The sequence below is a fragment of the Aeromonas sp. 600527 genome (genome assembly GCF_049175415.1).
Lineage (GTDB): Bacteria > Pseudomonadota > Gammaproteobacteria > Enterobacterales > Aeromonadaceae > Aeromonas > Aeromonas veronii_A.
On sequence record NZ_JAAKVA010000001.1, the window covers coordinates 346,030 to 403,700 of the forward strand.

A 57,671-nucleotide genomic window follows, 5' to 3' on the forward strand; every position below is an offset into this window, starting at 1 on the left:
CAGCAGGTGATCCATCAACACCAGTGCCAGCATGGCCTCGGCAATAGGCACGGCGCGAATGCCGACACAAGGATCGTGGCGCCCCTTGGTGATCATCTCGATGGCCTCGCCTTCGGTATTGATGGTCTTGCCCGGCACAGTGATGCTGGAAGTAGGCTTGAGCGCCATGCTTACCACGATATCCTGACCTGACGAGATCCCACCCAGAATGCCGCCCGCATGGTTGCTGGCAAAGCCCGCCGGAGTCATCTCGTCACGATGCTCGGAGCCTTTTTGCTCCACTACCGCAAAGCCATCGCCGATCTCCACCCCTTTCACCGCATTGATGCCCATCATGGCGTGGGCGATATCGGCGTCGAGACGATCAAACACCGGCTCACCCAGGCCCACCGGCACATTGCGCGCAATGACCTGCACCTTGGCACCGATACTGTTGCCCTCTTTTTTCAGGTCGCGCATATATTGATCGAGCTCTTCCAGCTTGCCCGCATCGGGGAAGAAGAAGGGATTCTGCTCAATCTGCGCCGCGTCAAACGCCTCAGCCTTGATGGGGCCGAGCTGGGAGAGAAAACCGGTGATCTCGATGCCATGTACCTGTTTCAGGTACTTCTTGGCAATCGCCCCCGCCGCCACTCGCATCGCGGTCTCGCGGGCAGATGAGCGACCACCGCCACGATAGTCCCGCTGACCATACTTCTGGTGGTAGGTGTAGTCAGCATGACCCGGCCGGAACAGATCCTTGATATCGGAGTAATCCTTGGAGCGCTGATCGGTATTCTCGATGAGCAGCCCGATGGAGGTGCCGGTGGTCTTGCCCTCGAACACCCCGGAGAGGATCTTCACCTCGTCCGGCTCGCGGCGCGGCGTGGTGTAGCGGGAAGTGCCGGGCTTGCGCCGATCCAGATCCCCCTGCAGATCCGCTTCGCTGATCTCCAGCCCAGGCGGGCAACCATCGACCACGGCGCCCAGCGCCAGGCCGTGGCTCTCGCCAAAGGTAGTGACCCGAAAGAGTTGACCAAAACTGTTCCCTGCCATGCGCGCTCCTGCTTAGTTCTTGTAGATGGCGAAATGATCCTGATACTGCACCAGCTCTTCACGGGTCATCACAAAGACGCCGTGACCGCCGTTTTCGAATTCAACCCAGGTAAAGGGGATCTCGGGGAACTGGGCTTCCAGATGGATCATGCTGTTGCCCACTTCGACCACCAGCACGCCGTTATCCTTGAGGAAATCTGCCGCATGGGCCAGCAGACGCTTGGTCAGCTTGAGGCCATCGGAACCGGACGCCAGCGCCAGCTCTGGCTCGTGACGGAACTCTTCCGGCAGATCCGACATATCTTCGGAATCCACATAGGGCGGATTGGAGACGATGAGATCGTACTTGTCACCCGCGGGCAGATCGCGGAACAGATCGGAGCGGATCGGAATGACCTGCTGCTCCAACCCGTGATCGTTGATGTTGCGCTCGGCCACGTTCAGCGCATCGATGCTGATGTCGATGGCATCCACTTCCGCTTCCGGGAACTCGTGGGCCATGATGATGGCGATACAGCCGGAGCCGGTGCACAGGTCCATGATCCGGGTCGGTTCATGTTTGAGGAAAGGCGCGAAACGGTTGGCCACCATCTCGGCAATGGGGGAACGGGGAATGAGCACCCGCTCGTCCACGTAGAATTCCCAACCTGCATACCAAGCCTTGTTGGTCAGGTAGGCGGCAGGTACCCGCTCCTGTACGCGGCGGATAATCAGCTCGGCAATACGGTGACGCTCGCTGCTGGTCAGACGGGAGTGGCGCATGGCCGGGTCTACATCCGGTGGCAGATGTAACGCGGGCAGTACCAGCTGCACAGCTTCATCCCAGGCGTTGTCGGTTCCATGACCGTAAAAAATCCCGGCGTCGTTGAAACGACTCATGGCCCAACGCAACATGTCCTGGATGGTGTGCATCTCGGCAACCACCTCATCGATAAATATCTTGTCCAAATCCACCTCCAAGTCGAGTAATATCCGGCCCGAGCCCCGTTTACCTAGCGGGCAAGACGCATACCTAATACATGAGCATCTGATGAAAAAAACGCCCTCACCGACAGACGAGGAAACCCTGCTGTTCCGCGATGCGATAAAAGGTACCCGGAAAATCAAGCAAGATACCATAAGGGCCGAGTTACGCCCGGTCAAGCAGAAACGCGAATTGCGCGAAACCCGCGAAAAGCTTGGGGTTGACCACTATTTCAGCGATGAGTATCAGCCCCATCTTGACGACGATGGGCCGACCCGTTACGTGCGGGAAGATGTGTCAAAATTTGAGCTGAAAAAGCTCAAGCGGGGCATTTATCCGCCGGAGATCTATCTCGATCTGCACGGCATGAACCAGCAGCAGGCAAAACAGGAACTGGCCGCCCTGCTCACCCTCTGCCAAAAAGAGAACATTCACGTCGCCTCGGTGATGCACGGCATCGGCAAACATATTCTCAAGCAGCGCATTCCCAGCTGGCTGGCCCAGCACCCCAATGTGCGCGCCTTCCATCAGGCCCCCCGTGAATGGGGTGGCGACAGCGCCATTCTGGTGTTGCTGGATATTGAAGAGTAGAAGGGAGTAAAAGCAGTGCCCCCACTCGCCCAGCCTAACGGGCAACTCGAATCGTAGCAGTGATAGAGTCGGGACAAGATTGGCCGCTAACCGGGGGATTTGATGCTGCGATAACCGAGAGTGGCACCTGAGGTTGCACAAAAGCAGCACCGCATCACCTCCAAGGAGACATATTCAGTCAGTACACCCATAGCCATTACCGGAAAACCCCTCCAGGCGCCGACCGGTGCGTTTGTGGTGCGCTGACAATCCTGGCTGTGGAAAAATCGGTAGCAAAGGGGGCGGCCAGCATCTTGTAGCGGACTTTGTAGCGGACTACACCACAATGGCTACCCCCCTCTAATATACCGTCACAAGAAATCACCATCTTGTTCACCATCCAGTCCACGTTTAAAGGCATATATTGCCAGCCTAACATCCCGTTACACTAAGTTGATTCGTGCAGAAAACAAATGAAATTTGCAATTTATCAGCGCTCGTTTCAGATGGTATTGATACAGTTCACCATTGTTCAGGCATAATATAACCACTCTCACCTCCCATCATAACAGTTATGGGGGCTCTGATTATTCATCTCGCTGACAATATGAGATATTGCCACTCACTACTGGCCTGCGAATATAAGACAAGCTCACCCGAGCCCATATAAATATGTTCGTCGCAGCCATATTCCACGCTATTTAATTGGAACCTGCATGATGAAGTTATTCACTCCCCTTGTGATTGCCACGGCGATCTTCTCTTCCGTGGCAATAGCGACCCCTTCTCCCCATATCGTCGGCGCCACCCTTGGCTATGGCACCCAGTCATTCAAAGCCAAAAATGGGGAGCAGGCCGATGGCGGTGACAGCGTTACCGCCGATCTCTATTACCGTTATATGTTCAACGATTATATCGGTATCGATTCCGGAGTATTGTTTGGTACCGGTGGTGTGGTCAGCGCCCTCTTCGATGCCACCCTCAATGACGTGAAAGATATCCATTACAAAGGGATCCGCTCTGCCCTGTATGCACAATACCCGGTCTCTTCCGGCAACAGCTTTTATGCCAAACTGGGCGCCAACGCCCACAGAGTCGAATACACCATCAACAAGGAAGATCAGAGCGACTCCGGGGTCGGTTTTTATGGCGCTGCGGGTTGGCAATATCGCTTTGATTCCGGCATCGGGCTCAATGCGGAGTACCAATATATCCCCATGCCTCGACTCGATGTCAAAGGGGTCAGTGTCGGCCTCAACTACCGTTTCTGATCCCGCCTGATGGGGCGACAACGGACAGATAACGGGTAAAAAAGCAGGGAGATATCTCCTCCCTGCTGCCTGCTTGTTTCCACTACCGATAGATCATGGTGATTGACCATGATCCCAACGGCAACCTTATTTGGTCACCACCACAGCCCAGGGACCACCTTTGGCGGGCTCATCTCCTTGCGTCCACCATTTGGCCTGATAGACGGCGCCCTTGTAGCTCACCTTGTTGCCCGCGGTATAGACCTTGCTGGCCTCCCAGGCAGGCTGGCCATCAAGGGGCGGGTCAACCGGATCGACCGGGGCAGGATCGAGCTTGGCGACGATCCGCACTTTCGGCCAGTTGGCGTGGGAGCCGTAGAAGTTGGTCACGCACTTCTGGTAATCGCCCGGCACCAGCGCCGAGTAGGCGGTCTGGAAGCCGACCAGCTCACACTCGAAGGAGTAGCCACCCGGGCGATCCGGATAGTATTTCCAGTTGCCATCCCAGTTGGTGTAGAGCACGTCGGTGGCACCGTTGAGGTTGAGGCTGCCATAGGGCGTTTGCTGCCAGCAGGTATTCTTCTCATCGGCCTTGACCGGGATCTGGTAGTGATTGGCCAGCCCTTCCCAGTAGCGAATGCGGTTGACCGGCTGCCCCTTGTCCTTGTTCTGTTCGCCACACTCGATGCCGCCATTGATGACGTTGATGGTGGTGCCAAAGCCGTAGCCTATACCGGCATCCACTTCCCGTTTGGAGGGTACCCAAGTGCGGTCAATCACGTGCAGCATGGCTGGCTTGGGTGCCTGTGGCGTCAGGAAGAACCAGATAGCCGAGGCGAGGTTGAGCCAGGAGTCCGCCACCAGCCCCGGGTTGTTGAGCAGCACAGAGGCATCGCCATCGAACATCGCCTCGGAGAAGGCGCCGTAGTTGAAGTGGTATGAGAGCTGCTTGGCACCGCGGCCAAAGTAGCCTTGTCCGGTACTGCAGGGCCACTTCTTGTTTTGCCAGTCGTTCTGACCGCAACCGGTGGTGTAGCCGGTCTGTCCCTCTGACCAGCCCATCTCCCGCACATGCACCAGCGCCTGTTGCCACTCCTCCAGCCCCAGCGGGTTATCAGAGACGTTCTCCTTGGCAATATGGCCGCCCGTCTCCTGAGAGAAGTGGGCAAAGGCCGTCACAATGGATTTTTTACAGATCGCATCAGAATCGCGCCCATCGGTATATTCACCGCAGAACGCAGGAAATTTACCGATGGCCCGCAAGAAGCGGACATAGGTATATTCCGGCGCGGCCATCTGGGTTAAATATTCCCATTCAGATTGGGGAAATACCCGTTCAACCCGTTTTACGTTGTCAGGATTGCTTGCCAGACCCGGTTCAATGGCATCGACTATTTTATTTGACCGGGTGGCCAGTGCCTTGGCCCATATTGCATACATGGGGTTGGCCGTCTTGGCCTTTTCCACAGCGGCCAGATCCGGGGCCGCAATCACATATCCTCCCGCATTTTGCGGATCGGGTTGAATATTCATGGCTGCACTCATTGCGGCATAGCTTGGCAATGTGCAAGCGGCAGCGATCAGCCAGGCACAACGCTTGGGTTTGAACATGTTTATCGTCCTTGTTTGAATTAATGCGCTCCAAGAGTAGGTGTTCCAACAACTAAATTCACGATGAAAATTAAGAAATGCGCGTAATTTGTGAACCATTTCACCTTGTGCTACTCAACGCAGCTAAAACGACATAAAAGAACTCAAACGATGACCATTTTGGCCTGTTTTGTCACCCGTATGGGGAGGCGAAAGACGATCAGATGATCTGTCACCAATTTATTATTCGTGGCAAAAAAAATGGCTGACCCGCTTCACCCGTCAGCCATCAACAATGTTCAAATAACGCTCACAAAGAGCTCGGTGTCAGGCGCGCACGGCACGGATCAATATATTGCGCGGGGTCATGGGTTTGGCACAGAACTCCCCCACTTCGACCCGATAACCCTGCTCTTGTAAAAAGAGCGCGCGATCCAGCGCCAGCCAGATCTCGAGGGGACGGCGAAACAAATGACGCACCAGCTCCATGCGGGCGACATCGCCAAAGCGGCGCTCCCCGTGTTCCAGCCAGGCGGAATAGTCGAGCCCGGCGGGCAGCACAATCCCTTTGCGTTCAGCAGCCCAAACGCAGAATGCCTCGAAGGTGCCGGTCAGCAGGCTCTTTTGCATATTGGGCACCGGCAGATACTCATCTATGCCACGCACCTGACGCTGCAGGCAGTCAAACCCGAGACGCCACACCACTTCCTGCTCACGCAAGCGGGCTATCCGCGCACCGCCGGTGACCGTCTCCTGTAGCGGCAACTTGAGATCCGCCTTGCTCAACACCAGCTCGCTGGAGTTGGCCGCGGCCGACAGCGGGCGATAGTGGCTGCTGCGGATCAGGTGGTAACAACAGGGAGAGATAGTCACGCCGCGGGCACTGCGTTCGGCCACCCGCTCCAGCAGATGGGTGTGCAGCTCGCCGCAGGCATGGAGTGCCATAGCGTGATGTTCGGGGGCGATCAGCGCCGCCGACTCGGGGGCAAAAGCATCGGCGCAGGTAAAGGTCATATTCGCGCCATCCCGCTCGGCCAGCAGCCGACCTTCGTCACAAAGCTGCCCTTGCAACTCCAGACTGAGGATAGGAGCCTGTCGATGAAGTGACACCAGCCGCCCAAGATGCCCCTTGCCAGCACACCACTCCAGATAGGGGCCCTGATGGGCAGGCAGACAGGCGGTGAACGACTCGATCTGGGCCTGCTTGCGCCCCGGCATATGCAGCGCCATCTCCTTGCTGCAGGTGATGGGCTCAGGGGTAAACGGGGCAAGCTGGCTGAGTTGCTGCAGCTCGGCTCCCTCGGCAATCCAGGGGGCAAGCAGACTGCTGAGGGCATCCATATCCGCATCGAACTCCGCCAACTGGGTCAGCGTCAGCCCATTGAGCAACGTCGCCAGTTCGGGCACCTCATCGGCAAAGGCCATGGTCAAATGATGATATGGCTGATATTGCCACCAGCGTCGGTAGCGGGTGAGCAGTCGATCCAGTTGTTGAAAACGTTGAGCCAGCACGAATGCCCCTGCCTTGCAGTCAAAAAGGAGGCTCATTCTAGCGATCCCGCTTCAAATTGCACTCTCAATACCAAACGATCAGCGCCGCGCAACAGCACAGCCAACCTTGTGAGCCAGGGCAGACCTGACAAAGTGCGGGGTTTTATGCTATATTCCGCCCCCTCTTTCACGCGCCCCGCCCAACGCGGGTCGCTTTACACTAGCTATGGGACCAACAACATGACCATCAACGCCATTCTGCAAGCGCGCGCGGGCGCCAAGTGTGAACTGTGCAGCGCCGAGCAGGCGCTGACCGCCTTCGTGGTGCCTCACTCCCCCGCCAGCGACGATGATCACAGCGTTGCTATCTGTGACACCTGCCGTGGTCAGCTGGAACAACCGGATACCCTGGTGGTCAACCACTGGCGTTGCCTGAGTGACAGCATGTGGAGCCAGGTGCCTGCGGTGCAGGTGATGGCATGGCGGCAGCTGAAAGCTCTCTCCGGCAAGGGTGAAGTGTGGGCTCAGGATCTGCTGGACATGATGTACATGGAAGACGAAGCCAAGGCTTGGGCTGAAGCTGGTATTGCTGACGAAGATGACGACAGCGTACCGACCGTTGACTCCAACGGCGCCGTGCTGCAAGAGGGCGACTCCGTTACCCTGATCAAGGATCTGGACGTGAAAGGCGCCGGTTTCACCGCCAAGCGCGGCACCCTGGTCAAGGGCATCCGTCTGACCAACAACCCGCTTCATATCGAAGGCAAGGTCAACGGCGTGCAGATCGTACTGGTTGCTGCCTACCTGAAAAAGGCCTAAGCCAAGGGCGATTGCTCTGCTGTCTGCTGCCAGAGCACAAGCACAACGGAAAAAGGATGGCGTCACGCCATCCTTTTTTATACCCGCTTGCCGCAAACGGCCAACTTGAGCCCATAACAGGCCAGCCAAAGCAACAAGGCGCATCCGGATGGACGCGCCTTCTTTACAGGGCCGATACCGTTAACCGGCATCGGAAACGGTCACTCAGGAGGAGAGTTTGCCATCCAGCTCGGCAATCTTGGCCGACCAGTAGGCCGGGCCGGTTTCGTGGATATTGTTGCCTTCGGAATCGACGGCAACGGTCACCGGCATATCTTCCACTTCAAACTCGTAGATCGCTTCCATGCCGAGATCGGCAAAGGCCACCACACGCGCCTTCTTGATTGCTTTGGCCACCAAATAGGCTGCGCCGCCCACCGCCATCAGATAGACGGCCTTGTGCTGCTTGATGCTCTCGACGGTTTTCGGGCCACGCTCGGATTTGCCGATCATGCCGATAAGGCCGGTTTCACCCAGCATCATGTCGGTGAACTTGTCCATCCGGGTGGAGGTGGTGGGGCCTGCCGGGCCAACCACTTCGTCGCGCACCGCATCGACCGGGCCAACGTAATAGATAAAGCGGTTGGTGAAATCGACCCCTTCCGGCAACCCTTCACCATTTTTCAGCATGTCGGCGATGCGCTTGTGGGCGGCGTCGCGACCGGTGAGGATCTTGCCCGACAGCAGCACGGTATCACCGCTCTTCCAGCTGGCCAGCTCGGCCTTGGTGATGCCATCGACGTTGACGCGGCGCACATTGCCACCCGCTTCACGGGTAATCTCCGGCCAGTCGCTCAGTTTCGGCGGAGTCAGCTCGGCGGGGCCTGAACCATCCAGCTCGAAGTGAACGTGACGGGTAGCGGCGCAGTTGGGGATCATCACCACCGGCTTGGAGGCGGCGTGAGTCGGCGCAGATTTCACCTTCACATCCAGCACGGTAGTGAGACCACCCAGCCCCTGGGCACCGATCCCCAGCTTGTTGACCTTGTCGTAGAGCTCGACCCGTAGCTTCTCCTCTGTGGTTTGCGGGCCACGGGCGATCAGCTCCTGAATGTCGATGTGCTCCATCAGGGCCTCTTTGGCCAGCACCGCCGCTTTCTCGGCGGTACCGCCGATGCCGATGCCCAGCATGCCGGGTGGGCACCAGCCTGCTCCCATGGTCGGCACGGTTTTGAGCACCCACTCGACGATATCGTCAGAGGGGTTGAGCATCACCATCTTGGATTTGTTCTCGGAGCCGCCCCCTTTGGCCGCGATGCTCACTTCCACCTTGTTGCCGGGGATCATGTCGATATGCACCACGGCAGGGGCGTTGTCTTTGGTGTTTTTGCGACTGCCAGCCGGATCGGCCAGCACGGAGGCGCGCAGCGGGTTGTCAGGATTGGTGTAGGCACGACGGGTCCCTTCGTCCACCATCTCCTGCACCGTCATGTCGCTGTCCCACTGCACTTGCATGCCAATCTTGACGAAACAGGTCACGATGCCGGTGTCCTGGCAGAGCGGACGATGACCTTCGGCGGACATGCGGGAGTTGATCAGGATCTGGGCCAGTGCATCTTTGGCGGCCGGGTTGGCCTCACGGTCATACGCCGCTTTGGCAGCCTGAACAAAATCCAACGGGTGGTAATAGGAGATGTACTGGAGGGCATCTGCGATAGAATCGATGAAATCCTGTTTTTTTATAATGCTCATATCATCCTCACTGGTCCTTGTCTCTGCCACAGAGCAGGGCAAGGGCTTCCATATGATGGGCCGTGCTGACGTGCTGGCTAAAAACTATCAACCAGCAAAAAACGAACGACACGGCAGTTTTTTCTTAAGTCACCGACACCTATGATACGCTTGCCCACCAGCACCGACTAGGGTTCGGGAACCAAACTGTTGCCTGTGTAACATAAAATGACGCCAACACTTCATATCCATCATCTAGACCACAGTGCTGAACTCCATCAGCTTTTTGCCCGCCTGCAACATCAGCCGTGGGCCATGTTGCTGGAATCGGCGGGGCCACTCGGCGCCGATAACGGCTTTGATATCATCACCGCCGATCCGCTGGCGACCCTCGAAACCCGCGGCGAGGTGACCACTCTGCGTGTCGGGATGAATATCAGCAAACACCATGAGGATCCCCTAGCCCTGCTGGCCCATATCCAGCAACAGCTGCTGGGAGAGCTGGAACTGTGCTCTACTCACCTACCCTTTATTGGCGGTGCCCTCGGTCTGTTTGGCTATGATCTCGGCCGCCGCTTCGAGCGACTGCCAGTGCAGGCCGCCGCCGATATCGCGGTGCCGGACATGGCGGTGGGTATCTACGACTGGGCGCTGCTGCGCAATGTGGCGACTGGCGACTGGCAGCTGGTGCACTGGGGGGATGAAGCGGGACTTGCCAAGCGGCTGGCCTGGCTTGAACAGCAGCAGACCAACCCGGCCCCCGCTTTTGCCTTGCTGGGGTCGTGGCAGAGCAATATGAGCCGCGCCGAGTATGGCGAGAAGTTTGCCCGCATTCAGGAATATCTCGCCGCGGGGGATTGCTACCAGATCAACCTGACCCAGCGTTTCAGCGCCCCCTATCAGGGTGATGAGTGGCAGGCCTATTGCCTGCTGGCGGCTGCCAACAAGGCACCCTTCTCTGCCTTTATCCGCTTGCCGGATAGTGCGCTGCTGAGCCTCTCCCCCGAGCGGTTCCTGCTGCTTGATGGCCGTCATATCGAAACCAAACCCATCAAAGGCACTCGCCCTCGCCACCCCGATCCGGCGGCCGATCGACAAGTCGCGCAGGAGCTGGCGCAGGCGGACAAGGACAGATCAGAGAATCTGATGATCGTTGATCTGCTGCGCAACGATATCGGTCGGGTCAGCCGGCCTGGCTCGGTCAGCGTGCCTCATCTCTTTGCTGTGGAGTCGTTTCCGGCGGTACATCATCTGGTCTCCACCATCCACAGTGAGCTGGATGCACACTGGCAAGGAGTCGATCTGCTGCGGGCCTGTTTCCCGGGTGGCTCCATCACCGGCGCACCCAAGATACGCGCCATGGAGATCATCGAAGAGCTGGAACCCCAGCGTCGCAACGCCTATTGCGGCAGCATCGGCTATCTCAGCCAGCATGGCCGGATGGATACCAGCATCTGCATTCGCACTTTGATCGCCGAAGCGGGTCGCCTGCACTGCTGGGCCGGTGGCGGCATCATCGCCGACTCCGACGCCGACAGCGAATATCAGGAGACTTATGACAAGGTCGCCCGCATCCTGCCGCCGCTGTCGGCGCTTTAACCCTCCCCACTGTCTGGCCAACGCACAGGAGATCTCCCCGCCATGGATCGCCACGAACTGCTGACCCGCTTCCAGTTGCAGCGACCCGCCCCGGCCCATCGCCTCGCCATCGGCGGGCTCAGTCCGGCGGCAGTATTGATCCCGGTGGTGATGCGCGATGAGGGGCTCAGCGTGTTATTGACCCGGCGCAGCCCACGGCTACGTCATCATGGGGGGCAGATCAGCTTCCCCGGCGGGCGACAGGATCCGGGCGACGAAAACCTGATTGCCACGGCGCTGCGGGAGACCGAAGAGGAGCTCGGCATTCCGGCCCGGCTGATTGAAGTGATCGGCACCCTCAACCCACTCAATACGGTGTCACGATTCGAGGTGCTGCCGGTGCTGGGGCTGCTCGATGGCAACTATCCCCTCATTCTGAGTCCGGATGAGGTGGATCACGCCTTCGAAGTGCCGCTGACCCATCTGCTGGATCGGCGCAACCATATCCCCCTGACCCTTTACAGAGGGGGGAAACCGCACACCATCTACTGGATCCCCTGGCAACAGCACTTTATCTGGGGGGCTACCGCCAGCATGATCAACCAGCTAGCCCAGCATCTCGCAAAATAACAATTTACCTACATTTGGCTGGGCGAGATTTAATCATTAACACTAAAATAACGTGCCAATTGATAAACAATAATTGAATTTTTCTTGTTTTGATCACATTTCCATAAGAAAGTGCGGTTTTTCGTGCCGTAAAGATGAATTTGATCAACATTTTTGATTAGAAAAACCGTATCCTTGCGCCGACTTAATAAGAACCACACATTCGGGGTGAGATAGATGTCAAACACAGTCACTGGCACGCAGGGAGTTGCGGCGTCAACAGAGCAAGGGATCCGCTCTACTCAAACCACTCGTTGGGAAAAACGCGACTCTACCTGGGTCATCAGTCTGTTCGGGACCGCAGTTGGCGCGGGGATCCTGTTCCTGCCGATCAACGCGGGTATGGGCGGTTTCTGGCCGCTGGTCGTCATGGCGCTGCTGGTAGGTCCCATGACCTATCTGGCCCACCGTGGTCTGGCCCGTTTCGTGCTCTCCTCCAAAAAGCCAAACGCAGACATCACCGAAGTGGTGGAAGAGCACTTTGGCGTGGGTGCCGGTAAATTAATCACCCTGCTCTACTTCTTCGCCATCTACCCCATCGTGCTGATCTACGGTGTGGGCATCACCAACACCGTCGAAAGCTTTATGGTCAATCAGCTGCAGATGAGTGCCCCCCCGCGCTGGATCCTCTCCATCGTGCTGATCATGGGCATGATGTCGGTGATGCTGGCCGGTGAAAAGCTGATGCTGAAAGTGACCGAGCTGCTGGTTTATCCGCTGATCGCCATTCTGGCCGGAATCTCCCTCTACCTGATCCCGGACTGGACCGGTGCCGCGCTGGAGCAGGTGCCCTCTGCCAAGGATTTCGCCACTACCCTGTGGCTGACCATCCCGGTACTGGTCTTCTCCTTCAACCACAGCCCGGCTATCTCCAGCTTCTCTCTGGCCCAGCGCCGCGACCACGGTGATCAGGCTGTCGAGAAAGCCGATGCCATCCTCAAGCGTACCGCCATGGTGCTGCTGGGCTTTGTGATGTTCTTCGTCTTCTCCTGCGTCATGAGCCTGACACCGGCCCAGCTGGCAGAAGCCAAGGCTCAGAACATCGCCGTGCTCTCCTATCTGGCCAACCAGCATGCCAGCCCCATCATCTCCTACTTCGGTCCGCTGGTTGCGTTCGTCGCCATCGTCTCCTCCTTCTTCGGCCACTATCTGGGTGCCCGTGAAGGTCTGAAGGGGATGATCGTGCAGAACATGCGCAAGTCCGGCAAAGAGCCGAACGCCAAGAAAGTCGAGATGTTCATCATCGCCTTCTTCATCCTGACCCTGTGGGGCACTGCCATTGCCAACCCCTCCATCCTGGGCATGATTGAATCCTTGGGCGGCCCGATCATCGCCACCATCCTGTTCATCATGCCGATGTACGCCATCAAGCGCGTACCGGCCATGGCGAAATATCAGGGCCATATCAGCAACGTATTTGTCGCTGTGATGGGGATGATCGCCATCTCCGCCATCCTCTATCAGCTGGTCGGTTAATCCCTCACCTGCCACTGATAGCGAAAAGCCAGCCGAACACTCGGCTGGCTTTTTTATCTCTGCAATCTGTGCCTCCGCGATTACCCTGCTCTCCCCTTATTACTCCCTTTGTTGGATATCTGTATGCTCACCAGCGCCATGATTGAACATGCTTAGAGTTTCACCATGTACCGCCCCCATACCCGCAGCTCAATATCGCCAACACGTTTACTCCCCCTCACCAAACCATGATGGCGTGTCTGATAGGACGGGTTCATCTGCCGCAGCCAGCCACCTCCATTCTTCTGTGATGCTGTGATGCTGTGATGCTGTGATGCTGTGATGCTGTGATTATCCTGAAGATCTGGGGTAAGCCATAGCAATTGGCTCTTGGCAGAGCAGGCAAAAATGTATAGCGCACCACAGAGGGAGTAAGCACAACTCAAAGGGATAAAGATAAGGCAGCGCCCTGGACAAGGGCGACAGAATGTCCGGCACATCAGCCAATGAGATTGATCAAAGAGGAAAAGAGAGCAAAGCCGACAATAAAAAGCGCCCTCCGAAGAGGGCGCAAGTGTGTTGCGAAACTGACCGTTGCGAGATCAGGCTTCGCGGCTCGGTACCGGAGCCACATCCAGCAAGGTTTCATCTTCGGCCATGCACGCTGCGGCGGTGAACAGCACGTCGGTGGAGCTGTTAAGGGCTGTCTCGGCAGAATCCTGCAGCACACCGATGATAAAGCCGACGGCCACCACCTGCATGGCGATGTCGTTGCTGATACCAAACAGGCTACAGGCCAGCGGGATCAGCAGCAAGGAGCCACCGGCGACACCGGACGCGCCACAGGCGCTGACGGTGGCAACCACGGAGAGCAGCACAGCAGTTGCCATGTCCACTTCCATCCCCAGGGTATGTACCGCCGCCATGGCGAGCACAGTGATGGTGATGGCCGCACCCGCCATGTTGATGGTGGCACCCAGCGGAATGGAGACCGCATAGGTATCCTCCGGCAGACGCAATTTTTCACACAGCGCCATGTTGACCGGGATATTGGCCGCAGAGCTGCGGGTAAAGAAGGCAGTTACACCACTCTCTTTCAGGCAAGTCAGCACCAGCGGATAGGGGTTGCGCTTGATCTTCCAGAAGACGATCAACGGGTTGACCACAAAGGCGATAAACAGCATGCAGCCGATCAGCACCACCAGCAGTTGAGCATAGCCAAACAGGGCATCGAAGCCGGTCTCAGCTAGAGTGGAGGCAACCAGACCCAGGATCCCGAGCGGAGCACAGCGGATCACCGCTTTCACGATGGCGGAGACACCGTGAGACAGGTCAGTGATGAGCGCCTTGGTGCTCTCGTTGGCATGGCGCATAGCGATACCCAGACCGATGGCCCACGCCAGGATCCCGATATAGTTGGCATCCATCAGCGCCTTGACCGGGTTGGTCACCACGTTGAACAGCAGGGTCTGCAGCACCTCGGTGATCCCGCCTGGCGGGGTGAGCTCGGCAGTATTGGCCACCAGATGGAGGTTGGAGGGAAACAGGAAGCTGGCAATCACCGCGACCACGGCCGCAGAGAAGGTACCAAACAGATAGAGCAGCAGGATCGGTCGCATATTGGTCTTCTGACCCTGCTTGTGACCAATGATGGCCGCCATCACCAGTACGAATACCAGCAGCGGGGCTACCGCTTTCAGTGCGCCAACGAACAGACTGCCGAGCAGACCAGCCGTTTTCGCCCACTCGGGGGCAAACATCGCCAGCAAGATACCGAATACCAGACCAACCAGGATCTGGCTGACCAGACTGGTGCTATTGACCAGCCGAAGGAGGGGGTGTTGTTGTGTCATCAAAAAAGTCCCTAAGCACCGTAGTGCATGAATCATGAGTCCTGTCTGCAACCACTCATCGGGAGACCCCTGTCGCCCGAATGTGGTGTCTGTGGCCAGCCTTCTGTCGGGCCGATCCGCCAGTCACCGGATTGCATGACGGAATATCCCATTCGCCATCTTTTTTTTCCAGAGACTCACCAAAAAATATCCCGTTTCCATCACAAAAAACCGCAACAAAACCTTAACCACAGCGCAACCACCCATTTTTGTACGTTTTATCGACACTCTCTGCCCTTACCCTCACGACCATTCCTGTGTCACCCGTGACCGGCATCGCTGTGCTATCATCCCCCATTTGCCGCGGAGCCTTACCATGATCCCATCCCTGCTCAACCAATATTTTGGTTTCTCCGCACTCAGGCCAGGTCAGGAAGCGGTGATCAGCCGGGTGCTGGCAGGTCAGAGTGCCGCCGCCATCTTTCCCACCGGCTCCGGCAAGTCGCTCTGTTATCAACTGCCTGCCCTCGCCCTGCCTCATCTGACCCTGGTGATCTCGCCGCTGCTGGCGCTGATGCACGATCAGCTCGCCTTCCTTAAAAGCAAGGGAATAAGCGCCGCCACCCTCGACTCAAGCCAGAGCCCGGAGGAAAGCCGACGAGTGATGCAGCAGGCGCTGGATGGCCAGCTCAAGATCCTGATGATCTCGGTGGAGCGACTCAAGAACGAGCGCTTTCGCCGCTTTATCCAGCAAGTGCCGCTCTCGCTGCTGGTCGTCGATGAGGCGCACTGTATCTCGGAGTGGGGCCACAACTTTCGCCCCGACTACCTCAAGCTGCCGAGCTATCGCCATGACCTGAAGATCCCGCAGGTGTTGCTGCTGACGGCCACCGCCACACCGGCGGTTATTCAGGATATGCAGACCAAATTCGGCATCGAACCGGAGGGGGTCGTGGTCACCGGTTTCTACCGATCCAATCTTGATCTGGCGGTCATTCCCCTGTCGCCCGACGCGCGGGATAGCTGGCTCGCGCAGGAGTTGGCCAACGATCCGGCGGCCCCCACCATCGTCTACGTCACCTTGCAACACACCGCCGAAGCCTGTGCCGAGCAACTCATTAGAGAAGGGATCAACGCCCGCGCCTATCATGCTGGACTCGACTCGGCGCTGCGCAGCCAGATCCAGCACGACTTCATGGTGGGCAAGGTGGACTGCATCGTCGCCACCATCGCCTTTGGCATGGGCATCGACAAAGCGGATATCCGGCGGGTCATTCACTACGATCTGCCCAAATCCATCGAGAACTACAGCCAGGAGATTGGCCGCGCCGGACGAGATGGCCAGCCATCGCGCTGTATCGTGCTGGCCAACCAGAGCCAACTACCGGTGCTGGAGAACTTCGTCTACGGCGATACGCCGGATTTGAGTGCCATTATCCAACTTCTTGCCATCATCAAGCAGAGCGGGAGCGAGTGGGAATTCACCCTGCTGCGTCTCTCCAACGACACCAATATCCGCCAGTTGCCCCTTAAAACCCTGCTGGTCTATCTGGAGATGGCAGGCATCATCACACCGGCCTACAGCTACTACGCCGACTACCGCTTCAAGTTTGTGCTGGATAAAGGCGAGATAGTGAGCCGCTTCAATCCGGATCGTCGCCAGTTTCTGGAGCAACTGTTCGCCTGCGCCCCGCAAGCCCGCAGCTGGTGCACCATGGACTTTGACACCCTCTGGCAGGGCTATCAGGGGGAGCGACAGCGGGCGGTTGCGGCGCTCGACTACCTGCAGCAGCAAGGCTGGATCGAGCTTGAAAGCAAACAGATGACCGAGGTCTACCGGATCACCCGTCAGGGGTGGGACAACGAGCAGGAGGCTAACGCGCTCCATGCGCTCTTCTTGCAAAAAGAGCAGAGTGAGTTGGCCAGACTGCAAGCCATGCTCGACTTTTTCACCTCGGATGAGTGCCTGAGCCACCGCCTCGCCCGCTATTTTGCCGATGAGGTGGCGCCGGTTCATTGTGGCCACTGTTCGGTTTGTCGCGGCGAGGTGGCGCATCTCCCGCCCCTGCCCTCACTGACCATGCCAAACGAGGCGGGGATCCGCGCCTGGTGCGATCCGCTGATTGCCAAGACCGGTTCCGTGGATGCGCGTGTTCTGGCCCGTTTCCTGTGCGGTATCGCCACACCGCTGACCAGCCGGGTCAAGGCCAAATCGCTGGCGGGCGCAGGCCAGTTGGCCGCCCACCCGTTTGCCCGCGTCCTGGCGGCCGTGCAACAAGCCTACCCTTGCTAGGTGAGTGCTGGCTGCGTCAATAGCCACCAGCAGTAACAAGCGTTTACAGACGCAGAAAAAGAAGACCCTCGCGGTTGCGAGGGTCAAGCCAACGGAAACGTGCTTAAACAGAGCTTGGTGAGGCAACAGTCAACTCTCTTGCTAAAGCATCTTGCTGCTCACACATCGCCAATCTAGGGCACTCAAAATGTAGCGTCAATGTAAAAATTAGAGCCAAAACTCCAAACAAAGTGATTTACGTTGACGTTCACGTAATGACATTCTCATCCATAACCCCGCCAACCCGCAGCCCCATTGCCTTTCGTCAAACCCCTTAATCTTTTCGCAATAAGTTCCCTGTTTCCCATAAACATTTATTTTTTATGTCTTTGACATTTACCTCGCTATCGTGGCAAAAATAATTTAACAGTCAGTAACATAGCGGTGTTGTTGACTGACCCTCCCCGCACAAGGATCGGGCAGGTTTCTTCAGAATTTAACCTATCAACCGTGATGGATTACTGGAGTCTGTTGACTAGGCTTTAAAAGCGCACAACACAAAAGCAGTCATCCACTTTTTTCAGGGTAAGCGACTATAACGAGGGCAAAGTTATGGGCATATTCGAGCATTACCAACAGCGATATGAAAAAGCGAGAGAAGAGGAATATACCATTCAGGAGTTCCTGGATATGTGTAAGCAGGACAAAGCCTGCTACGCCTCTGCCGCCGAACGTCTGCTGACCGCCATCGGTGAGCCAGAAATGGTAGACACCTCAGCCAACCCCAGACTGAGCCGACTCTTCTCCAACCGCGTCGTGGCACGCTATCCCGCCTTCAAGGATTTCTACGGGATGGAAGAGGCCATCGAACAGATCGTCTCCTACCTCAAACACTCCGCCCAGGGGCTGGAGGAGAAGAAACAGATCCTCTATCTGCTGGGCCCCGTTGGCGGCGGTAAATCCTCGCTGGCAGAGAAACTCAAATCCCTGATGCAGAAGGTGCCCATCTATCGCATCAAGGGCTCACCGGTCAACGATCACCCCTTCTGCCTGTTCGATATCGAAGAGGATGGTGAGATCCTGGAAAAAGAGTACGGCATCCCACGCCGCTACCTGCGTCCCATCATGTCCCCTTGGGTGGCCAAACGCCTGCACGAGTTTGGCGGCGACATCACCAAGTTCAAGGTGGAGAAGGTCAACCCCTCCATCCTCGACCAGATCGCCATCGCCAAAACGGAACCCGGTGATGACAACAACCAGGACATCTCCTCACTGGTCGGCAAGGTCGACATCCGCATGCTGGAGCACTTCGCCCAGGATGATGCCGATGCTTACTCCTACTCCGGTGCGCTGTGCAAGGCGAACCAGGGGATCATGGAGTTTGTCGAGATGTTCAAGGCGCCTATCAAGGTGCTGCACCCGCTGCTGACTGCAACACAGGAGGGGAACTACAACGGCACCGAGGGGCTCTCCGCCCTCCCCTTTGACGGCATTCTGCTGGCCCACTCCAACGAATCCGAATGGCAGCAGTTCCGCAACAACAAGAACAACGAGGCCTTCCTCGACCGGGTCTACATCGTCAAGGTGCCTTACTGCCTGCGCGTCTCGGAAGAGGTGAAGATCTACGAGAAGCTGCTGATCAACAGCGAGCTGACCGAGGCCAAGTGTGCCCCGGGTACCCTCGAGCTGCTGGGCCAGTTCTCTGTGTTGTCACGGCTGAAAGAGCCGGAAAACTCCAGCATCTACTCCAAGATGCGGGTCTATGATGGCGAAAGCCTGAAAGACACCGACCCCAAGGCGAAGAGCTATCAGGAGTATCGCGACTACGCCGGTGTAGACGAAGGTATGAATGGTCTCTCTACCCGCTTTGCGTTCAAGATCCTCTCCCGCGTCTTCAACTTCGACCACGCGGAAGTGGCCGCCAACCCGGTGCACCTCTTCTATGTGCTGGAGCAGCAGATCGAGCGCGAGCAGTTCCCGCAAGAGCTGCACGATCGCTACCTTGAGTTCATCAAGGGTTATCTGACCCCGCGCTATGTGGAGTTCATCGGCAAGGAGATCCAGACCGCCTATCTCGAGTCCTACTCCGAGTACGGGCAGAACATCTTCGATCGCTACGTCACCTACGCCGACTTCTGGATCCAGGATCAGGAGTACCGTGATCCCGAAACCGGCCAGCTGTTTGACAGAGCATCCCTCAACAGCGAGCTGGAGAAAATTGAAAAACCTGCCGGGATCAGCAACCCGAAAGATTTCCGTAACGAAATCGTCAACTTCGTGCTGCGTGCCCGGGCAAACAATGCAGGCCGTAACCCCAACTGGACCAGTTACGAGAAGCTGCGCACCGTGATCGAGAAGAAGATGTTCTCCAACACGGAAGAGCTGCTGCCGGTTATCTCCTTCAACAGCAAAACCTCGGCTGAGGAGCAGAAGAAGCACGATAACTTTGTCGAACGGATGATGGAGAAAGGCTACACCCGTAAACAGGTGCGACTGCTCTCCGAATGGTATCTCAGGGTACGCAAGTCATCCTGACCCTGACTGTTCAAGGGGGAGTTATGGCGCATTTTATCGACCGCAGGCTCAACGGCAAAAACAAAAGCGCTGTCAATCGGCAGCGCTTCATCCGCCGCTACAAGAAGCAGATAAAACAAGCGGTCTCGGATGCTGTCTCCAAGCGCAGCATTCAGGACGTAGACAAGGGTGAGAGCATCAGCATCCCGACCAAGGATATCGGCGAGCCCCATTTTCATCAGGGACACGGCGGTAAACGGGAGATGGTGCATCCCGGTAATGATCAATTCGTCTCCGGCGACAAGATTGACCGCCCCAAAGGAGGGGGCGGCGGACAGGGTTCCGGCGAGGGGCAGGCATCCAATCAGGGTGAAGGGGCCGATGACTTCGTGTTCCAGATCTCCAAGGATGAGTATCTCGATCTGCTGTTTGAAGATCTGGAGCTGCCCAGGCTGCAGAAAACCCAGCTCAACCAGCTAATGGAGGTGAAAACCTATCGGGCGGGCTACACCTCCAACGGGGTGCCCGCCAATATCAACGTGGTGCGTTCCCTGCAAAATTCACTGGCGCGGCGCATGGCGCTGCAAGCGGGCAAGAAGCGCCAACTGCATGAACTGGAAGATCGGCTGGCTCTGCTGGCCGCCGATCCCAACGAGCACTTTGCCGAAATCGCCCTGCTCGAGAAGGAGATTAGGGAGCTGAAACGACGGATCGATGCGGTGCCGTTTATTGACACCTTCGATCTCAAGTTCAACAACTTCGTCAAACGGCCCGTCCCTTCCAGTCAGGCAGTGATGTTCTGTCTGATGGACGTCTCGGGCTCCATGGATCAGGCCACCAAGGAGATGGCAAAACGTTTCTATATCCTGCTCTATCTGTTCCTGAGCCGGACCTACAAGAACGTCGAGGTGGTCTATATCCGCCACCACACCCAGGCCAAGGAGGTGGACGAACACGAGTTCTTCTACTCCCAGGAGACCGGCGGCACCATCGTCTCCAGCGCCCTCAAGATGATGAATGACATCATCAACGAGCGTTACCCCGCCAACCAGTGGAATATCTATGCGGCGCAGGCGTCGGATGGTGACAACTGGGCAGATGATTCACCGCAATGCAGGGAGATCCTGGTGCGGGACATCATGCCAAGGGTGCGGTACTACTCCTACATCGAGATCACTACCCGTGCCCACCAGACCCTGTGGCACGAATATGAGTCGGTAGCCAGCCAGTTCCCCCACTTTGCGATGGAGCACATTCGCAAGGTCGAGGATATCTATCCGGTGTTCCGCGAGCTGTTCAAGAAACAAGCGGCGTGAGGAGGTCACATGATCGAAACTGAAAAACGTGTAGCGCCACTGGATGACGGACCAGACTGGAACTTCGATCTGCTGGAGACCTATCACCAGGAGATCGCCCGGGTCGCCCGTTTCTACAAGCTGGACACCTACCCCAACCAGATCGAGGTGATCACCGCCGAGCAGATGATGGATGCCTACTCCAGCGTCGGCATGCCCATCGGCTATCAGCACTGGTCGTTCGGCAAGCGTTTTATCCATACCGAGCGCAATTACAAGCGCGGACAGATGGGACTGGCCTACGAGATCGTCATCAATTCCGATCCCTGCATTGCCTATCTGATGGAGGAGAACACCATGCCGATGCAGGCGCTGGTGATGGCCCACGCCTGCTACGGTCATAACTCCTTCTTCAAGAACAACTACCTGTTCAAGGCGTGGACCGATGCCTCTTCCATCATCGACTACCTGCTGTTTGCCAAAAAATACATCACCGAGTGTGAAGAGAAGCACGGCATCGAGGCGGTGGAGCAGTTGCTCGACTCCTGCCATGCCCTGATGAACTTCGGGGTCGATCGCTACAAGCGTCCCCAGAAGATCTCGATGGCGGAGGAGAAGCGGCGTCAGAAGGCGCGGGAAGATTATCTGCAGACTCAGGTCAACGAGCTATGGCGCACCCTGCCAAAGCAGCATAAAGCGGCAGGGGTGGAGGACAGACGATATCCTGCCGAGCCTCAGGAGAACATTCTCTACTTCATCGAGAAGAATGCCCCCTTGCTGGAGCCCTGGCAGCGAGAAGTGGTACGCATCGTGCGCAAGATCAGCCAGTATTTCTATCCACAAAAGCAGACTCAGGTGATGAACGAGGGGTGGGCCACCTTCTGGCACTACACCATCCTCAACCACCTCTATGACGAGGGCAAGCTGAGCGATCGCTTCATGATGGAGGTGCTGCACAGCCACACCAACGTGGTCTATCAACCGGCTTACAACAGTCGCTACTACTCGGGGCTCAACCCTTATGCGCTGGGGTTTGCCATGTTTACCGACCTGCGCCGCATCTGCGAGAACCCAACCGAGGAGGATAGATACTGGTTCCCGGATTATGCCGGCAGCAACTGGGTGGAGACCCTTCATTTTGCCATGCAAAACTTCAAGGACGAGAGCTTCATCAGCCAGTTCTTAAGCCCCAAAGTGATGCGCGACATGAAGCTGTTCGCCATTGATGACGACGATCTGAAGAACTACATCAAGGTCTCCGCCATCCACAATGACGAGGGCTACCGTCAGGTACGCAACACCCTGTCAGCTCAATACAATCTCAGCAATCTGGAGCCCAATATTCAGGTCTACAACGTCGCCGTGAAGGGGGATCGATCCCTCACCCTGCGCTATGTGCCCCACAACCGCATCCCCCTTGGCGACTCACGCCATGAGGTGCTCAAACACCTCCATCAGCTGTGGGGGTTTGATGTAGTGCTGGAGCAGGATAACGGCGAGCTGCCGCCCGATATCATAGGTCGTTGCCCGGAGCGCAAACCGGGGATCTGACCCGTGACCCGATATCTCGACGGCCCACTTCGGTGGGCCGTTTTTTAATCGGTTGCTTCTGCCAGCATGAGCGCTGCCCAAGCCGTACAACCCGAACAAACCACAACATAGAAGGAGGCCCGCATGGTGTGCGGGCCTCTTTGCCTTGCGGTCACTCTGCAGCGATTATCAGTAGAAGGTCTGCTGCTCCGCGGCCATCGCCTTGAGGCGGGCACAGGGAGCAAACCGGTCGCCGTGGCGCTTCTGGTAATACTCCAGACGACCAACCAGATGATCGATCCCGAGTGTATCCATATAGCGGAACGGACCGCCGAGGAACGGCGGGAAGCCGATGCCGAAGATGGCCCCGATATCGCCATCACGGGCCGAGGCCACCACACCGCTATCCAGCGCCATGGCGGCTTCGTTGAGCATCAGCAACACACAACGCTCGGCAATCTCCTGACGGGCCAGCTTGGCGGAAGGTTTGATGCCGAGCACGCCATAGACACTCTCGTCCACCGTCTTCTTGCCCTCTTTGCCGGTCAGCTTGTTGCGCGGTGCCGCCTTGCCATAGAGATAGAAGCCCTTGCCGTTCTTGCGCCCCTTGCGATCGTCTTGCAGCAGCTTGTCGAACGCCTTGGGTGCCTGGAACTGCTCGCCGCCCAGCTCTTTCTCGAGAATGGGGGAGATCTTGGCACCCACATCGATCCCCACCTCATCGAGCAAGGTGATGGGACCAACCGGGAAACCAAAGTCCAGCAGCGCGCTGTCCAACACCTCCACCGGCTCACCTTCCAGCACCAGTCGCGCCGCTTCATTCATGTAGGGCGCGAGGATGCGGTTGACGTAGAAACCGGCTTCGTCCTTCACCACGATGGGCGTTTTGCCCTGGGCACGGGCAAAGGCCAGGGTGGTGGCGACCGTCTCGGCACTGGTGCCAGCGTGGGGGATGATCTCCGCCAGCGGCATCTTGTCCACCGGGCTGAAGTAGTGCAGCCCCACGACCCGCTCCGGATGTGCCGCCTCTGCCGCAATCTGATTGATGGGCAGTGACGAGGTATTGGAGGCAAACACTGTATGCTCACCGCACTCACGCTCTACGTCTTTCACCATCTGGTGTTTGAGCGCGAGATCTTCAAACACCGCCTCCACCACCATGTCCACCCGGTGGAAACCGGAGTAGTCGAGGGTGCCGGTCAGCAGGCTCATCTGCTTTTCCAATTCGCTGCGCAGAATGTGACGGCGCTTGAGCTTCTTGGCCAGAATGTCATAGCTGTAGCGCATGGCATTGCCGATCCCGGAGCTTGCCACATCCTTGATCCGCACCGGCACGCCCGCCTTGGTAGCGGTGACGAACGCGATGCCGCCCCCCATCAGACCACCGCCCAGCACAGCAGCATGGGCCACTTTGCGCGGCTCGGCCCCCTGATAGTTGACCTCTTTCTTCATCTCGGTGGTGGCAAAGAAGATGGAACGCAGGGCGGCAGACTCAGCAGTCATCACCAGCTCGCCAAAGTGGCGGGATTCGGCAGCCAGACCGGCCTTCATCCCCTCCTCCACGCCGATGCGCACAACATCCAGGATCCGCTCCGGCGCCGGGTAGTTGCCGCGGGTCTTGGCTTTCACCCCCTTGCTGGCCTGATCGAACAGCACCTTGCGGCCCAGCTTGTTGGTCTCCAGCACCTTGCCCTGCAGATCCCGCTTCAACTGATGGCGCGGTTTACCCTTCTTGGCCAGCTTGATGGCAGCATCCAGCAAGATTGACGGCGGCACCACATCGTCCACCAGCCCCAATTTCTTGGCTTGTTTGGCACGAACCTGCTTGCCGGTCAGCATCAGATCCAGCGCCTTGGCCACCCCGATAAGGCGCGGCAGACGCTGGGTACCGCCAGAACCCGGCAATAAACCGAGCTGCACTTCCGGCAATCCCAGCACAGATTTGCCATGATCGGTCACCACCCGGCCATGACAGGCCAGCGCCAGCTCCAACCCGCCACCGAGGCAGGGACCATGAATGGCGGCGATCACCGGAATGGTCAGCCCCTCGATCTCGGCGAAGATTTCCTGCCCTTCCCGCGACAGGGTCTCGGCATCCTTGGCACTGGTGCAGGCGGCCAGCATGGTGATGTCAGCGCCGGCGATGAAGGAGTCTTTCTTGCCGGAGGTGATCACCAGACCGATCAAATCCTTGTTACGTTTCACTTCGGCCAGCACGGTGCGGATCTCCTCCACAAAGGCAGCCTTGAGGGTATTCATGCTCTCGCCCGGCACATCCATGGTGAGGATACCGATGCCATCTTTGCGAACATCCAGGGAAAAAGTCTTAGCGCTCATTATTCAACCTCCAACACCATAGCCACGCCCAATCCACCCGCCGCACAGGCGGTGTTGAGCCCCAGTCCCCCACCGCGACGACGCAGCTCGTGCAGGGTCTGGGTGATCATCCGCGCACCGGTCGCGGCAAAGGGGTGGCCATAGGCCAGCGAACCGCCGAGGACGTTGAACTTCTCCATGTCCACCTCGCCGATGGCCTGATCGCGACCCAGCTTGTCACGGGCAAACTCGTGGCTGGCAAACATCTTGAGGTTGGCCAGAGTCTGGGCGGCAAAGGCTTCGTGCATGTCGATCAGGGTCAGTTCGCTGAGCGTGATGCCGGCTCTGTCCAGCGCCAGCGGCGTGGCATAGGAGGGGCCCATCAGCATGTCTTGCCAGACATCGATGGCCGAGAAGGCGAAGCTGCGGATAAAGCCAAGCGGTTCGAGGCCAAGCTCTTTCGCCCGACCTTCGCGCATCAGCAACACGGCGGCGGCGCCATCGGTCAGCGGCGTGGCGTTGGCCGCAGTCACTGTGCCATGAACCCGGTCAAAAACCGGCTTGAGCTTGGCGTAGCTCGCGAGATCCGAGCTTTCACGGATATTGTTGTCCCGCTCGAGCGGCGACTTGTAGGGCGGCACATGGGCGGTAAACACCTCACCGCTGAGCTTGCCATCAGCCCAAGCCTGCGCGGCCAGGGTATGGGAGCGGTGCGCCAGCGCATCTTGCGCTTCACGGCTGATTTGGTGGCTCTTGGCCATCTGCTCGGCGGTCTGCCCCATGGAGAGGCCAGTAGAGTATTCCGCCACGGCAGGCGGCACCGGCAGCAGATCCTTGATCCTCAATGTCCGCAGAATATTGAAGCGCTGCTGCAGATTGCGCGCCTTGTTGAGATCCACCAGGGCGCGGGCCAGCTTCTTGCTCACTCCGATAGGCAGTACGGAGGAGGAGTCAGCACCGCCGGCGATGGCGATGTCTACGGTACCGGCCATGATGGATTCGGTGACGTTGGCCACCGCCTGAAAACTGGTGGCGCAAGCGCGGGAGACGCTATAGGCATCGGTATTGACGCTCATGCCGGTACCGAGCACGATCTCGCGGGCAATGTTGGGGGCTTCCGGCATCTGAACCACCTGACCAAACACCAGCTGGTCGATAAGCTTGGGATCGAGATCGGTACGGGCGAGCATCTCGCTCACCACCAGTTTGCCGAGATCGACTGCAGGCACGCCATGAAAGGCGGTAGCCTGCTTGGCAAAGGGGGTACGCAGCCCCGCCACGACGGCAATCCGTTCGCCCTGGCGAGTCGTCAGTTTCAATGGCTGTTTCATCCTGGCTCCTTGGTTTAAAAGGCAGAGGTCTGACCTCATTGCGCCACATCTTAACAATCCAATCACAAGTTTCATACAGCTGATTGAAACTAAATTAAGCACGGCAAGGCCCCTTTGCTCGCCCTTGGGGAGCAACTGGAGTATAAAAAGATCAACTTCCATAAAAACAACGGGTTTATCGCATGGCAGCGGCCGAGTTCAGAGCACTTAGGGACTATCTTGGCAGTCAGATCCTGGGGCAGGAGGAGCTAATAGAAGGGCTCCTGATTGCACTGTTATGTGAAGGACATGTGTTAATCGAAGGGGCTCCCGGGCTGGCCAAAACCCGCGCCGTCAAGGCGCTCGCTGGCGCCGTCGAAGGGCGCTTTGCCCGTATCCAGTTCACCCCCGACCTGCTTCCCGCGGATCTCACCGGCAGCGAGGTGTTTCACCCGCAGGATACCAGTTTTGTATTCCAGCCAGGCCCCCTCTTCAACCATCTGGTGCTGGCGGACGAGATCAACAGGGCGCCGGCCAAAGTGCAATCAGCGCTGCTGGAAGCCATGGCCGAACACCAGATCACCGTGGGCAAAAAGAGCTGGCGGCTGCCGCCCCTCTTTATGGTCGCCGCCACCCAGAACCCTATCGAGCAGGAGGGAACCTATCCCCTGCCGGAGGCCCAGCTCGACCGCTTTCTGCTCAAGCTGATAGTCGATTATCCGAGCCCCACCATGGAGCTCGCCATCTTGCAGCTCAACGCCAGCGGCGAACAGCTTGGCGCGGCACCAGTGACCCTGAGTCAGACCAGCTTGCTGCGTGCCCGCAGCGAAGTGCTGGCGGTGACCATGCAAAGCCGACTGGAGCACTATCTGGTGGAGCTGGTCTGCGCCACTCGCCCGGGCAGTGGTCTTTGCCCTGCCCTTGAGCCATTGATTGCCGTGGGGGCCAGCCCTCGGGCTACGCTGGGGCTGGCTCGCTCCGCCCGCGCCCGAGCCTGGCTTGCCGGACGAGATTATGTGCTGCCGGAAGATATCCAGCTGCAAGCCTATCCGGTGCTGCGCCATCGCCTTATTCCCAGCTATCAGGCACTGGCCGACAATCTGGATAACGACATCCTGATCGCCCAACTGCTGGATCAGGTGCCATGTCCCTAGCGCCGGACCTCCATCCCGATATCGCCCTGTCGCTGCCACGGCTGCTCAATATCCGGCTCTGGGCGAAAGCCAAGAAGCCACCTAACTTAGGCCGAAGCAATAGCGAACGCGGCAAACTTGGCCGCTCTCCCGGACTCACGTTTCGCGAGCTGCGCGCCTATCAGGCGGGTGACGAGGTACGCCATATCGACTGGCGAGTGACGGCGCGCCTCGGTCGTCCCTATACCCGCCTCTATAGCGAGGAGCTGGATCAGGCGCACTGGCTGCTGCTCGATCTCTCCCCCGCCATGTATTTCGGCTCCACACGGCAGCTCAAGGCGCGTCTGGGATGCGAGCTGGCAGCAGCCCTGATCTGGCAAGGGGAGAAGCAGCACAACACCCTGATCTGCCACGGGCTTATCCCAAATCACCAGAGCCAGCGCGGCAGCGTGCTGCCCCTGCTCGAATCCCTCTGCCATCACTACCAGCAAGGGCTGGCACGTCGGGTACTATCCCATTCACTGGCCGACACCTTGGCCAGCGTGAAGCTGCCCCATGGTGCCAAACTGACGCTGATCACCGACCACAGACCCTGTGAGTCAGCGCTCTGTCAGCAGTTGCAGCTGCTCTCCCGCCGCCACGATATCCACTATTGGCAGATCCGCGATCCCCTTGAGGCTGCCCTTCCCCCTGACGGCCAGCTGCCGGTGGCCATCGATCGGCCAGCCCAGCACTATCAGGGCTGGCTGGATGGGGGCCATGCCGGTTTCTCCCGCCGCTACCAGCAAGCTGCCGAACAGCAGCTGGCCCATGGCAAGCAGCTGTTGCTGCCGCTGGTGCAGCGCCTCTATCTGCTCGATAACAGCCAGACGCTGCAACAGCAGTGGCAGGAGGGGTTATGTCATCAGGGATGATCTCCCCCGCCGAACTCGGCAGCGCCAGTCCCACCTCCGACGCCATCACTCCGCCGCTGGTCGCCCTGATGCGAGACATCCACCCGGGGCCGGATCTGATTGAACAGAGTCTTGACCCCAGAGTGCAGGCGCTATTGTGGCTATTGATCACAGCGTTAGTGCTGCTGCTGATCATCCTGATTGCCCGCAGGGTGATACGTTACCGCCGCTGGTGTCGTCAGCTGGAGGGAGATCCGGCGCTGCTGGTGGCACGCATACAGGAGGCCCTGCGTCATGAAGCACTGCAACGCTGGCCCGAGGCGCGCCAGTTACAGGGAGAGGCTTGGCTCGCCTTCGTCGATCGTCACGGCGGCAGCGATTTCAGCCAGTTCTCGTCTCACTGGAGCAGTTGGCTCTATGGCAACCAGAACCCGAGCAGTGAGCAGAGCGAACAGCTTCGGCAACATTATCGCCGCTGGGGTAAGAGCCTCTTCTTGCAACGCTCCACCCGCCCAAGGCGTAAAGCCGCGCGGAGGCATTCATGATCCTGGCCTGGCCCTGGTTTGCGCTGGCACTGGTGCTGCCCTTGCTGGTGCGCTTCGGCTTGCCACCCTTGCGCCGCGGCTATCTGGCTCACCCCGGGTTTCCGCTGCTGCGTCCTCAGGCCGGATTGCCGCTCTGGCGCGCCATGCTGCTCTGGTGCGCCCTTATCCTCGCCCTCTGCCGCCCCCAGTGGTGGGGGGAACCGGTGATCCAATATGAGGGGAGTCGGGATCTGCTGCTGGCGGTGGATCTGTCAGACAGCATGCGTACCCCGGATATGCTCGACAACGGCGAGCAGCAAGCACGGCTGACGGCAGTGCGCCAGCAGATCAAGGCGCTGATCGCCAAACGGGCCGGTGACAGGGTGGGCATTATCGTCTTTGCCGATCACGCTTACCTGCTCTCTCCCCTCACCCAGGAGATCCCGGCGCTGCTGACCTTGAGCGACGAGCTCGATTTTGATCTGGTCGGCCGAACCACCGCCCTTGGCGAGGCGATCCAGCTGGCACGCCAGCATGGGGATCCTGGTCGCCCCACCGCCCTGCTGCTGGTCACTGATGGCCGCAATACCGCAGGCAATGCCGACCCGCTGCAGGAGGCCAAACTCGCCGCGGCACAGGGAATACGGATCTACACGCTGGGGGTCGGGGCCGATCCCGATACCTTTATCCAACCCTACGATGAGGCGGGCAGCGGTCAGGCCGATCCCAGCAGCGAACTGGACGAGCCGCTTCTGAAAGAGCTGGCACAGACAGGCCAGGGGCGTTACTTTCGGGCACGCACCCAAAGCGATCTCGATGCCATCAACGCGACCCTCAATGCCCTTGAACCTGCCCCAATGCCGATTGCCCAGTACCAGCCGGTGATCGAGCTCTACCCCTGGCCATTGGCACTGCTTTGTGGCTTGCTGCTTCTGCCATCAGGGCACGGCAGACTGGAGTTTCGCATGGTGCGCAACTGGCTGGCACGAGGCGCGCGCAGATGGAGCTGATCTTGCTCCGCCCCCTGTGGCTGATCGCACTCATCCCCTGGCTCTGGCAAGGGTGGCACCATCGTCGCCAGCCCCCGCTGCTCGCACCTGCTATGCAGGCTTATCTGCTGCCAGCATCTCGTCCTCAGCGCCCCTGGCTCTGGCTGGCAACCCTGCCCGTCATTTTAGCCCTGAGTGGTCCCGCACTGCGCGGCGAGCTGCAACAGCAGCCTGCGGCGCCGCTCGATATCTGGCTGCTGGACTTGTCACGCTCGATGACCGCCACCGACCTCAAACCGGATCGGGCGACCCGGGTCAGATGGCAGTTGCAGCAGCTGCTGAGCCGCGCAAAGGGAGAGCGCATTGCGCTGATCCTCTACGCGGGCGATGCCTACCTCGCCATGTCACCAACCCGTGATCATCAAGCCCTTTCGCTGCTACTGCCCGACTTGCGCCCCGATATCATGCCGCTGCAGGGCAGCAACCCGGCACGGGCGGTGGAACTTGCCATGAAGCAGATTGCTCCCGGTGAACAAGCACGTCTGCTGCTGATCACCGACGACCTCACCCAGAATCAGATGACCCAAATCGCTGCTCTGTGGCCCTGCCAGCAACGCCTTCTCTGCCGCGACACCCAGTCGGCACGCCTCGATATTCTGCTCGCCAGCAGCGGTCAACCGGCCCCCATGCCCGCCATTCCGGCCAGTGAGTTGGGGTTTGCCGCCCGCATGCCTGCACAGTTGCCCGCCCCCGATAGTCAGGCCATTGCCGCTCTGGCCAACCGTCTCGGCGGTGAGCTACAGTGGCTTGGCAGCGACGTCCCCCGCTTTGCCCCTCTCCCCACCACGACCTTGGCCCTCACCCCGGCACCACTGGATCTTGGCCCATGGTTGCTGATCCCATTGTTACCACTGGCCTTGCTGGCCAGAGTCGGCGCCCGGTTGATGATGGCGCTGATGGTAGGAGCTCAGCTGCTTTCGCCACAAGACCTGCAAGCGGCAGAGAGGGTAGACTTGCAAGCGATGCAGGCTTATCAAGAGGGGGATTTTCAGCGGGCTGCCCGCACCTTCAACGATCCAGTCTGGCGCGGCAACGCCTGGTATCGGGCCGGAGCCTATCGGCAAGCTATCTCAGCCTATCAGGAAGCAGCGAGTGCCACTGCCCACTACAACCGCGGCAATGCCCTGCTGCAACTGGGGGAGTTTGCCGCAGCCAAAGAGGCCTATCTGGCCGCTCTGGCGCTTGAACCCGGCCATGAAGATGCGCTCTATAACCTCTCTCTGTTACAGGGCACAGCGGCGGCTCCCAATACCAGCAACAGCAAGCAACCCGAACCATCGGCTGAACAGCAGGTGACGGCAATGCCCATGCCACCCTCCCCCCCGGTGTTGCTGCTGGAGCAACGACTGCGCAAAGAGGCGCTGCGCCGGGATCTGATCAAGGTGGAGGAGCCTTGGTGACGCGGGCAGGATGGGGACTGTTGCTCGCACTGGCGAGTCCACTTGGTTGGGCCCTGCCCCCCCGGGCAGAGCTGCTGCCAGGGGCTGACCCCAGCGATTGGCTGCTGATCATCGAAGCGGATGGCGAGCGCCAGAGCAACGAGCTGGAGATCTCCCCCCTACTGCGCCAATTTGCAGTGGGCAGAGTGACCATGAGCCGGGTCACCACCCCGGTACAACAACTGACTCGCTGGCAGATCCCGCTGCACCAGAGCGACTCACCCGCGAATACAAAGGTGATGATTGCCCCGCTCAAGCTGGGAAATGAGTTCACCCCCTCGCTCACCCTGCCATTGAGAGAGGTGAAAACAGCGGCGCTGCCGCAACCCGCAGCCCCCTCGCCCCTCGAGATGCAGGCCAGCCTTGATCATCAGGGCCCGCTCTATCCCGGCCAGCCGGTGATCTACCGCCTGACTCTTTGGCTGCCCACCAGTATGCAAAACCCGGCCCTGAGCGAGCTCAGCTCTGCCCACTTCACCATCCGTCGCCTCGGTAGCGACGAGTGGATCGCCCCCGCTCAGGCAGGTCTACCCGGCCGGCTCACCCGCAGCTGGCTTATTCAGGCAAAAGCGCCGGGACTCTGGTACCTCGACTCACCCCGCTTGCAGGGGCAGCTCACGCAGCAAGGGGGAAAAGCGCAACGACTCTCGGCCCGTGCGGCACCGCTAGAGGTGAGGGTCGACAAAGCCCCCGCCACGCCGGTGGCCACCCGGCTGACCCTGAGCCAGCGTCTTGAACCGGCCACCACGGGGGAAGTGGGTGAACCGCTGATCCGGATCCTCAGCCTGACCATGGAGAATGGTGACAGCGGTCAGATACAGCTTGCCCCCCTGATGGCCCATCAACTGCCAAGCGGCATACAGGCACATCCCGATGGCGAGCAACAGCAGGAGCGTTACCGCGATGGCAAGCTGCTGTTTGAGCGACAGTGGCGCCAGACTCTGGTCGCGGAGCAGAGCGGTGACTATCAGCTGCCCCCCATTGATCTGCCCTGGTTTAATACCCAAAGCGGCCGGATTGAGCAGGCCAGCCTGCCCGCCATCACGCTGACGTTTCAGGCAACAGCAAATCGGCAACCTGATGAGCAGACATCGCAGGTGGCACTGCGAGAGAGCCTTTGGTGGGTCGTGCTGGCCATAACACTGCGTGCGCTATGGCGCCGCAGCCCCCGCTGGCGAGCCTTCTATCAACTGCAACGTGCCCTTGCCCGACACCAGCCGGATGCCAGTCGCAAGGCACTGATCCTGTGGGCGACCTTACGCTGGCAGGTCCCCTATTATCAATTAGGCCAGTTGCCTGACGCTGGGCATAATCGGGTAGGCAACGCGCTCGCCGCACTCGAGCGAGCCTGTTTTGCACGGCCCTCTTCTGCCCCTCCCATCGAGTGGCGCGCTCTGGCGCGTACCCTCAGGGCTGATGAAACCGCCGGTATTGCGCACCTGATTTACCTGCTGGCGCACGGGAGTTAGCGCTCCCGCCGCCACGCCCCCTGACAAGGATTGCCCTATGGCACTGCTGTTTTTTAGAAAAAAACGTGCTCAGCAGCATATTGGTGGAAATGATCCGGCCACTTCGCCGGTCTCTGATCCCATGGCTGACAAACAAACCAAATTTGAAGCACTGGTTCATGCGCTGCACGGCGATCTATACCGGTATGCCTACTGGCTGACCCGGGATCCCAACGTAGCGGAAGATCTGGTGCAAGAGACCTTCCTGCGTGCCTGGAAGGCTATCGACACACTGCAGGATGACAAGGCGGCCAAGGGGTGGCTGATCACCATCCTCAGACGGGAGAACGCCCGCCGCTTTGAACGCAAACAGCTGGAACTGGTGGCTCTCGACGATCACCCTCAACCCCAGCACGATACGCTGCACAGTGAACAGGAGATGGAGAACGAGTGGTTGCACCGTCACATCGCCCGGTTGCCGGAGGAGTATCAGGAGCCACTGCTGCTGCAAGTCGTGGGAGGATTCAGTGGTGAGGAGATTGCCGAGATGCTCGGCCTCAACAAGAACACCGTCATGACCCGACTGTTTCGCGCCCGCAACCAGCTCAAGGAGGCGATGGAGCAGAAGAACCAAGCAAGAGGACACGGACATGGATGAACTCGAATTTCGCCGCAACGCCATGATCCAGCCCAACGATCAACAACCGGACTTTCTCAAAACCGCTGAAGCAAGCCAGGCCAATCGGAACTACCTCGACGAGATGAAGCAGTTCGACAGAAGCCTCAAGCGCGCCATGCAGGTAGAGGTTCCCGCCGGACTGGCCGAGCGGATCCTGCTCAGGCAAGCCATGCTGCAAGACAGTGACAGGCAAGATGATATGACGCCATCCCGCCCCCTTGGCACGGCACCAGTCAAGCTCCGGACATCAACATCCTGGCGCCAGATCGCCCTGGCTGCATCGGTCGCCTTCCTGCTGGGAATGAGCACCCGCTGGATCACGCTGCCAGAAACGGCTCCTGCGGCCCTCTCCCTCGCACAGGTGGCGATGGCTCATGTCTATGGCGAAGAACCCTTTATTGAAGGTGTCGATGAGCAGGTCAATCTGCATAACATAAATGCCAAGATGGAGAAGTATGGCGCCACCTTAAGCGGGATGGATGGGCTCAAGGTGACCTATGTCAATCACTGCTCGTTTTATCAGGGACCAGCCTTGCACATGGTGATCCAGGGAAAGATGGGGCCAGTCACTCTCTTTTTAGTGCCCAAACATGTTCCATTAACCCTGCAACAGGCCACCTTTGAAGATGGCACCCTCAAAGGGGAGATAGTCCAGCTCAAAGGCGCCAATATGGTACTGATTGGCGAAATGAAAGAGCCACTTGCCCCCGTTGCCAACGCCCTGCAGTCACGTCTGCAGTGGGACATTTAACATCGCTGGTTAACAACCTCAGATCCATCCTCAATAGCAGGCGGCGGTCACGAGCCGCTGCCTGTTCCCTCCCTGATTACTCCCCTTTGTCACTCATTTGCCTCAAGATTTCGAAAAATTGACAAAATTATTTTTGTGACGGAGATCAGCAATCCAGGTCAATATTCCGCCTTTAGACCCTGAAAATGATGAATTAAACAGCAAGTTAAAACAAATGATTAACACATCGATCACTTTTATGTATTCTGCTGTCACTGGTCTGATTTCTTACCTCCTACCAGATCCATAGAATCACGCCAGAATTGATTGGGAAGAAGCTGAAATAAAAACGGATTTTGTCGAGGTTTGCATTGAACGTGCAGCCAATATCGGCAAAAAAATCTGCCTACAAGAGAGAACACCATGACGACAACTATTTTCAAGAAGAGCCTGATTGCCGCCACCATCGCGCTGGCCACCGGTCAAGTCCATGCCGCGGCATTCCAGTTGAACGAGCACTCGGCCTCCGGTCTGGGTCGCGCCTATGCCGGCGAAGCGGCTATCGCCGACAACGCCTCCGTATTGTCCCGTAACCCTGCCGCCATGACCACCTTTGACAAGATGGCAGTTTCCGTCTCCGGTACCTACATCAAACCGGACGTAGATGTTAATGGCAGCGTTGGTACTCCCTTTGGGCCAATTCCCGCCAGCGAATCAGGCATTGCTCCGGCAGCCTTCGTTCCTGCTGCTTACTTTATCCAGCCGCTGAATGACCAGTGGGCCTGGGGTATCGGGCTCTTCTCCAACTACGGGCTGTCTACCGAGTACTCCAAAACCTTCCCTGCTGGTGCAGGTGCTGGTGATACTGAGCTGATGACTCTCAATATCAACCCGAACATCGCCTATCGCATCAATGAACACTTCAGCGTCGGTGCAGGTATTAATGCTGTTTACGGTGCAGCCGAACTGAACCGCTATGCCGGTCTGCTGGGTCCGTTGAACCCGCCGAGTCAAGGCGGTCCGCTGGCAACAGATACTCGTCTGGCTCACCTGAAAGGCGACACCTGGGGTTTTGGCTGGAACGTAGGTACTCTGTACGAAGTCAATGAAAACAATCGCTTTGCGTTGACTTATCGCTCACAAGTCGATATGAGCTTTGATGGTGACTTCCAGGGACTCACTTCAGGGAACCGCGTTGTTGATGGCAATCTGAAACTGGATCTGCCTGCTCAAGCAGAGTTTGCCGGTTATCACCGTTTGAATCAGCAATTCGCCGTACACTACTCCGTGAACTGGACTGACTGGAGCGCATTCCAGGAGCTGAAAGCAACCAGTAACCAATGCGCTGGCGGCGTATGTCTGCAAAAGGACGAAAAGTTTAAAGACTCTACTCGTTACTCTATCGGTGGTACCTGGTATATCAACCCGGCTTGGGAAGCACGTATTGGTTTTGCATATGATAACAGTCCTATCGAACCGGAATATCGTAGCCTGAGTATCCCGGACTCCGACCGTGTCTGGTATAGCGCTGGCGCCACCTACCATATCAACACCGATATGAGTGTTGATTTCGGCATGGCCTATCTGGATGGTAAAGAGGTTGATGTCAACGAGGGTCTGCGTAACCACTCAGACGCTCTGCGTTGGAAAGGTTCTTCCCACGGCAACGCCTTCCTCGCCTCAGCCCAGTTCAACATGAAGTTCTGATTACAGCTCACTCTAAAAGAGCGCCGACAGGCGCTCTTTTTTTATCCGAAAACCCATTTCAGCGCACACATGTAGCACACATGTGTTTATTTTTCCTTTTCAATCAATCTATTAGAGCACATCATCCCAGCATTTAATCTTGTTTTCTCCAGATAGATGCCATTGCCGTTGCCTTACTGGTCATACCATATAAAATCCTGTCTCCATTCATATGACCGATTGAACCTTCGGGTAACAGCAAGGATTTTGCCATGCATCCCATCATCAAACCGTCCGCCATCGCCCTGCTGGTGATCGCGGGTCAGACTCATGCCGCCGGGTTCCAGCTGGCTGAACAATCCGCCACAGGCCTTGGACGCGCCTTTGCCGGTGAGGCAGCCATCGCGGATAACGCCAGTGTGCTCTCCCGCAATGCAGCAGCCATGACCCGCTTCGATCAAATGGCGCTGTCTGGCGGTGTCATCTATGTCAGTCCTGACGTCAATATTGAAGGTAACACCCGCTTGCCGACCCAAGCTGGTATCGTCACCTCGGATGCGAGTGCGCACGATATCGCGGCCGCAGCCTGGGTACCCAACGCCTATTTGATCATCCCGCTCAATGAACAGTGGCGCCTCGGCTTATCGGCCACCTCTTACTACGGCCTTGGCATCAAGATGCCAGATAACTACAGCGCCGGGCACTTTGGTAATGTTTCCGATATCAAGACCATGGATCTGGGTACCTCACTTGCCTACCGCATCAATGAGATGTTGTCGGTAGGAGCCGGTATTTCAGCTATTCAGGGTGAGGGCGAAGTCGGCGGCACCTTCCCCTCGCGCAACCTGATAGCAAAGCATCTGCAAGGAGATGGCTGGGCATGGGGCTGGAATGTCGGCGCGTTGCTGGAACTATCCAAACAGACCCGGATTGGCCTCTCATACCGCCACGATGTCAACTTGACACTCTCGGGTGACGCCATCATTGGCCTGCCCAGCGGCAAAGAACTCAGAGACACAGGTTCTCTGGATCTTCCGCTACCGGCAACGGCAGAGCTTGCAGCATTTCATCAGCTGACTGAAAAACTGGCTATTCATGGCAGCCTGAACTGGACCAACTGGAGCAAATTTGTCCAGCTGGAAGCAGATCTGGATACACTGCCCAACATGCATATCAAGGATGAACACTGGGAAGATAGCTGGCGCTATGCGATCGGGATGACCTATCAACTCACTCCACAGTGGCAACTGCGATCAGGAGTAGCTTACGATGCGAGCCCTGTACCAGCAGATCGCCGTACCATCTCCATTCCGGATGCAGACCGAATTTGGTACAGCCTGGGGATGGGTTATCAATTCACCCCCAACCTGACCATGGATCTGGGGCTGACCCTGATCGATGGCAAGAAGGTTGATGTTACTGAAAAAATGGCTTTGCAACCTGGCAACCCGCAGAGTATTTCCACCTTCCAGGGGACATCCGAGGGAGATGCCTGGCTGGCTGGCGCCCAATTGAGTTATCTCTTCTAAATTCCTTCCCTGCAGAAAAACGCTATGCCAATTATTGCCTTACCGAACAGGGTCAAAACTGGCATAGTGTTCCGCAACACCATAAAATCAACCCAGTACCTTTACTGGAGCAAGGCATGTATTCCTACGTAGCAAGACAGCCGATCCTCGACAGAGACCTCAATACCCATGCCTATGAGCTGCTCTTTCGCGATAGTCTGAATAATGTCTTCCCGAGTATCTCCTCCCAGCAGGCGACGTCACGCCTGGTGGTTGAACAGTTTCTGCAACAAAATATCGATCAGCTGTTGGGGGGCCGCCCCTGCTTTATCAATTTTCCCCACTCACTGCTGCTGGAGGGATTGGCAGAGTGCCTGCCGCCCGAAAAAGTGGTGATTGAGATCCTGGAAGATTCTCCACCGGATGATGCCCTGCTGGAAAAGGTGAAACAGCTGCACAAGCTGGGTTATCAGCTGGCCCTCGATGACTTCACCATGTCGCCGGATTGGGAGCGCTTCCTCCCCTTTATTCACATCATTAAGTTTGATCTTCGCGCTACCCCCCTGCTGCAGATCAAGGTGTTTATCCAACGTCATCAAACGCTGGGGCTCACCTATCTGGCGGAAAAAGTAGAGGACAAGGCTGAGTTCGAACGGGTCAAACAGCTGGGGATCCAGCTGTTCCAAGGCTTTTTCTTCAGTCGACCCGAGATGGTCAAGCAAGCTACCATGGAGCCGGCTCAGGTCGTAGTGATGCAGTTGCTCAACGTGGTCAACGAGGCAGAGCCTGATATCAACAAGATTGAGCAACTACTCGGTCAGGATATCTCTTTATCACTCAAGCTGCTGCGCTACGTTAACCATCTCAAAGGTCACACCAACCCTATTTCGTCATTTCGCCAGGCTGCCATCTATCTGGGCAACACCCAGCTAAAGCGCTTTGTCTCGCTGGTGGCGGCGACCAGCGCTGGCAAAGGCAAGAGCGCCGAGCTTTACCAGATGTCGATGATCCGTGCCCGCTTCTGTGAGCTGCTGGCTCATGCCCATGCCCCGAGCCAGCAGGCACAACAGGCATTTATTACCGGCCTCTTTTCCCTGCTGGACGTGCTGATGGAGCAGCCGATGGACAAGCTGCTCGGCACTATTCCCCTTATCGACGATATTCGGCTGGCGCTACTGGAACGCAAAGGCAATCTCGGTTTCTACCTCGCGTTTTGTGAAGATTACGAAAATGCCAACTGGTCAAGAGTCACGGCCAGAACCGCAAAGTTAGGGCTCAACGAGGATAAGGTGAGTCACCTCTATCTGGCCGCCACCACCTGGGTCAACGAACAGCTGCTGGCGATGGAAGCCACCAATTAATTCGTCTCGTCATTCACCTCGACAGCGATAGCGGTCGCCTCACCACCACCGATACAGAGGGCGGCCACTCCCCGCCGTAAACCCCGTTGCTGCAGCGCGGCAATGAGCGTCACCAGAATGCGCGCGCCACTCGCCCCCAGGGGATGACCGAGGGCACAAGCCCCCCCATGCACATTGACCTTGTGATGAGGAATACCGACCCCGTTCATGGCCAGCATGGTGACCATGGCAAAAGCCTCGTTGATCTCGAACAGATCGACCTCTTCCACCGACCATGCCAAACGCGCCAGCAGCCGTGAAATGGCGCCAATGGGCGCGGAGGTAAATTCTGCGGGCAATGCCGCGTGGCTCTGATAAGCGACAATCCGTGCCAGCACTGGTACCTGCCAGGCTTTAGCCGTGGCACCATCCATCAATATCAGCGCCGCCGCGCCGTCCGAGATGGAGCTCGAATTAGCCGCCGTGATGGTGCCCTCCTTGCCAAACGCTGGCTTCAGGGTCGGGATCTTCTCCGGTCTGCCCTTGCCCGGTTGTTCGTCCTCGGCCAGCAACAGACGATCACCGCGATAGACACTTGTCAATTCGGACACAAACGCACCTGATTGCTGTGCGTTGCGCGCACGCTGCAGCGATGCCAGGGCGAACTCATCCATAGCACGGCGAGTCAAACCGGCCTGATCGGCACTGCGCTGGGCATGTATCCCCATCAACTGGCCATCATAGGCATCTTGCAAACCATCGAGGAAGAGGTGATCCAGCACCTGTTGATGCCCCATCCGAAAGCCACTGCGCGCATTATCCAGTAGATAGGGAGCACGACTCATGCTCTCCATCCCTCCCGCCACCACCACTCTGTTGTCGCCAAGACGGATGGTATCAGCCGCCATCATCACTGCTTTCATGCCAGAGCCGCACACCTTGTTGATCGTGGTAGCGGGCACTCCATGTGGCAGCCCTGCTTTCAACAATGCCTGCCTGGCGGGCGCCTGCCCCACGCCCGCCGCCAGCACATTGCCCATAAACACTTCATTAACAAGCTCCTTACGAAGCCCACTTTGCTGTAGTGCAGCCTCAATGGCACAGGCTCCCAACTCAGGCGCAGTCACCTCTGCCAATGCCCCCTGAAACGCCCCCATCGGAGTCCGTTTTGCCGCCACAATTGCAATATCCATTTGCCTACCTCTGTTTGTTACATGGCCATAACATAGGGGTTCTGACGCGATGGAACAAGAGTTGCAGTGCAGTTTACGTTTAGGTAAGGTGCAGACAGGATTTAGTTCACCAAGAAGTCTGTATGAACAACAAGGATGAAGGACGGCGCTTCAGCATCAGTGAGCTGGCTCGGGAATTTGATATTACGACGCGCAGCATCCGCTTCTATGAGGATCAGGGATTACTCAATCCAGCCAGGGAAGGGCAGACCCGCATCTACAGCAAGCAGGATCGGGTTCGCCTCAAGCTTACCCTGCGCGGCAAGCGACTAGGTTTCAGCTTGGCCGAAATTAGAGAACTGTTTGATCTCTATGATGCAGATAAGAGCAGCCGTACCCAGCTGCAAACCATGCTCGGGCTGGTCACCGAGAAACGGAAGACGCTGCAGCAACAGATGGAGGATATCAGGATGGTGCAGCTGGAGCTGGATGCCGCCGAGCAGCGCTGCCAACAAGCGCTTAGCCAGCTGGGATAACCGGTTGTGGCTGTGGCTGACCTGATTGTTCTTTCAGTCCGCTCACAAGATTCCTTATAGCAAAAAGCCACTCCTGAGAGTGGCTTTTCTGCTACCTGACAGTTCGTGATTAAACGCGAACGAAGTCCAGGTGAACCAGCTTGTAACGTACAGGGTGACGCTGGATAGCTTTCACTTTTACGTTAACTTCTTCGCCGTTGATAACCAGGGTCAGTACAGACTCGTAGAATTCCGGCTTTTCTTGGGCCAGGATGAATTTCTTGTGGTCAACGGTGATGGACTGGGCTTCTTTACCTGCACCATAAACGATGGCAGGAACTTGGTCAGCTTGACGCAGGCGGCGGCTCGCACCTTTCCCCAGGTCAGAACGGACTTCAGCTTGGAATACGAAAGACATAGTATGTATCTCTTTTAAAGGAATGTATGGTGCAGACTGCGACCGGTCGGCACCTCGCAAAACGAGCGCGAATACTACCACGGGCCAAATGCGGATACAAGGTACCGATTCTGCATTTAGCGTCCCTGCTCCAGTCGGGCAAATTGCTGCTGACGCTGGGCCGGGCTCAGGGCATCAAACTTCGCCAGGGTCTCGGCGCGCGGACAGTAAAGGCCATCCCCCGTTCTGACCCGAATGCTTTTGCCAAGCCGTTGCTGATTCTCCGCCACCAGCGCCAACAAATAGCTGTAGGTATCAGCCCCCCGGGCACTGGATAGCTGGTTGGCAATGCGCCACAGGGTCTCCCCTGCCGCGACCTGATGACACACGGTTTGTGGGTCGCCTGCTGCCGGATCAGAGAGGGTGAGCATGGCATCACTGCCTGCGGATAAGCTAGCCGTGTGGCTGGCGAGCGCCATATCGGCGCTCGCTACGCCCTCATATCCTTGTGCACCACTCATCCCCGCAGTGCGAAACGTCACGCCTAATTGAGCCAGCAGAGGTTCGCTCTCGTCGGTATCGGTGGAAATATCGACACCACCGAACGTGTTTTGGGGTGTGCGGAACTCGGCGATAAAGGGCGCGATGGATTGCGCGCCATAACCAGGGAAACCACTCCCCTGCTGCACGATTGCACCCACCTGACCAGGTACGATCCCGTAAGCCATCTCATCGATGCGTCGCAGCCTTGCCAAATAGGTTTTAGAAAGCTGCGCCTCCCCCTCGAACAAATCGAAAGGGGGGACCAGCCGGGCGGGAAAGAGGATCTGCCAGCGACCATGCTTCTGCTTCAGGGCCAGTGGCGGGAACTGGTTGCCACGCCACGCAACAAACATGGCGGGCGGCGTGCGTGTCAGGGGGTAATATTCCGGGTTCAACTGCACCCAGGTTTGTTCCGCGATGGGCTGATAACCGCTGATCACCACCTGCGCCATGCTCAACCAGATCCCCAGCATCCTTGCCTCCCTGACTTCCGTTTAAAAGGGCCCGCCACCTTGGCAACCCCTTCCCACACTCTATATCACGCAGTTAAAACAGACAGATAGCAGCTTAGCACTGAGCAATGGCGTTCAGCACCCGTTTATCGGAGACCGGATAGGGGGTCCCCAGATTCTGGGCAAAAAACGACACCCGCAGCTCCTCGATCATCCAGCGAATATTGGCCACCTCGGTGGGAATAAGCTGGGATTTGGGGATCTTGGCCAGCAGCGCCTTGTACTCCGACTCCACGCTGTGCACCTTGAGCATGTAGACCCGATCCCGGTTGGGATCGATGGCAAGCTTCTCGAGGCGCCGTTCGATGGCCCGCAAATAGCGCAGCAAATCAGGCAGCCGCTGCCAGCCGGTCTCGGTGACAAAGCCTTTGTGGATAAGGTTGCCGAGCTGCTGCTGGATATCCGACATGGCAAAAGCGGTGTCGAGCTGCATCTTCCCCTTGAGCCGCTTCTTGATCTCATGGGAGAGCGTCAGTACGGCTTCCACCTGCTTGGCCACCTCCACCACCGCATCATTGAGCTCGGCACGGACATACTCCTTGAGCGCCTCGAAACCGGCCTCGTCCCAGGCCAGCCCACCATGTTGCTCGATCAGCTTGTCGCAGCCGCAGGCGATGCAGTCATCTATCAGCTCCGCCACCTTGCCAAACGGGTTGAAATAGAGCCCGAGCTTGGCCTTGTTGGGCAGCTTCTCCTGCAGATACTTGATAGGAGATGGCACGTTGAGCAGCACCAGCCGGCGCTGACCGGCCCACATCAGTTGCTGCTGCACCACAGGGCTCTCCACCAGCTGGATGGCGACCGAATCTTTCTCGTCTACCAAGGCCGGATAGGCTTTCACCTCGAAGCCGCCCCGCTTCTGGCTGTACTCTTGCGGCAGCTCGCCAAAGCTCCACAGAGTGAGGCCGGACTGCTCGATATCATCGTCCGCCACTTGCGACAGGGTCTCCTGTACCTTGCCACGCAGCGACTCTTTCAAGGCTTCCAGATCTTTCCCTTCCGCCACCTTCTTGTGTTTGTCGTCCACCACCCGGAAGGTGAGTTTCAGGTGATCGGGCACTGCAGCCCAGTCCCAGGATTCACGAGGTACGGTGACGCCGGTCATGCGGCGCAGCTGACGCTCCATCTCGTCCAGCAGCGGTCCCTGCTCGGGGTTGATGCTGGCAAGCAGCGCATCGGCGTAGTTCGGCGCCGGCACGAAGTTTTTGCGCATCGGCTTGGGCATCGACTTGATGAGGGCCACCAACAGCTCATGACGCAGCCCGGGGATCAGCCACTCGAACCCCTTCACCTCCACCTGATTCAGGAGCGGCAGCGGGATATGTAGGGTCACACCATCGGCGGCCTCCCCCGGCTCGAACTGATAGGTCAACTTGAGCTTGAGGCGCCCCTGCTGCCAGAAGTTGGGGTAGTCGAGATCGCTGATGTGGGCTGCGTCCCCCTTCATCAGCATCTCTTTTTCGAAGTTGAGCAGCTCGGGATCCCGCTTTTGCGCCTCTTTCCACCACTTGTCGAAGTGACGGGCAGAGATCACCTCCTCCGGCAAACGGGCATCGTAGAAGCGGAACAAGTCCTCATCATCCACCAGGATGTCGCGCCGACGGGATTTGTGCTCCAGCGCCTCCACCTCGGCCAAGAGCTTGCGGTTATCGCTGAAGAAACGGTGGCGGGTCTCGAAATCCCCCTCCACCAGCGCGCGGCGTATAAACAGCTCGCGGCACAGCGCCGGATCGATACGGCTGAAGTTGATGGTGCGCTCGTTGACCAGGGTCAGACCATAAAGGGTCACCTTCTCCTTGGCCATCACGGCGCCGTTTTTCTTCGACCAGTGAGGGTCGCTGTGGTGCAGCTTGATGAGATGACCCGCCAGCGGCTCCACCCACTCGGGTTCAATCTTGGCGTTGATGCGGGCGTAGAGACGCGAGGTTTCCACCAATTCTGCGGCCATCACCCACTTGGGCGGCTTCTTGAACAGACCCGAGGCAGGGAAGAGGTGGAAGCGGCCGTTGCGGGCGCCGAGAAACTCCGGTTTTTCCAGATCCTTGTTGCCGATATGGCTCAAGAGGCCGGTCAGCAGCGCGCAGTGCACCGTCTTGAAATCTGCAGGTTCATGGTTGGCTTTAAAACCAAGCTCCTTGACCATCTGACGCAGCTGGAAGTGGATGTCCTGCCATTCGCGCACCCGCAGGTAGGAGAGAAACTCCTTCTGGCACATTCGGCGGAACGGGTTGCTGCCAAGGGCATCCTGCTGCTCTTTCAGGTAATTCCACAGATTGACGAAGGCGAGAAAGTCGGAATCCTTGTCTTCAAAGCGTCTGTGCTGCTCGTCGGCGGCCTGCTTCTTCTCCATGGGCCGCTCGCGGGGATCCTGAATGCTGAGGGCCGCGGTAATCACCATCACCTCGCTCAGGCAGCCAGTTTGCGCCGCGCTGATCACCATCTTCGCCAGACGCGGATCAAGGGGGATGCGCGAGAGCTGGCGACCAGTCTCGGTCAGCTGCAACTTGGCTTCGCGATCGCCGGTGGCGGGCAGCTCGCGCACCGCCTCCAGCTCTTTCAAGAGAGTCAGACCATCCTTGATATGGCGGGACTCCGGCGGCTCGACGAAGGGGAACGCCTCCATATTGCCAAGGCTGAGCGCCAGCATCTGCAGGATGACCGATGCCAAGTTGGTGCGCAGGATCTCGGGGTCAGTGAAGGCAGGGCGGCTGTTGAAATCCTCCTCCGAGTAGAGACGGATACAGATGCCGTCAGCCACCCGGCCGCAGCGGCCTTTACGCTGGTTGGCACTGGCCTGGGAGACCGGCTCGATGGGCAGGCGCTGCACCTTGGTACGCCAGGAGTAACGACTGATGCGGGCGGTGCCCGGGTCAATGACGTAACGAATGCCCGGCACCGTCAGCGAGGTCTCCGCCACGTTGGTGGCGAGCACGATGCGTCGCCCAGCATGGGGCTGGAACACCTTGTTCTGCTCGGCGTTGGAGAGACGGGCGTAGAGCGGCAACACCTCGGTATCGCGCAGGTTGAGTTTGCGCAAGGCATCGGCGGTATCGCGGATCTCCCGCTCGCCGTTCATGAAGATAAGGATGTCCCCCAGCCCCTCGCGGGCCAGCTCTTCCACCGCGTCGAAGATCCCCTGCAGTTCGTCGCGCTCTTCAAGACCTTCGCTCTTGTCACTGGTAAGTGGGCGGTAGCGCACCTCCACCGGATAAGTGCGGCCGGAGACCTCGATCACCGGCGCCTTGTTGAAATGGCGGGAGAAACGTTGCGGGTCGATGGTGGCCGAGGTGATGATCACCTTGAGATCGGGGCGCTTAGGCAGCAGTTGCTTGAGATAGCCCAGAATGAAGTCGATATTGAGACTGCGCTCGTGGGCCTCATCGATGATGATGGTGTCGTACTGGGTCAGCATCCGGTCGTTCTGGATCTCCGCCAGCAGGATACCGTCGGTCATCAGCTTGATGTGGGTCTGCTCACTCACCTGATCGGTAAAGCGCACCTTGTAGCCCACGTAGTGACCGAGTTCGGACTCCATCTCTTCGGCAATACGGGCCGCGACGGTGCGGGCTGCCAAACGGCGTGGCTGGGTGTGGCCGATAAAGCCCTTCACCCCGCGCCCGAGCGCCAGACAGATCTTGGGGATCTGGGTGGTTTTGCCCGAGCCGGTTTCGCCTGCAATGATCACCACTTGATGCTCTTGAATGGCCTTGGCGATCTCCGCCTGCTTCTGGCTGACCGGCAGGTTGTCCGGATAGGTGACCTTGGGCACTCCGGCCAGACGGGTTTGATAGCGCACTTCGGCGGCGGCCAAATCAGCGGCGATGGTCTCCAGCACGGCGGCCTGTTTGCCTTCAGGCAGCTTCTTGACCCCATGCAGGCGGCTGGAGAGACGGCGGGCGTCAAGGTTCATGCAGGCAGGGAGACGGCGGCGCAGCGCCTCGATAGAGAGAGACAAGGTACGAATTCCTTAAATAGGTGCCCAGAGGGGCCATATCGATAGCTGGGGGAGATCCTAAAGAGCGAGGCTGGGCGGTGCAAGCCTTAACGTAGCGTTATCTATGGGAAGACAGAGAGATTGGCCGATCCTCAAACATGACAAAACAACCATTGCAAGATGGCATAACATGATAAATGGCAGCATATGAAATAGCCAAGGCAAGCCGAAACTTGCCTTGGGAGAGAGGAAAAGAGGGTTAACCGTGGGTGTGATGGACAAAACAGGTGGTGAGCTGGGCGTGAATGGCCTGCATGACATTGTGACGATTGATGACACCGAGCAGGCGTCCCTCCTCCACCACCGGATAGATCTTCGGCTTTTGTCCCATCATCATCTCCGCCAGGCTCAAAATGCTGGTATCGGGCCCCACCGACAACACCTCCTTGCGCATCACATCCTTGACCTGCGCCACCTGTTCGCAGTGATAGGCCTCCTTAAGCAGCACTGCGATGCAATCCTGCTCGGAGATCCAGCCAATCAGATGGCCCTGGCCATCCACCACCGGGCCACCGAGCTGATGACTGTTCAGAAATTTCTCGACCGCAGCTTGCACCATCATGTCGGCAGTGAAGGTGATGGGTCTGCTCTGCATATAATCCTTGGCTTTTAGCGATTCCATATCTGCTCCCCTACGGTAGTCCATCAAGCTGGCGTCTTGTGCGCCGGTACCGGCACCATGCTCGGCTTGTTCCAAGCATAGCTGGCTGACGGCAGTATGAGTCAGCGGCCAGCCTCTCCCTCAATTGGTGGCATGATCCGGCTCGCGATCCGGAATGGCTGCCATCATCATCTGCGGCAGGTGATCGGCCAACACCGCCACCACAGCGGGATCGACCCGCCCCTGATCCGCAAGTTGCTGCATAAAGGTCAATGCGTCACGAGCCGGCAGACCGCGGCGATAAGGTCTGTCCTGCACCATTGCCTGAAAAATATCAGCGACCCGCAGAATACGCGCTTCGAGCGCCATGGCGGATGCCGGCAGGTGGAACGGATAGCCCTCCCCGTCAGGCTCCTCATGGTGATAGGCCGCCCAACAGGCAATCTCTTCAAACCCTTCGATATGGCGCAAGATCTGGTAAGTCTCGAAGCTGTGAGTATTGATGATTGCCCGCTCCTCTTTCGTCAGGCTGGCAGGCTTGTCGAGGATCTCGTCCGGCACCCTGAGCTTGCCAAGATCATGCAGCAAACCGGCGATCTCCAGCATGTCACAATGGATGGCACTGACTCCCATCAATTCTGCCAGTGCCCGAGACAACCTGCTCACACCGAGTGAATGCGTCATCGTGAATGGGCTTTTGGCGTCGACAATGCCGGAGAAGATCTGCGCCAGCGCTTTTAGCTCCCCGTTGAAGGTCAGGCAAGGCTCCCGCACCTGCAGCATCTCCAGCATGTAATCATTGATGGAGCGAGCTTCCAGCTGCAGCCAGAATGCCTCAGAGCGAGACGCCTTGAGGAAGGCATCCACCAGCTCGGGGGCAAAGAACTCGTCACGGAAATCCTGCAGGCGTGCGCGGATCTCGTTGGTATGCATCAACAATGAACCATCGCCATAGTAGGGCGCAGCCAACGCATCGCAGCGATCCACCAGAAAGATAAGGTTGGCCTGACGGGCTACATTGGGGTCCACATCGGCCATCTCGCGCAACAGGTGCCAGTGGGTATGGTGATAACGGATAGGCAGGGCCAGCGGGGCCAGCAAACGGAAATCCTTGAGCAGCTGATATCCCACCTCGCAGTGGCGCTGGGAGGACTCCCAATCGAACTCGCTGACCAGATGGTGATGGGTGATGGTCGAGGAGACACCGATATCATGCAGCACACCCAGCTCGAACAGCAGACAGCGTTCGGCCTCACTCATCCCCAGCTCCCGGCTGCACTCGGCAGCCATAATCCCGACCCGTTTACCGTGGGCCACATCACCAATGCCCACCAAGTCCAGTGACGCAGACAAGGCATACACCACCTGTCTGAGATCTACCGGTAACGAGAACAATCTGGCTCCCTGCACTCTATTCATGATCTCTGTCCCACGCGATGTTGTCGTATCAAACTGATGCTGTTTTATGCCTTGCCTTCTATCAATCTAGTCAATAGCACAGCCTTTTACCTTGTTTTTATAGGCATTTATGACCCTGACACCTTGCAAAGACAAAGGTCACAGCTGGATTTATTTGGCCACTCCCATTCAAGTCATTTTTATCCTTTCAAAAATATGCGAGCACACTCTTTTAAATATCGCGATGAGATTGTGAGCAGTTTTAAAACTCATCTCTGAGCGAAAAAATCAACACCTCCACTTTACTTAATTATGACTTAATCAGAATTAAAGAGTGCTCGGCTTGCCAGTAAGATATTTGAATAAAGACACACCACTACGGACATAGCAGCCCTCATCCCCTAAATTAATTAGCCGAACTGTGAACTCCACCACCCATTTATTCGCCTTATCGCCATCGATAGCGGTAGATACCTCATGCCTTCTCGATACAGCCTTCCATGCGCCCTCCAGCCCCCCCCGATAGCCGGCGACTGAAGGGCTGGAGAAAAAATATCGGATAACCAGCGGTTATATTCGCTATTAGGCGACAAGGATAAACGGAATTTATAGAGTGAAACGGTTTAAAGCTGATGTCCAAGCTGCGGTTAAATGGGGCTATTCAGGTCATATCACTCTTTATAGATCATAACGACAGCGATAAAGGGAAATGTGCCCATCCGGGTATTCCATTCCCTCCAACAGCCTGTACGGGATGATATTTCCAATGTGTTAAACGCACGCTGTTTTCATCGCATATTTTGTGTACCAATTCACATCAGATTAGGATGTGGAGCCAATAATGGCCACCGCTGGTAGTGCCACAGCAGCCGCCAAGCCCAATATCTTGCCATCATGAGCGATGACATCGGCTACTGAAACATCAGTGCCTACAACCGGGGATGGTGGGCTGCCAGACCCCGAACCTGGACAGGATCGCCAATGAAGGGGCCCTCTTTACCGATCACTACTGATGTCATTAAAAAATCATCACATCCTGAGAGATAGACTGGTCTTATAGACTCGGTTAACAGAGCAGAAATGCACAAGATGTCGGGATCAACTGCCCAATAAACCGCCACCTGCACGGCTCGCCCTTCGTTCTGTCTGCGCTATGGTTTACCATGCAGGCAATTGTGGTGCCTGGCACCGCCCACCCTGGCGCCAGGCGCCGTCATCGGATACCTCATCTCGAGCAACATGAGCAAAACAGCACACGCGGGCAACGAGCCAACCTTCTACTTCCACGACTACGAGACCTTCGGCATCAGCCCCGCCAAGGACAGGCCGTCGCAGTTTGCCGGTATTCGTACCGATGCGGATTTCAACATCATTGGCGAGCCGCTGGTCATCTACTGCAAGCCTCCGGCAGACTACCTGCCGGATCCGGAGGCGTGTCTGATCACCGGCATCACGCCGCAAAAAGCGATGAAGGACGGGCTGTGCGAGGCGGATTTCATTCGCCAGATCCACGAGCAATTCGCCACTCCGAATACCTGTGTGCTGGGCTACAACAGTATCCGCTTCGATGACGAGGTGACCCGCTACACCCTCTATCGCAACTTCTATGACCCCTATGCCTACAGCTGGCAGAACGGCAACTCCCGATGGGATATTCTCGACATGCTGCGGGCCTGCTATGCCCTTCGGCCGGAGGGGATCGAGTGGGCCTTTGACGAGGAGGGTAAGCCGAGTTTCCGGCTGGAGAAGCTGACAGTCGCCAACGGCGTGGCCCATGCCAATGCCCACGATGCGCTCTCGGACGTGCTGGCCACTATCGAGATGGCCAAGCTGGTGAAAAAAGCCCAACCCAAGTTGTTTGGTTATCTCTTTGATCTGCGCAACAAAAACAAGGTGAAGGCGCTGATTGACGTGGTGACCATGAAGCCGCTGGTGCACGTCTCCGGCATGTTCTCTCCTTGGCAAGGTTGTGCAAGCTGGGTCTCGCCACTCGCCTGGCACCCCACCAACCAGAACGCGGTGATCATGGTCGACCTGACCCGCGACCCCACCCCGCTTATAGAGCTCACGAGCGAGGAGATCCGCGAGCGCCTCTACACCAAGAAAGAGGAGCTGGGGGATCTGGCGGGCATTCCGGTCAAACTGGTGCACATCAACAAGTGCCCGGTGCTGGCGCCGGCCGCCACCCTGACGGCGGAGCGCGCCGACCAGCTCGGCATCGATCGGGAGCAGTGCCGCAAGAGCCTGGATCTGCTGCGCGCCCACCCCGAGGTGCGGGAAAAACTGGTGGAAGTGTTCAATCAGGAGTTCACCGGCAGTAATGACAGCGACCCCGATACCCAGCTCTACGCCGGATTCTTTGGCCATGGCGACAAGTCCACCATGGATCTGGTGCGTGCCACCCCCGCGGATCTGCTGGGTGAGCGGGAGTTCGCCTTTACCGACTCCCGGCTGCCGGAGATGCTGTTCCGCTATCGCGCCCGCAACTGGCCGCACACCTTGAGCGAAGCGGAGCAGAAACGCTGGCGCCTGCACTGCAGCGACTACTTCAGCCGCCGTCTGCCGGACTATGTGCCCCGTCTCGAGGCGCTGGCCGAGCAGAACCAGAGTAACGAACGGAACTTTGCAATTCTAAAGAGTCTCTACCACTATCTGGAAGATTTATGAGTTGTGAGTAGTTTCACAATAAATCCTTCCCGCCCGTCCCCTTCTTCAGGTCATAATGACGAAGGGGATTTCCCCAAAAACCAATATCTTGCAACATCCTGAGCGGATGTCTCCCAAGCAAGAGATCTCTTTGGCAGAACGGAAGCCATTTGCTGATGCCTCGTCACCACGCACTGCTCGGATTACTGGCCCTGCTGCCGCTGGTAGCCAACGCCGCATACCGGTTCGATGTGCCGGACTATCTTGCTCGCCTGCCCGAGCAGACCTATCGCATCGTAGAACAGAACTTCAATTCCCTTTATCAGCAGACTGATTTCACTCCCCTGATCACCAACAGCTACTTCAACGGCTCCCATCTCTACAAGTTTGTCGGGGTACCGCTGGCCATTAGCGCCCAGTCAGGTTTCCAGCTGGAGGTGTTTGGTCAGGTCTATAACCGCGCTTCGCAAGCCTATATGCACCTGAGCGAGGATATGTCCCTCTATCGGGTGATGCGGGTCGATCTAATGGGGAACCCCAATGATCAGCTGGCCATCGGTTTTGGTCTGGGGGTGCCCATCACCCCGTTGCTGACCCTCAAGGCGATCGCCTCCGGCAGTGATATCCCGGGCTATGGCTCCGCCAAATACGCCGTCGGTTTTGAGTGGCGTTACTAAAAAACGTGGCTGATAACCGCTGATTGAAACAATTCAGGCTCCGTGATGGAGCCTGAATTGCTTATGGTGACGCTGTGATCAGGTGTAGCGGATCACCCGCCCCTCGCCCCCTTGCAGGGTGACAGCCGTGCCGACTGCCTGTCCCTGCCAAAAATCGGTTCCCCCTTCCGGCAGCAGAAACTCCTGTGGTTGCTCCTCCCAGTTGAAGAGGCAGAGCAGAGTGCCGCCCTCGGGCAGGCTTACTTCGCCGCAGGCAAAGTCCATCGACTCGAAACGGGCAGAAGGTGTCTGGGCGGCGCAGAGCGCCAGCAACTTGCGCAGTTGCGCAGCCTGCTCTTCATCGAGATCTTGCAGCCGATCACCGGCCAGCATCATGCCGCCGCTTGCCACCAACGCTGCCAGATGGAAACTGTATTCAGCCTGGCTCGCCTGCTGGGTCGGCAGATCCCGCAGACAGATGCAGTCGGGGTCGAGGACCCAGAGCTTGTCGTTCTGCCAGGCGCGGCAGAAGGCCTCGCGGGCGATCTGGCGATAGCGGTGGCCATTGCGCTCCACGTCATCGCTCACCCGCATGCCGTGCACCAGCCCAAGGCTTGGCCAGATGGGGGCATTGCAACCGAGCAGGAAAGCGCCTTCACCAGCACCACGCAGGATGGCCGCCATACCGCGTCGATAGGCTTCAACCCGGGTGGCGGCCGGATCGTGGAAACGACCACCGTGGATGGCGCCCCAGAAATTGGCATCCAGCTTGAAGTAGTGGATGCCCCACTGTTCGCGCAGGGTGCGGAACACCTGCTCAAGGTGCGCCTGCACCTCGGGGTGGGTACCATCCAGCACATACCAGGGAGTGCAGCGCCAACCACCATAGGTGACCCGCTCGGAGGGCAACGGCAGACCGTCATCCCCCTTCACGAACCAGTCGGGGTGATCCTGAAATACCTGCGAAGTGGGTTCGGCAATAAAGGGAGCGACCCAGAGGGCGGGCTCGCAGCCAGCCTGTTTGATCTCCGCAGCCAGTGCCGCAACGCCCTGCTCGAACTTGGCCGATGGAGTGAGCCAATCGCCCATTTTAGCCTGATAGCCGTCGTCGATCTGCACGTAACGCAGGGGCGGGAAACGCTCGGCACGCACCTGCAGATTTTCGCGAATGTCGGCGGCACTTACCTCGGCGTAGTAGTGATACCAGGAGCACCAGCCGCTCGGGCGCTCACTTACCTTACCGATCAGCGAGCCGTGCTCGGCCTCGATCAGCTGTGCCAGTTCGGCCAGCAGATCCTCGCGCTCCGCCCCTTCGAGGCAGATCAGCGCCTCGCTCTGCCAGTGCCCACCGGCCGCAAGTTTTCGCCCTTCGCAGTTCATCAGGATCTGCAGGCGACCATCAGGATAGAGGCGAAACTCCCCGCCAAAACGGTGGCAGCTGGCAAAGGCGAGCAGCAGCCACCCCTTGCCATGCTCCACCAGCAACAGGTTGTGAATGGTGTGATAGACATTGTCATCGGTGATGCGATAAACGCTGGCATCGGGGCAACGGCCGACATGTTGCGGTGATTGCCAGCTACCCATGGTCTGGGCCAGCATCTGGAATCCTTCGCCATAGATGGCGCTCTCCACCGGCAGGCCAAGCTTGCCGTCAAACAGCACCCAGCGCTCGACCGGGGTGGCATCAGAACCGGTGTTGTCGAGTCGCACCCGACACAGGGGCCCTTCCCACTGACGGGTTTGCAGCAGATGGGGTGGCAACGCATTATCGTTCGCCAGCTGGCGAACTCGGGACAAGAGGGATGTCATCACTACTCCTTGTAGTTCGAAAAAGGGTTCTATCAGACGATGTTCAACAGATAATCTGCATACAAATCAGCTTCAAACGAACTGATTTCAGTTGTTATTGTTTTAATGCCGCGACCCGCCCTCTCTGGTAAACTGCGATTTTTCTTCCCAGTCGATGAGGTTCACGTGATCGCGCAACGCGCCTTGCTGTACTTTCGTGACTTTATGGTCATCGCCGCCTGCCTGCTGGCAGGCAAATCCGTGGCAGCCATCCTGCCTTTCGCCTTTCCCGGCAGCATCATCGGCATGCTGCTGCTGTTCGTGCTGCTCTCCCTGCAGCTGATCAAGCTGCACTGGGTCGAGCTTGGCGCTGGCCTGCTGCTGCGCCATATGGGCGTTTTGTTCGTGCCGGTCGCGGTCGGACTGGTGGCCTGGCTTGAGCCCCTGCGCCAATCCTTCGGCGTCATCATGCTCTGCATCGTGCTCGGGATCGTGCTGATCCTCGCCACCGTCGGTCGGCTCTACCAGAGGATGAACAAATGATCTTCTGGCTAGCCATTCCCCTGACCCTGGCGCTCTATTTCGCCACCCGCGCCCTCTATCGCCGCCTGCCCTGGCCCATCATCAATCCGGTGCTAGTGCCGACCGCGGTGATCATCGGCCTGCTGCTCTGGTTTGATCTGCCCCTTGAGCAGTACGAGCGCGGCAGCAGCCCCATTACCATGCTGCTGGAGCCCGCCGTAGTGGCGCTGGCGCTGCCGCTCTATCAACAGGCGCGCCAGATCCAGGCCAAGCTCAAGCCCATCCTAATCTGTACCCTCGCCTCCGTCTTGATCTCGGTGTGCACAACCTTGCTGATCGGTCATTTTATGGGCACAGATCCGGCGCTGCTCGCCTCATTGGCCACCAAATCCATCACCACCCCGCTCGCCATGAGCGTCAGCCAGTCCATCGGCGGCATTCCAGCCATCGCGGCCGCCGTGGTGGTGGTGGTGGGGATTGTCGGTGCCCTGATCGGCTACCCGCTGCTCAGATTGCTGAAAGTGACCGATCCGGAAGCCCAAGGGCTCGCCATGGGGGCCTGTGCCCACGCCATCGGCACCGCCACCTCCGCCGAGAAGGGGATAACCCAGGGGGCCTTTGCATCGCTCGCCATGGTGGTGTGCGGGATCCTCACCGCTGCCGTCGCGCCGCTGCTGTTTGCCATCTATCACTGGCTGATCTGATCACCCCATTGACCACCTGTTGACCATTCCGAGGGGCCCGCTGGCCTCTCGGGGTGCGACCTGCCGCACAATTTGCACAAGACAAACGTTTCCATTACCATCCCCCTCCGTTTGCCCATCAGGGCGTGAGCCTGCTCACACATTTACCCGAGCTTGCTCCCTACAATGGCCGCCCAATTGGCCTTTGAGGACACACTATGCATCCCCGTTTTGCCAAGCCATTCGATACCCTCTCTGCCCCGCTCAAAGCAGCCGTGCAGCCCATGCTGGATAGTGCCGACTTCAACGCCCGCTTCACGCCGGAGCAAGTCGCCACCCTGAAAGCCGCCACAGGTCTCGATGATCGCGCCCTGCGCCTCGCCCTGTTGCCGCTGGCTACTGCCTGCTCGGTGGCGCCCATCTCCAAGTTTTATGTCGGTGCCATCGCCTGCGGCCTGAGCGGCACCTGGTACTTCGGTGCCAACATGGAGTTTGCAGGGCAAGGGTTGTTCCACTCGGTTCACGCCGAGCAGTCCGCCATCTCCAACGCCTGGCTGGGTGGCGAGACCGGGATATCTGAAATCACCGTCAACTACACCCCCTGCGGCCACTGCCGTCAGTTCATGAACGAGCTGAGCACCGCCAAGACCCTGAAAGTCTCCCTGCCCGATGACCTGAGCGCCCTGCAATCCTTCCTGCCCCACTCGTTTGGCCCGGCAGATCTCGACATCACGGATGCGCTGATGAGCCCGCAGGATCACGCAGAGCTTGAACTTCAAAGCGAAGACCCGCTGTGGCAAGCCGCACTGGCCGCCGCCCGTCAAAGCTATGCCCCCTATAGCCAGGGCTATGCCGCGGTGGCGCTGCAGTTTGCCGATGGCCGCATCTTCTCTGGCCGCTACGCCGAGAACGCTGCCTTCAACCCCAGCCTGCCGCCGATGCAGATGGCCTGCGCCCATGCGGTGCTTAACGGCGAAGATCTCGCCACCATCCGCCGCGCCGTGCTGCTGGAGAACAAAAACGGCCAGATCAGCCAGCGTGACTCAGCCCAGTCCACCCTCAAGGCGCTGGGCTCGGTCGAGCTGGAGTATCAGGCGGTCTGATCCCGGCTTTGTGTCGATAAACGAAAGCCCCCGCACCTTGGTGCGGGGGCTTTTTACTTGGCCGTTTAACCGAGAGCTGCCCTTGATCTCACGGCTTGGCGCGGTTGATCACCCCGTCTAACCGGTTGCTGATCAGACCGGTTTTAGCCGCGCAGTGAAGTGGCGCAGCAGCGGCGGCTCGTAGTCGAAGGTGAGCCCGCGAATGTCGCTGGCCCGCGCTTTCACCGCGATCAGGCAGTCGGCCACATAGTCCATGTGATCCCGGGTGTAGACCCGGCGCGGAATGGTCAGACGCAACAGCTCGAAGTCCGCCGCCTCCTGCTTGCCAGTGGCGGGATCGCGCCCGAGCAACAGGGAGCCAATCTCCACCCCGCGCACACCCCCTTCCAGATAGAGCTCGCAAGCGAGCGCATGGGCCGGGAACTGCTCGGCCGGAATATGGGGCAGCAGCTTTTTGGCATCCACAAACACCGCATGGCCGCCGGTGGGGGTCTGGATCGGGATACCCGCCTCGGCCAGCCGCTCGCCGAGATAAGCCACTTGACTGATGCGATAGGTGAGATACTCCTCATCCATCCCCTCCCGCAATCCGATGGCGAGCGCCGCCATGTCCCGTCCGGCAAGGCCGCCATAGGTGACAAACCCCTCCATCGCCACGCAGCGCACCTGCACCGCACGGAACAGGTCGAGATCCTCTTTGAAACAGCAAAGTCCGCCGATATTGACCAGCCCGTCCTTCTTGGCCGACATGGTGAAGATGTCCCCCAGCGCAAACATCTGGCGCACTATCTCCTTGATGCTGCACTTCGCATAAGCCGGATCCCGCTCCTTGATAAACCAGGCGTTCTCGGCAAAGCGGGCGGCGTCGATCACCACCGGAATATGGTGACGACGGGCCAGCGCCGAGACTGCCTCCATATTGGCCATGGAGACCGGCTGACCGCCGGCGCTGTTGCAGGTGACCGTGATGATGATGCCGGCCACGTTGTCGGCCCCCAGGGTCTCGATGGTGTCGGTCAGGCGAGGGAGATCAAAATCCCCCTTCCAGGCGTAGGGGGCCGTGGTGTCGAGGGCTTTCGGGGTGAGCAGGTTGATGGCCCGCGCGCCAGCCAACTCCACATGGGCCTTGGTGGTGTCGAAGTGGTAGTTGGAGATAAAGACCGACGCCTTGCCCTTGCAGCGTTTGACCAGCTCGGGGAAGAGGATCTGCTCGGCCCCGCGCCCCTGGTGGGTGGGCATCACATGCTGATAGCCAAAGATCTCGCGCACCGCGCGCTCCAGCTCGACGAAGTTGCGGCTGCCCGCATAGGCTTCGTCCCCCATCATGATGCCGGCCCACTGGCGGTCGGACATGGCACCTGTGCCACTGTCGGTCAGCAGATCGATATAGACATCCTCGGCCAGCAGCAGGAAGGGGTTCCAGCCAGCGGCCTCGAGGGCGGCACGACGCTCGGCGCCAGTGGTCTGTTTGATGGGCTCGACCATCTTGATACGAAACGGCTCGGGTATACGACGCATAAAACACTCCTCACCGGCGCAAGGCCAGTGTGTTTGAAATCGGGATTGGCAAAAAGGCCGGGGCGATCAGGGTCGTCCGGCTGACAAATTCAAACGGCGGGTGCCGCCAATCAGCGGTGAGGAAAGTCGAAGGTGAGAATGGGATCCCGGGTATACCAGTGGGAGAGCAGGCAAGCTGCCCGGGGCGTAGCTGTCATGATTGGCATCACTCCCCTCCATATCGGTTGTAGACAGTCGGTGGCCAACAAGATCCATTGATGGATGCTGCCAACAGGCAGCCTCGCCACGTTAACGGCTGGTTAATTTGCAAACAAGGGGGGCACCGACGGGCTGTGCGCCCGCTCACAAAGTGCGCATCTGCGCGGCAAACTGGCAGTGAGGTTGATCCGTCCACGCCCCCGGTTCGTTATTCTCCCTACCCACACGCCACATCCCCCATCAGCCAAGGCCGGAAACCCTCATGCATCGCAAACCCCATCTGCCCGAGAAGATCTGCCCCGTCTGCCAGCGCCCCTTCAGCTGGCGACGCAAGTGGGCGCGCAGCTGGGAGGAGGTTCGCTACTGCAGCGAGCGCTGTCGCCACGCTCGTCACAGCAGTCAGCAACCCGAGGGGGAGCGAGTCTGATGGAGCTGCGTCTTGTTCTTGGCGATCAGCTGAACGCCGCTCACAGCTGGTTTCGCACCCCGGATCCGGCGATCTGCTACCTGATGGCGGAGCTGCGCCAGGAGACCGACTACTGCCGCCACCATCGCCAGAAGGTGCTGGCCTTCATTGCCGCCATGCGCGCCTTCGCAGCAGCACTCACCCAAGCGGGCCACCGCGTCTGTTACCTGCCCCTAGATGAGAGCGCCCGCTGGCCCGACTTGCCCGGCTTGCTGGAGGCTCAGCTCGAAGCACATCAGGCCAGCAGCTTTGCCTGGCAGAGCCCGGACGAGTGGCGCCTCGCCAGCCAGTTGAAAAGCTGGGCGGCGGGCCTTGCCATCCCTGCCACCG

45 protein-coding genes (2 of these 45 only partly in view) are annotated in these 57,671 nt (G+C 58.2%); 29 read left to right on the forward strand and 16 right to left on the reverse strand.

The genetic code is table 11. The annotated features are described in order from the left end of the window. Both aroC and prmB read right to left on the reverse strand, forming a co-directional pair. Nucleotides 1–1,035, reverse strand: partial view of a chorismate synthase gene (gene aroC, locus G5154_RS01570; RefSeq protein WP_021230156.1) — the 5' portion only. 54 nt of this gene lie to the left of the window's left edge; only the first 1,035 of its 1,089 coding nucleotides appear in the window; the start codon lies at nucleotides 1,033–1,035; the stop codon falls past the left edge of the window. Nucleotides 1,036–1,047: 12 nt separating this feature from the next. Continuing rightward, nucleotides 1,048–1,983, reverse strand: a complete 936-nt coding sequence (gene prmB, locus G5154_RS01575; protein WP_139462539.1) for a 50S ribosomal protein L3 N(5)-glutamine methyltransferase — start codon at nucleotides 1,981–1,983, stop codon at nucleotides 1,048–1,050. A gap of 82 nt (nucleotides 1,984–2,065) precedes the next feature. Here prmB and smrB point away from each other — a divergent pair, with 82 nt between their 5' ends. Both smrB and G5154_RS01585 read left to right on the forward strand, forming a co-directional pair. Beyond that, the gene (gene smrB / locus G5154_RS01580) at nucleotides 2,066–2,590 is read left to right on the forward strand and encodes an endonuclease SmrB (protein ID WP_005333198.1); all 525 of its coding nucleotides are present in this window, start codon (nucleotides 2,066–2,068) and stop codon (nucleotides 2,588–2,590) included. Nucleotides 2,591–3,285: 695 nt separating this feature from the next. Next, nucleotides 3,286–3,840: a porin family protein gene (locus G5154_RS01585; protein WP_041234263.1), complete on the forward strand. Its 555-nt coding sequence runs from the start codon at nucleotides 3,286–3,288 to the stop codon at nucleotides 3,838–3,840. A 126-nt stretch (nucleotides 3,841–3,966) separates the two neighbouring features. Here G5154_RS01585 and G5154_RS01590 read toward each other — a convergent pair whose 3' ends face one another. Together G5154_RS01590 and G5154_RS01595 are read right to left on the reverse strand one after the other, a co-directional pair. Further along, nucleotides 3,967–5,430, reverse strand: a complete 1,464-nt coding sequence (locus tag G5154_RS01590) for a chitinase (RefSeq protein WP_421250174.1) — start codon at nucleotides 5,428–5,430, stop codon at nucleotides 3,967–3,969. Nucleotides 5,431–5,736: 306 nt separating this feature from the next. Continuing rightward, a complete protein-coding gene (locus tag G5154_RS01595; RefSeq protein WP_421173221.1) occupies nucleotides 5,737–6,957 on the reverse strand; it encodes a methyltransferase in 1,221 nt (406 codons plus the stop codon). Nucleotides 6,958–7,140: 183 nt separating this feature from the next. Here G5154_RS01595 and G5154_RS01600 point away from each other — a divergent pair, with 183 nt between their 5' ends. Further along, on the forward strand, nucleotides 7,141–7,719 hold the full coding sequence (locus G5154_RS01600) for a PhnA domain-containing protein (RefSeq protein WP_005333203.1): 579 nt from the start codon (nucleotides 7,141–7,143) through the stop codon (nucleotides 7,717–7,719). A gap of 204 nt (nucleotides 7,720–7,923) precedes the next feature. On the opposite strand, the gene G5154_RS01605 is transcribed toward G5154_RS01600, so the two are convergent. Next, the gene (locus G5154_RS01605; protein WP_005351759.1) at nucleotides 7,924–9,450 is read right to left on the reverse strand and encodes a fumarate hydratase; all 1,527 of its coding nucleotides are present in this window, start codon (nucleotides 9,448–9,450) and stop codon (nucleotides 7,924–7,926) included. A gap of 294 nt (nucleotides 9,451–9,744) precedes the next feature. On the opposite strand from G5154_RS01605, the gene pabB reads away from it, so the two are divergent. The 3 genes from pabB (at nucleotide 9,745) to G5154_RS01620 (ending at nucleotide 13,152) form a co-directional block, all read left to right on the forward strand. Beyond that, a complete protein-coding gene (gene pabB / locus G5154_RS01610; RefSeq protein ID WP_421173224.1) occupies nucleotides 9,745–11,028 on the forward strand; it encodes an aminodeoxychorismate synthase component I in 1,284 nt (427 codons plus the stop codon). A 42-nt stretch (nucleotides 11,029–11,070) separates the two neighbouring features. Continuing rightward, entirely contained in the window at nucleotides 11,071–11,637 is a 567-nt protein-coding gene (locus G5154_RS01615) for a CoA pyrophosphatase (RefSeq protein ID WP_421173222.1), read from the forward strand. A gap of 216 nt (nucleotides 11,638–11,853) precedes the next feature. Then, the gene (locus G5154_RS01620; protein ID WP_005351750.1) at nucleotides 11,854–13,152 is read left to right on the forward strand and encodes a serine/threonine transporter; all 1,299 of its coding nucleotides are present in this window, start codon (nucleotides 11,854–11,856) and stop codon (nucleotides 13,150–13,152) included. 581 nt (nucleotides 13,153–13,733) lie between these two features. On the opposite strand, the gene sstT is transcribed toward G5154_RS01620, so the two are convergent. Continuing rightward, nucleotides 13,734–14,984, reverse strand: coding sequence for a serine/threonine transporter SstT (gene sstT / locus G5154_RS01625; protein ID WP_421173056.1), 1,251 nt, complete (start codon nucleotides 14,982–14,984; stop codon nucleotides 13,734–13,736). A gap of 355 nt (nucleotides 14,985–15,339) precedes the next feature. On the opposite strand from sstT, the gene G5154_RS01630 reads away from it, so the two are divergent. The 4 genes from G5154_RS01630 (at nucleotide 15,340) to G5154_RS01645 (ending at nucleotide 22,595) form a co-directional block, all read left to right on the forward strand. Further along, entirely contained in the window at nucleotides 15,340–17,256 is a 1,917-nt protein-coding gene (locus tag G5154_RS01630; protein ID WP_421173057.1) for a RecQ family ATP-dependent DNA helicase, read from the forward strand. A 591-nt stretch (nucleotides 17,257–17,847) separates the two neighbouring features. Next, nucleotides 17,848–19,770, forward strand: a complete 1,923-nt coding sequence (locus G5154_RS01635; protein ID WP_005345315.1) for a PrkA family serine protein kinase — start codon at nucleotides 17,848–17,850, stop codon at nucleotides 19,768–19,770. A 23-nt stretch (nucleotides 19,771–19,793) separates the two neighbouring features. After that, on the forward strand, nucleotides 19,794–21,065 hold the full coding sequence (locus G5154_RS01640; RefSeq protein ID WP_064337906.1) for a YeaH/YhbH family protein: 1,272 nt from the start codon (nucleotides 19,794–19,796) through the stop codon (nucleotides 21,063–21,065). A 9-nt stretch (nucleotides 21,066–21,074) separates the two neighbouring features. Further along, entirely contained in the window at nucleotides 21,075–22,595 is a 1,521-nt protein-coding gene (locus tag G5154_RS01645; RefSeq protein ID WP_337072201.1) for a SpoVR family protein, read from the forward strand. 168 nt (nucleotides 22,596–22,763) lie between these two features. Here the strand turns inward: G5154_RS01645 and fadJ are convergent, their stop codons facing one another. Together fadJ and fadI are read right to left on the reverse strand one after the other, a co-directional pair. Further along, on the reverse strand, nucleotides 22,764–24,911 hold the full coding sequence (gene fadJ / locus G5154_RS01650) for a fatty acid oxidation complex subunit alpha FadJ (protein ID WP_337072200.1): 2,148 nt from the start codon (nucleotides 24,909–24,911) through the stop codon (nucleotides 22,764–22,766). Further along, on the reverse strand, nucleotides 24,911–26,221 hold the full coding sequence (gene fadI, locus G5154_RS01655) for an acetyl-CoA C-acyltransferase FadI (RefSeq protein WP_337072199.1): 1,311 nt from the start codon (nucleotides 26,219–26,221) through the stop codon (nucleotides 24,911–24,913). Before fadI ends, fadJ begins: the two co-directional genes overlap by 1 nt. Before the next feature lie 182 nt (nucleotides 26,222–26,403). Between fadI and G5154_RS01660 the strand changes: the two genes are divergently transcribed. The 11 genes from G5154_RS01660 (at nucleotide 26,404) to G5154_RS01710 (ending at nucleotide 38,650) form a co-directional block, all read left to right on the forward strand. After that, complete coding sequence (locus G5154_RS01660; protein ID WP_421250175.1) at nucleotides 26,404–27,354, forward strand: AAA family ATPase; 951 nt, start codon at nucleotides 26,404–26,406, stop codon at nucleotides 27,352–27,354. Continuing rightward, nucleotides 27,345–28,247 (forward strand): DUF58 domain-containing protein, encoded by a 903-nt coding sequence (locus G5154_RS01665; RefSeq protein WP_236768098.1) that lies wholly within the window; start codon nucleotides 27,345–27,347, stop codon nucleotides 28,245–28,247. The genes G5154_RS01660 and G5154_RS01665 overlap by 10 nt, the downstream gene beginning before the upstream one ends. Continuing rightward, nucleotides 28,232–28,771 carry a DUF4381 domain-containing protein gene (locus tag G5154_RS01670; RefSeq protein WP_421250176.1) on the forward strand — a complete coding sequence of 180 codons (540 nt, stop codon included), beginning with the start codon at nucleotides 28,232–28,234 and terminating at the stop codon, nucleotides 28,769–28,771. Before G5154_RS01665 ends, G5154_RS01670 begins: the two co-directional genes overlap by 16 nt. Next, nucleotides 28,768–29,760, forward strand: a complete 993-nt coding sequence (locus G5154_RS01675) for a VWA domain-containing protein (protein WP_236768100.1) — start codon at nucleotides 28,768–28,770, stop codon at nucleotides 29,758–29,760. Before G5154_RS01670 ends, G5154_RS01675 begins: the two co-directional genes overlap by 4 nt. Continuing rightward, nucleotides 29,751–31,199: a VWA domain-containing protein gene (locus G5154_RS01680; protein WP_421250177.1), complete on the forward strand. Its 1,449-nt coding sequence runs from the start codon at nucleotides 29,751–29,753 to the stop codon at nucleotides 31,197–31,199. The genes G5154_RS01675 and G5154_RS01680 overlap by 10 nt, the downstream gene beginning before the upstream one ends. 20 nt (nucleotides 31,200–31,219) lie before the next feature. Continuing rightward, nucleotides 31,220–32,707, forward strand: coding sequence for a hypothetical protein (locus G5154_RS01685; RefSeq protein ID WP_337072336.1), 1,488 nt, complete (start codon nucleotides 31,220–31,222; stop codon nucleotides 32,705–32,707). A 37-nt stretch (nucleotides 32,708–32,744) separates the two neighbouring features. Then, nucleotides 32,745–33,344: a sigma-70 family RNA polymerase sigma factor gene (locus G5154_RS01690; RefSeq protein ID WP_216978736.1), complete on the forward strand. Its 600-nt coding sequence runs from the start codon at nucleotides 32,745–32,747 to the stop codon at nucleotides 33,342–33,344. Next, nucleotides 33,337–34,116, forward strand: a complete 780-nt coding sequence (locus G5154_RS01695; RefSeq protein WP_182963791.1) for a DUF3379 domain-containing protein — start codon at nucleotides 33,337–33,339, stop codon at nucleotides 34,114–34,116. The genes G5154_RS01690 and G5154_RS01695 overlap by 8 nt, the downstream gene beginning before the upstream one ends. A 402-nt stretch (nucleotides 34,117–34,518) precedes the next feature. Then, nucleotides 34,519–35,802: an outer membrane protein transport protein gene (locus tag G5154_RS01700; RefSeq protein ID WP_216978735.1), complete on the forward strand. Its 1,284-nt coding sequence runs from the start codon at nucleotides 34,519–34,521 to the stop codon at nucleotides 35,800–35,802. Nucleotides 35,803–36,053: 251 nt separating this feature from the next. Beyond that, nucleotides 36,054–37,310, forward strand: coding sequence for an OmpP1/FadL family transporter (locus G5154_RS01705; RefSeq protein WP_337072196.1), 1,257 nt, complete (start codon nucleotides 36,054–36,056; stop codon nucleotides 37,308–37,310). 116 nt (nucleotides 37,311–37,426) lie between these two features. Continuing rightward, nucleotides 37,427–38,650: an EAL and HDOD domain-containing protein gene (locus tag G5154_RS01710; RefSeq protein ID WP_005345291.1), complete on the forward strand. Its 1,224-nt coding sequence runs from the start codon at nucleotides 37,427–37,429 to the stop codon at nucleotides 38,648–38,650. On the opposite strand, the gene G5154_RS01715 is transcribed toward G5154_RS01710, so the two are convergent. Next, complete coding sequence (locus tag G5154_RS01715) at nucleotides 38,647–39,822, reverse strand: thiolase family protein (protein WP_421250178.1); 1,176 nt, start codon at nucleotides 39,820–39,822, stop codon at nucleotides 38,647–38,649. The genes G5154_RS01710 and G5154_RS01715 overlap by 4 nt on opposite strands. A gap of 122 nt (nucleotides 39,823–39,944) precedes the next feature. On the opposite strand from G5154_RS01715, the gene G5154_RS01720 reads away from it, so the two are divergent. Continuing rightward, nucleotides 39,945–40,337, forward strand: a complete 393-nt coding sequence (locus tag G5154_RS01720; protein WP_421250179.1) for a MerR family transcriptional regulator — start codon at nucleotides 39,945–39,947, stop codon at nucleotides 40,335–40,337. A 109-nt stretch (nucleotides 40,338–40,446) separates the two neighbouring features. On the opposite strand, the gene rplY is transcribed toward G5154_RS01720, so the two are convergent. From rplY to G5154_RS01745, 5 genes are all read right to left on the reverse strand, one after another. Further along, nucleotides 40,447–40,734 carry a 50S ribosomal protein L25 gene (rplY, locus tag G5154_RS01725; protein WP_005345280.1) on the reverse strand — a complete coding sequence of 96 codons (288 nt, stop codon included), beginning with the start codon at nucleotides 40,732–40,734 and terminating at the stop codon, nucleotides 40,447–40,449. Nucleotides 40,735–40,850: 116 nt separating this feature from the next. Then, the gene (locus G5154_RS01730; protein ID WP_421263850.1) at nucleotides 40,851–41,729 is read right to left on the reverse strand and encodes a hypothetical protein; all 879 of its coding nucleotides are present in this window, start codon (nucleotides 41,727–41,729) and stop codon (nucleotides 40,851–40,853) included. 94 nt (nucleotides 41,730–41,823) lie between these two features. Next, nucleotides 41,824–45,723 carry an ATP-dependent RNA helicase HrpA gene (gene hrpA, locus G5154_RS01735; RefSeq protein ID WP_421250181.1) on the reverse strand — a complete coding sequence of 1,300 codons (3,900 nt, stop codon included), beginning with the start codon at nucleotides 45,721–45,723 and terminating at the stop codon, nucleotides 41,824–41,826. A gap of 238 nt (nucleotides 45,724–45,961) precedes the next feature. Then, nucleotides 45,962–46,384, reverse strand: coding sequence for a CBS domain-containing protein (locus tag G5154_RS01740; RefSeq protein WP_005333273.1), 423 nt, complete (start codon nucleotides 46,382–46,384; stop codon nucleotides 45,962–45,964). A 120-nt stretch (nucleotides 46,385–46,504) separates the two neighbouring features. Continuing rightward, nucleotides 46,505–47,782, reverse strand: coding sequence for an HD-GYP domain-containing protein (locus G5154_RS01745; RefSeq protein WP_421250182.1), 1,278 nt, complete (start codon nucleotides 47,780–47,782; stop codon nucleotides 46,505–46,507). Nucleotides 47,783–49,000: 1,218 nt separating this feature from the next. On the opposite strand from G5154_RS01745, the gene sbcB reads away from it, so the two are divergent. Continuing rightward, entirely contained in the window at nucleotides 49,001–50,428 is a 1,428-nt protein-coding gene (gene sbcB, locus G5154_RS01750; protein ID WP_421250183.1) for an exodeoxyribonuclease I, read from the forward strand. 155 nt (nucleotides 50,429–50,583) lie between these two features. Then, the gene (locus G5154_RS01755) at nucleotides 50,584–51,084 is read left to right on the forward strand and encodes a hypothetical protein (protein WP_421250184.1); all 501 of its coding nucleotides are present in this window, start codon (nucleotides 50,584–50,586) and stop codon (nucleotides 51,082–51,084) included. A 78-nt stretch (nucleotides 51,085–51,162) separates the two neighbouring features. Here the strand turns inward: G5154_RS01755 and G5154_RS01760 are convergent, their stop codons facing one another. Next, nucleotides 51,163–52,872: a glycoside hydrolase family 36 protein gene (locus tag G5154_RS01760; RefSeq protein ID WP_421250185.1), complete on the reverse strand. Its 1,710-nt coding sequence runs from the start codon at nucleotides 52,870–52,872 to the stop codon at nucleotides 51,163–51,165. Between the two features lie 165 nt (nucleotides 52,873–53,037). Between G5154_RS01760 and G5154_RS01765 the strand changes: the two genes are divergently transcribed. The 3 genes from G5154_RS01765 (at nucleotide 53,038) to cdd (ending at nucleotide 55,159) form a co-directional block, all read left to right on the forward strand. Continuing rightward, nucleotides 53,038–53,394, forward strand: coding sequence for a CidA/LrgA family protein (locus tag G5154_RS01765; RefSeq protein ID WP_421250186.1), 357 nt, complete (start codon nucleotides 53,038–53,040; stop codon nucleotides 53,392–53,394). Next, complete coding sequence (locus G5154_RS01770) at nucleotides 53,391–54,077, forward strand: LrgB family protein (protein ID WP_021230200.1); 687 nt, start codon at nucleotides 53,391–53,393, stop codon at nucleotides 54,075–54,077. The genes G5154_RS01765 and G5154_RS01770 overlap by 4 nt, the downstream gene beginning before the upstream one ends. Before the next feature lie 197 nt (nucleotides 54,078–54,274). Then, nucleotides 54,275–55,159: a cytidine deaminase gene (cdd, locus tag G5154_RS01775; RefSeq protein ID WP_421250187.1), complete on the forward strand. Its 885-nt coding sequence runs from the start codon at nucleotides 54,275–54,277 to the stop codon at nucleotides 55,157–55,159. 132 nt (nucleotides 55,160–55,291) lie between these two features. Here the strand turns inward: cdd and G5154_RS01780 are convergent, their stop codons facing one another. After that, complete coding sequence (locus tag G5154_RS01780) at nucleotides 55,292–56,677, reverse strand: tryptophanase (RefSeq protein WP_421250188.1); 1,386 nt, start codon at nucleotides 56,675–56,677, stop codon at nucleotides 55,292–55,294. Nucleotides 56,678–57,137: 460 nt separating this feature from the next. Here G5154_RS01780 and G5154_RS01785 point away from each other — a divergent pair, with 460 nt between their 5' ends. Both G5154_RS01785 and G5154_RS01790 read left to right on the forward strand, forming a co-directional pair. Beyond that, on the forward strand, nucleotides 57,138–57,302 hold the full coding sequence (locus G5154_RS01785) for a DUF2256 domain-containing protein (RefSeq protein ID WP_081849283.1): 165 nt from the start codon (nucleotides 57,138–57,140) through the stop codon (nucleotides 57,300–57,302). After that, nucleotides 57,302–57,671, forward strand: partial view of a cryptochrome/photolyase family protein gene (locus G5154_RS01790; RefSeq protein WP_421250189.1) — the start only. 1,151 nt of this gene lie beyond the right edge of the window; only the first 370 of its 1,521 coding nucleotides appear in the window; its start codon is at nucleotides 57,302–57,304; its stop codon lies beyond the right edge, outside the window. The genes G5154_RS01785 and G5154_RS01790 overlap by 1 nt, the downstream gene beginning before the upstream one ends.

Bases quoted from the DNA above. Each gene is read 5' to 3' on its own strand.
- G5154_RS01635 (WP_005345315.1), top strand. From the start codon at position 17,848: ATGGGCATATTCGAGCATTACCAACAGCGATATGAAAAAGCGAGAGAA.
- smrB (WP_005333198.1), top strand. From the start codon at position 2,066: ATGAAAAAAACGCCCTCACCGACAGACGAGGAAACCCTGCTGTTCCGC.
- sstT (WP_421173056.1), bottom strand. From the start codon at position 14,984: ATGACACAACAACACCCCCTCCTTCGGCTGGTCAATAGCACCAGTCTG.
- G5154_RS01710 (WP_005345291.1), top strand. From the start codon at position 37,427: ATGTATTCCTACGTAGCAAGACAGCCGATCCTCGACAGAGACCTCAAT.
- sbcB (WP_421250183.1), top strand. From the start codon at position 49,001: ATGAGCAAAACAGCACACGCGGGCAACGAGCCAACCTTCTACTTCCAC.
- G5154_RS01760 (WP_421250185.1), bottom strand. From the start codon at position 52,872: ATGACATCCCTCTTGTCCCGAGTTCGCCAGCTGGCGAACGATAATGCG.
- G5154_RS01595 (WP_421173221.1), bottom strand. From the start codon at position 6,957: ATGAGCCTCCTTTTTGACTGCAAGGCAGGGGCATTCGTGCTGGCTCAA.
- G5154_RS01680 (WP_421250177.1), top strand. From the start codon at position 29,751: ATGGAGCTGATCTTGCTCCGCCCCCTGTGGCTGATCGCACTCATCCCC.
- G5154_RS01665 (WP_236768098.1), top strand. From the start codon at position 27,345: ATGTCCCTAGCGCCGGACCTCCATCCCGATATCGCCCTGTCGCTGCCA.
- G5154_RS01605 (WP_005351759.1), bottom strand. From the start codon at position 9,450: ATGAGCATTATAAAAAAACAGGATTTCATCGATTCTATCGCAGATGCC.
- fadI (WP_337072199.1), bottom strand. From the start codon at position 26,221: ATGAAACAGCCATTGAAACTGACGACTCGCCAGGGCGAACGGATTGCC.
- G5154_RS01675 (WP_236768100.1), top strand. From the start codon at position 28,768: ATGATCCTGGCCTGGCCCTGGTTTGCGCTGGCACTGGTGCTGCCCTTG.
- G5154_RS01730 (WP_421263850.1), bottom strand. From the start codon at position 41,729: ATGCTGGGGATCTGGTTGAGCATGGCGCAGGTGGTGATCAGCGGTTAT.
- G5154_RS01670 (WP_421250176.1), top strand. From the start codon at position 28,232: ATGTCATCAGGGATGATCTCCCCCGCCGAACTCGGCAGCGCCAGTCCC.
- G5154_RS01715 (WP_421250178.1), bottom strand. From the start codon at position 39,822: ATGGATATTGCAATTGTGGCGGCAAAACGGACTCCGATGGGGGCGTTT.
- pabB (WP_421173224.1), top strand. From the start codon at position 9,745: ATGTTGCTGGAATCGGCGGGGCCACTCGGCGCCGATAACGGCTTTGAT.
- G5154_RS01755 (WP_421250184.1), top strand. From the start codon at position 50,584: ATGCCTCGTCACCACGCACTGCTCGGATTACTGGCCCTGCTGCCGCTG.
- G5154_RS01630 (WP_421173057.1), top strand. From the start codon at position 15,340: ATGATCCCATCCCTGCTCAACCAATATTTTGGTTTCTCCGCACTCAGG.
- fadJ (WP_337072200.1), bottom strand. From the start codon at position 24,911: ATGAGCGCTAAGACTTTTTCCCTGGATGTTCGCAAAGATGGCATCGGT.
- G5154_RS01740 (WP_005333273.1), bottom strand. From the start codon at position 46,384: ATGGAATCGCTAAAAGCCAAGGATTATATGCAGAGCAGACCCATCACC.
- G5154_RS01700 (WP_216978735.1), top strand. From the start codon at position 34,519: ATGACGACAACTATTTTCAAGAAGAGCCTGATTGCCGCCACCATCGCG.
- cdd (WP_421250187.1), top strand. From the start codon at position 54,275: ATGCATCCCCGTTTTGCCAAGCCATTCGATACCCTCTCTGCCCCGCTC.
- G5154_RS01745 (WP_421250182.1), bottom strand. From the start codon at position 47,782: ATGAATAGAGTGCAGGGAGCCAGATTGTTCTCGTTACCGGTAGATCTC.
- G5154_RS01615 (WP_421173222.1), top strand. From the start codon at position 11,071: ATGGATCGCCACGAACTGCTGACCCGCTTCCAGTTGCAGCGACCCGCC.
- G5154_RS01645 (WP_337072201.1), top strand. From the start codon at position 21,075: ATGATCGAAACTGAAAAACGTGTAGCGCCACTGGATGACGGACCAGAC.
- G5154_RS01695 (WP_182963791.1), top strand. From the start codon at position 33,337: ATGGATGAACTCGAATTTCGCCGCAACGCCATGATCCAGCCCAACGAT.
- G5154_RS01620 (WP_005351750.1), top strand. From the start codon at position 11,854: ATGTCAAACACAGTCACTGGCACGCAGGGAGTTGCGGCGTCAACAGAG.
- G5154_RS01640 (WP_064337906.1), top strand. From the start codon at position 19,794: ATGGCGCATTTTATCGACCGCAGGCTCAACGGCAAAAACAAAAGCGCT.
- G5154_RS01585 (WP_041234263.1), top strand. From the start codon at position 3,286: ATGATGAAGTTATTCACTCCCCTTGTGATTGCCACGGCGATCTTCTCT.
- G5154_RS01705 (WP_337072196.1), top strand. From the start codon at position 36,054: ATGCATCCCATCATCAAACCGTCCGCCATCGCCCTGCTGGTGATCGCG.
- G5154_RS01780 (WP_421250188.1), bottom strand. From the start codon at position 56,677: ATGCGTCGTATACCCGAGCCGTTTCGTATCAAGATGGTCGAGCCCATC.
- G5154_RS01720 (WP_421250179.1), top strand. From the start codon at position 39,945: ATGAACAACAAGGATGAAGGACGGCGCTTCAGCATCAGTGAGCTGGCT.
- G5154_RS01770 (WP_021230200.1), top strand. From the start codon at position 53,391: ATGATCTTCTGGCTAGCCATTCCCCTGACCCTGGCGCTCTATTTCGCC.
- G5154_RS01590 (WP_421250174.1), bottom strand. From the start codon at position 5,430: ATGTTCAAACCCAAGCGTTGTGCCTGGCTGATCGCTGCCGCTTGCACA.
- G5154_RS01660 (WP_421250175.1), top strand. From the start codon at position 26,404: ATGGCAGCGGCCGAGTTCAGAGCACTTAGGGACTATCTTGGCAGTCAG.
- G5154_RS01690 (WP_216978736.1), top strand. From the start codon at position 32,745: ATGGCACTGCTGTTTTTTAGAAAAAAACGTGCTCAGCAGCATATTGGT.
- G5154_RS01785 (WP_081849283.1), top strand. From the start codon at position 57,138: ATGCATCGCAAACCCCATCTGCCCGAGAAGATCTGCCCCGTCTGCCAG.
- G5154_RS01600 (WP_005333203.1), top strand. From the start codon at position 7,141: ATGACCATCAACGCCATTCTGCAAGCGCGCGCGGGCGCCAAGTGTGAA.
- rplY (WP_005345280.1), bottom strand. From the start codon at position 40,734: ATGTCTTTCGTATTCCAAGCTGAAGTCCGTTCTGACCTGGGGAAAGGT.